Raw genomic sequence first — 57,671 nt, 5'->3', positions numbered from 1 at the left:
CTCCGGCGCAGCCGACCGCATGGAGGTGGACTGACCCGGCCGGGCCGGCGGTGCCGAGGGCAGGCCGCCCTGTCCGTACGGCCCCGCCGGACCGTCCCCGAGGGCAGCGGCACCGCCCTCGGCACCGCCAACTCTGCCCCGGAGTCCGGTGATCTGCCGCCAGGCGGCCCACTAGCGTCTTGACGTGAGCCTCTGGACCTCCCTCGAACCCGCCTCCGCGACCGTGGACCCGGGCGCTTCGACCCGTGTACGCCTGCGGCTTCGCAACACCGGTGACGTCGTCGACGAGTACCGCTTCGAACCGGTGGGCCCCGTCGCGCCCTGGACGACCGTCGAACCGGCCACGCTCCGGCTCTACCCGGGGACCACGGGCACGGTGGAGCTGACCTTCGCCCCGCCCCGCACCCCGGACGCGACGGCGGGACCGAACCCGTACGCGGTCCGGATCACGCCCACCGAGCACCCCGAGGCCGTCACCGTCCCCGAGGGCAACCTCACCATCACCCCCTTCACCGAGCTGCGCGCGGAGCTGGTCCCGCCCACCGTCAAGGGCCGGTTCCGGGGGCGCCCGAAGCTGGCGATCGACAACCTCGGCAACACCAAGCTCACCGCGTCGGTCAGCGGCAGCGACAACGGCGACCAGCTCGTCTACGACCTGCACCCCAGCAACGTGCAGATCGAGCCGGGCCGCGCCGCCTTCGTGAACGCCACGCTGAAGCCCCGGCGGATCATCTGGTTCGGGCCCAAGGAGCAGCGGCCCTACCGGCTCACCGTGCAGCGGTCGGGAGTGCAGCCGGAGCCCGTCGACGGGACGTACATCCAGCGCGGCTTCCTGCCCCGCTGGCTGGCCACCCTCTTCGGCACCCTCATGGCCCTCGCCCTCGCCTTTGCCCTGATCTGGTTCAACTACAAACCCCACGTGCAGAGCCTCGCCCAGGAACAGCCCGTGGAAGCCGGGGTGAGCAGCATCGCCCCCAGCCCCTCGACGACCCCGACCCCGCCGCCTGCGCCCACCGAGACGCCCTCGTCGGCGCCCGCGGCGAACACCGGGAACGGCAACGGCAACGGGGGTGGCGGCGGGGGCGGCGCGACGGCCACCGTGACAGCCAAGCCCAAGCAGGACACCGCGGCGACCGCGGTCAACCGCCTCGCCGCCGACGACCCGGCCGGGCGGCACATCTGCTACCGCTCCTACGTTCAGGGCACCGGCTGGCAGAAGCCCGTCTGCGACGGCACCATGTCCGGCACCGTCGGCAAGAACCTGCCGATCAAGGCCATCAACCTCGCGGTGTACGGCGTCCAGGGCTCCGCCGCCAACTGGTTCCACTACGACCCCCGGTCCACCAGCGGCCAGGGCACGTGGAACCCGGACTGGACGGCGATCATCGCCGACGGCAAGGACAACTACATCGGCGGCACCAAGGCGGCCGACCCCTACATCGAGGGCTTCGCCTTCAATGTCGGCAGCGGCCAGGGCTGCAACTACGCGAAGGTCCGCGACCACGACTGGGGCGACCAGTGGTGTCAGGGGGCCCGCAGCGACAACAACGCACTCGATTTCGTCGGCACGCTCGACAACACGCTCTGGCTCGAAGCATTCAAGCTGACGGTGACTCCATGACGCTGTGGACCTCACTCACTCGAACCCCTCTCCGCGACCGTCGACCCGGGCGCCTCGACCCGGGTACGGCTGCGGCTGCGCAACACCGGTGACGTCGTCGACGAGTACCGCTTCGAACCGGTGGGCCCCGTCGCGCCCTGGACGACCGTCGAACCGGCCACGCTCCGGCTCTACCCCCACACCACGGGCACGGTGGAGCTCGAGGTGCGGTACGCGAAGGGCGGCCCCGGCTCGGCCGCGCTCTTCCAGATCCGCAACGCCAAGGACCAGCTGTGCATGGACCTGCCCGACTACGGTTCGGCCAAGCTGTCCTCGCCGATCACCGAGTACAAGTGCGACGGCACCAAGGCCGACAACCAGCTGTGGTGGATCGACAAGCAGCCCAGCGGGGCCTACTGGATCCGCAACTTCGCCAGCGACAACCTCTGCCTGGACGTGGCCGGCTACAGCACCGGCGGCAACGACACCAACCTCACCCTGTACTACTGCTCGAACACGGACGACCAGGAGTGGCAGATCGTCCACCCGTCCGGCGACTGACTATCCCGTGGGGGAGGAACTGCGCGACCAGCCACGACGGCGCGGCAGACAACCGACGACGCACACCCCCCTGTCGGCGCTACCGCGGAGCGGCAACGCTCACCCCCACGTACCCGGCACCAACCGCCCCGCCTTGCGGTACTCGCGCCGCGCCCCTTCCAGCAGGTCCGCCGCGCCGACGGCTTCGCCCCGACCCGCCGCGAGGTACGCCGCGGTCACCACCGCGCTCCGGATGGAACCACCGGCGAGCTCGAACTCGGCTGCCAGCGGACGCAGTGCGACGTCCTCGTCGCTCGGCACGTGCGCCAACCCGTGCCGCCACAGCGCCAGGCGCTGCTCCTCGTCCGGGAACGGGAAGTCGATCACCAGGTCCAGGCGGCGGGTGAAGGCCTCGTCGATGTTGGCGCGCAGGTTCGTGGTGAGCAGCGCGATGCCGTCGAAGGCCTCCAGGCGCTGCAGGAGGTACGCCGACTCCAGGTTGGCGTACCGGTCGTGGGCGTCCTTGACCTCGGAGCGTTTGCCGAAGACGGCGTCGGCCTCGTCGAAGAGCAGCACGGCGTCGGTGCGGTCGGCCTCGGTGAAGATGCGTTCGAGGTTCTTCTCCGTCTCGCCGACGTACTTGTCCACGACGGAGGAGAGCTGGACGACGTAGAGGTCGAGGCCGAGCTCGGCGGCCACCACCTCCGCCGACAGGGTCTTGCCGGTGCCCGACTCGCCCGCGAAGAGGCCGAGCACGCCGCGTCCCCGGCCGCCGCCCGCGCTGAGCCGCCAGTCGCCGAGGACCCGGTCGCGGTGGCGGGCGCGCAGGGCGAGTTCCCGCAGTTCGGTGAGCGGCCGGTCGGGCAGCACCAGGTCGTGCCAGTCGACGGCGGGCCGGATCCGGCGGGCGTGCTGCTCCAGGCCGGAGGCGGACTGCTGGCGGGCGCCGAGCCGCAGGTGGGCGGCGGTCAGCGGGGTGCCGTCGAAGGCGGCGAGGTCCTGCGCGGCACGGGCCGCGCGGGTGAGCCGCTCGCCGCCGAGGTGGTACGGGGCGACGGTGGCGGCGAGGTCGAAGCCGGGGTCGCCGGGCAGTACGGCCGCCCAGGCGTCCAGGGCGGCGGCGCGCCGGGAGGGCACGTCGAGGACGAGGGGGTCGCGGTGGTCGCACCACTGGGGGTCGTAGGGGCGGGCGGACGTGACCAGCACGGTGACGTCCGCGGCGGTGTCGACACCCAACGCCCGCACGAGGGGGCCGGGTTGGTCGCTGTCGACCAGAATCGCCCGGCCGCTCAGGCGGGCCTCCCGCAGCAGCTCCGGAATCCGCTCCTCGGGCCCGGTGTAGTGCAGCGACGCCCGGCCGGCGAGCCGCAGCGCGGCCGTCGCACAGCCCAGACCCTCGCCCTCCCGCCGTTCCCGCAGGAAGGCGAAGAGCGGTCCGGCGGAGATCCGCGCGGCCACCCGGCGGACGAACTCCGCGTCGGCGGGCTCGTCGCCGTGCGACGGCTCCCGCAGGTGCCCGGTGAGTGCCGCGTCCGGGGTCTCGTCGCCCAGGAGGTGGGCCAGGACCCGGTCGGGGACGCGCAACGAGCGGCTGAGGAAGGGGCGTTCGGGCTCCTCGACGGTGAGCAGGCCGAGCGCGGTGAGCGGGGCGGTGGGGTGGAAGCGGGCCCGGGCCGCCGCGAGGTGCGCGGGGGCGCCGCACAGGTCGAGGGTGAGGCCGACGGTGGCGCGGCGGCGGCCGACGTCGTCGTTGAGGTAGCCGTAGAGCTGCTCGAAGGTGCGGTCGAGGTCGGGGGCGAGCGCGACGAGGAGGAGGGTGGTGTCGAGGGGGGTGAGGCGCAGGCGGGTCGCGAGGGCGGCGAGCGGGTCGGTGAACCCGTCGGCCAGGGAGGGCAGTTCGGCCGGTTCCGGCTGGGGGTGCAGGAGGTGCCGCACCGCTTCCTCGGAGAGGTAGAGGCCGCGCAGCGGGTCGCCGGCCGTCGGGTCGTCGGCCGAGCGGTGGGCGACCAGGGCGGCGACCCGGTCGCGCAGCGCGGACAGCCGGGTCAGGAGCGCGGCGGCCGGCTCCAGGGAGACGTCCAGGGTCACGCCCGGCCCCTCCGGGCGGCCGCGGCCTCGGCGACCTGGCCGGGACGGTGGGCCCGCTCCTCCAGCACCGGCGCGCTGTCGTCCATCCCGTCGCGCACCCGCACGGCGGCGCCCTCGGTGACCGGCGGACCGGCGTCGTACTCGGGGTAGGCCGGGAAGGGCGCGGTGATCACGACGTCCAGGGACGGCTTGAGCTCGCCGCCGAGCGCCGACCAGATCTCGGCGAGGGAGCGTGCCTCGGACTGGATGCCGGCGCACGACAGCGGGATCGTCAGGCCCAGCGCGCCCAGCGAGCCCGGCAGTTCCGACGGGTGGATCAGCTCCCGCGGGATCAGCGTCGCGAGCACCGCGCTGATCAGCCGGTGCTCGTCCTCGGGCCGCTTGGTCCACGCCGTCACCAGGTACGACAGCCGGAACCAGCGGGGCGGCTGGCGGCGCTTGACCACGACGTCGCGGTCGTCACGGACGTCGATGTGCCCGCGCTGGCGACGGTTCACGTCCTCCCGGATGTCGTACAGGTAGCTGTTGATCACCGGGCCGTTGCGGCGGGCCGACCAGTCGCGGGTCGGCGCGTCGAAGGAGACCTCGATGCCGGAACCCTCCAGCGCACCGCTGGTCAGCAGGTTCCGCAGCACCTGGTCCACCTCGTGGATCACGCCGTACTCACCACCCCATGGACCCGCACGGCCCCCTCGGCATACACACCCATCCTGCCCTTCGCCCCGGTCGCCTCCGCAGGCACCGCGGGGCAGACCGGTCTGCCCCGGAACCGGTGCCCGCTGCCCGATCGGTCAGATGTAGCCTTCCCGGAGGGCATGGGCGACGGCGTGGGCCCGGTTGCGCAGGTGCAGTCGGGTGGTCAGTCCGTGCATCACGTTCTTGACGGTGCGCTCGGAGTAGGACAGCTTGCTGGCGATCTCACCGGTGTCGAGCCCCTCGGCGACCAGCCGCAGGACGTCCACCTCACGGGCGGACAGCCCGGCGGCCGGGGCGCCCGGCCGGCCCGCGGCGCTGCGGTGCAGGGTGCCGACCTGGTTGATGAGCCGGCCGAGCAGGTCGGCGGGCAGGTCCCCGTCGCCCCGGGCGGCCGCGAGGACGGCCTGCACGATGCGGAGTTCGGTGGCCTCGTGGCGCCATACGATGGCCCCGACCCCGCACTCGATCACATCGAGCAGCTCGGTCTCACGGAGCGCTCCGACCACGAGTACGGCCCGCGCCCCCTCGCTGCGCACCACCCGGCGCAGCCGGGTCAGTTCGGGTTCGTCGAGGCCGTCGCTGATGAGCAGCGCGACCGTGCCGGGCCCGGTCTCGGACTCCTCACGTATCTCGACCTCCGGGTGGCGCCGCAGCTGGCTGAGCGCGCCCTCGCGGGAGATCGGGTCCGGCGCGTACACCGCCACGGGCGTGCGGCCGACCGACGCTAATGAGCTGTTGCTGACCAACCGCTTCCCCTATGTCCACGTGCCCGTCGTCTCTGAGGGAACAGTGACGGGCGGTAGTACCCCAGCCTGCTGTGGCCAAAGGGGCAACGACAATCGTGGAGCACCACGAGAAGGACCACGAGATGTCCGGGGGGCCGGGTGGGGGTGCCTGGGACCGTGGGCGGCCGCGGGCCGGTGGGAGTTGTTCGCGCAGTTCCCCGCGCCCCCAAGAAGGTGGGTCCACCGGTCCCACCCGAAAAGGGGCGCTGGGGTCCCCCCGGCCGAAGGCTGGGGGAGGAACTGCGCGACCAGCCACAACGCACCCGCGGCCGCCCACGGTCCCAGGCGCCCCCACCCAAATCCACAGCCCCGTATCAAATGTGCAGCCCCTGCAACAAACCCCCCGGCCGCCCCCCGCCCCCCACAACCTCTCCCACTCCCGCCACCTCTAACCCCGCGAACCCACCAGCGCACCGCGAGGAGCCAGGCATGACCCGTCCGTCCCCTGAACTCGCCGCCGCCATGCACCTGTTGGCCGAGGAAGCCGAGCGCACGCTGACCGGCAGCGGCCGCCTCGTGCTTCTCCGGGGCGCCACCGGAACCGGACGCACCACCGTCCTGGAGGCCGCCGCCGAGCAGGCGAGCTCCCTCGGCCTGAAGGTGCTCCGCGCCCGCTGCTCACCCGGCGACACCCCCATCTCCTTCGCGACCGTGCTGCAACTCCTCGGCCCGGTGCCGGAGTTCGCCGACCTCGCGGTGGACGGGGACGAGCGGTCCACCGCCGCCGGTCTCTGGCGGGTGCTGCGCGCCTACGCCGACGACTCGCCGCTCCTGGTCGCCGTGGACGACGTCCACCTCGCCGACGCCCCCTCGCACCGCTGGCTCGTGGAGTCCGCCCGGCACATAGACCGCTTACCGATCCTCCTCGTCGTCAGCGAACGCAGCCAGTACGACCTCGACCCGCCCGCCCCCGGCTTCACCCACACCCTGCCGCCGGCGCTGGTCCGCACCCACACCCTCGCGCCCCTCGCCCCGGCGGCCGCCGCCGCCCGGGTGCGCGCCGGCTTCCCCGGCGCGTCGCCGTCCTGGGTCGACGCCTGTGTCCGGGCCGCGGCCGGCAACCCCCTGCTGCTGGGCGCCCTCCTCGACGACCTCGACGAGAGCCGGCACCGGGACGTGCCCGAGACGACGGCCGCCCTCTACCCGGGCGCGTACCCGGCCGCGGTCCAGTGGTGGCTGGACAGCGCGGGACCGGCCACCACCGAGGTCGCCCGCGCCCTCGCCGTCCTGGAGGAGGACCCCGACACCGGCCTGCCGGAGAACGAGATCACCCCGCTCCTCGCCGAACTCGCCGGCGCCGACCCCACCCGGGTGGCCGGCTGGCTCACCGCCATGACCAGCCTCGGCCTGCTCACCCTCGGCGCCGACGGCCGCCCGCACTTCCCGCACCCCCTGCTGCGCGACGCGGTCCTCGCCGGGGTCCCCGCCGCCCGCCGCCGCTCCGCCCACCGGGCGATCGCCGAGGCGATGCTGCGCCAGGACGCCCCCGCCGAGGCCGTGGCCCGCCAACTGCTCGCGACCGGACCGGTGGAGGCCCTCTGGGCGCCGGCCCTGCTCCAGGACGCGGCCGCCGTCGCCCTCTACGAGGACCGTGCCGAGGATGCCGTCGCCTATCTGCGCCGCGCCCTGGAGGAACCCCTCCCCGACGAGCGCCGGCAGCGGCTGCTGACCGAACTGGGCTCACTGGAGTACGCGGCGCCCCGCTCCTCCGCCGCGATCCCCCGCCTCGCCGAGGCGGTGCGGCTGCCCGCGGCCCCGCAGGACCGGGTGCGCGCGGCCGTCGCCCTGGGGACCGCGCTGACCGGCCGGGGCCGCACCCGCAAGGCCGTCGAACTGCTGCGCTCCGTGCACGGCGAGCTGGACGGCCACCCCGACCTGGTCCGCACCCTGCACACCGCCTCCGTCCTCCTGTCCGACCAGGACCAGGAGGTACGGCAGGAGGTCTACCGGCGGCTGTCCGAGACCGCCCACCGCTCCCCGGAGCTGGTCGGCACGGCCGGCCAGGCCCTGCTGGTGCGGCACGCGGCCTCCGCGGGCCTCACCTCGGCCCGGGACGCCATGCGGCGGCTGCGCACCCTGCTCGCCGAACCCGCCGACCCGCTCACCGAGCCGTTCCTGGTCGGCACCGCGGCCACCGTCGCCCAGTGGGCCGACGAACTCGACGAGGCCGAACGGCTGGTGGACCGCGGCCTGGCCGGGCAGCGCCCCGACCTGCTGCACCCCATGCACCAGGCGCTGCTCAACAGCCGTACGGACATCGCGGCGGCCCGCGCCGACTACACCCGCCCGGCCGCCGTCCCCGACGCGGTCACGCCGTCCAACGCCGACGCGCAGGCGCTGATCTCGCTCGTGGAGACCGGCCGCGGCGCACAGGCCGCGGGCCTGGTCGCCGGGATCGACCTGCGCGAGGCACCGGACTCCTGGGAGCTGAACCGGTTCCTGTTCGCGCGGGGCGTGGTACGGGCCGCGGCCGGTGACCCGGCCGCCGCGCTGCACGACTTCCTGGAGTGCGGGCGCCGCCAGACGGCCCGTGACGTGGTCAGCCCGGTGGTCACCCCCTGGCGCACCGCCGCCGCCGAGTGCCGGCTGGCCCTGGACCGCCCGCTGGAGGCCATCGCCCTGGCCGAGGAGGAGCTGCGGCTGGCCCGGGTCTGGGGCACCCCGCGCACGGTCGGCCGGGCGCTGCGCGTCCTCGGTACGGCGACCGGCGGCCGCCGGGGCCTGGAGCTCACCGAGGAGGCGGTGCGGCTGCTGCGGGACGGTGGCCCGGCCGGTACCGAGCCGGCGCTCGCCCTGATCGCGCTGGGCCGCCAGCTGACCGCCGCCGGTGAGGGGGCCCGTGCCCGCGACTGCCTGCGGGAGGCCGCCGAGCACGCCGAACGGCAGGGCGCGGTACGGCTGTCGGAGCTGACCGAGGAGATCCTGCGCAAGGGCGGCGCCCGCTCCCCCAGACGCCGTACCGGCGCCGCCTCCCTGACCGGCAGCGAGCGGCGGATCGCCGAACTCGCCGCCGAGGGCCGCACGAACGTGGAGATCGCGGCCCTTCTCCATCTGGCCCGGCGCACCGTGGAGACCCATCTCACGCACACCTACCGCAAGCTGGGCATCCGCCGCCGCGCGGACCTGCGCCCGGCCCTGGACCAGACCGCCCCCAGGCCCTAGCGGACGAGGCAGGCCGGCTGTCGGCGGGGCGTCAGGGGGCGAGCCAGTGGGCCGCCGCCGCGAGGAGTGCCCGGACGCCCGTCTCGATCGTCGGGTCGGGGACGGGGGCGAAGTGCGGGGAGTGGTTGGAGGGGATCTGCGGCGGGATGCCGTCGCGGACCAGGGCCTCCAGGTCGACGCCCTCGTAGAGCTTGTGGTCGGCACCGCCGACGAACCAGAAGACCGAGGGCACCCCCAGGGTCGTACCGAAGGCCCCGAAGTCCTCGCTGTTGGGGACCGGTGAGGTCAGCTCGAAGGTGAGGCCGGGGAACTCGCCGGCCAGCGCGGCCTGGACGGCCGCGGTCGCGGCGGGGTCGTTGTGGGTGACCGGGAAGGAGTCGATGGGGACGATCTCCGGCTCCCTGGACACGTCGGAGGCGGCGGCCTCGGCCCGTATGATCCGCTCGACCGCGGCCAGCACCCGCCCCCGGACGGCCGCCGTGGCGGTCCGTACGTTGATCTTCAGCTCGACGCTGTCCGGGATGATGTTCTCCTTGGTCCCGCCGTGGATGGAGCCGACCGTGACGACGGCCTGCTGGCCCGCGGCCACCTCCCGGGAGACGACCGTCTGAAGCCGCATCACCACCGCGGCGGCCAGCACCACCGGGTCGACGGTGGCCTCCGGCGTGGACCCGTGCCCGCCCCGCCCGAACAGCGTGACCCGCATGCTGTCCGCGCCCGCCATCAGCGCCCCCGCCCGGGTCCCGACCAGCCCGGCCGGCGCCGCCGCGACATGCTGGGCCAGGCACACGTCCGGCCGCGGGAACCGCTCGGCGAACCCGTCGGCGAGCATCTTCGGCGCCCCGCCCACCTCCTCGGCCGGCTGGAACACCGCGACCACCGTCCCCCGCCAGCCCTCCCGCCCGGCGGCCAGCTGCCCGGTGGCCCCCAGCAGGCAGGCGACGTGCAGGTCGTGCCCGCACGCGTGCATCACCCCGTCGGTCTTCGAGGCGTACGGCAGCCCGGTCTCCTCCTGCACCGGCAGCGCGTCCATGTCGGCCCGGACCAGCACGACCGGCCCGTCCCCGTTGGCCAGCACCCCGACCACCCCGGTGCCGCCGACCCCCTCGGTGACCTCCCAGCCCTGCTCCCGCAGCCGCTCCGCGACGAGCGCCGCGGTCCGCTCCTCCGCGAAGGACAGCTCCGGGTGCGCGTGCAGGTCCTCGTACAGGGCCCGCAGTTCGGGGAGCCTGTCGCTCAGGCCGGTCAGGAGGGGGCTGGTGCTCATGGCGTCGTCTCCAGGAGTGGATGGGGTGTCGACCCGTCGGTTCCAGGATCACGATCCAAGCGGTGACCGTCGAGTCCGCAGCAGCCTGGCCAGCCATTCGGTGCGGGTCCGGCGCGCCGTGGCGGAGATCCGTGCCTGCGGGTACAGGGCGTCGAAGCCGTGGAACCCGCCCGCCCAGACATGGAGCTCGGCCTGGCCGCCGGCCGCCCAGATGCGGACGGCGTACTCGGTGTCCTCGTCGCGGAAGACCTCGGCGGAGCCGGTGTCGACATAGGTGGCCGGCAGGCCCGAGAGGTCGTCGGCCAGCGCGGGTGAGACATGCGCGGGCACCTCGTCGTCGGGGAGGCCGGCGAGGACACAACGCCATCCGAAGGCGTTCATCTCACCGGTCCAGACGCCGGGCTCCCCGGAGTACTGGCGGCTGGACGTGGTGCTGTTGCGGTGGTCGAGCATGGGGCAGATCAGCACCTGCCCGGCGACGGCCGGGGTACCGAGGTCACGGGCCAGCAGGGTGACGCCGGCCGCGAGTCCACCGCCGGCGCTGGCACCGGCGACCACGATCCGGGCGGGGTCGACGCCCAGTTCGGCGGCGTGTTCGGCGAGCCAGAGCAGGCCCCGGTAGCAGTCGTCGACCAGGGTGGTGCCGGTGGCCTCGGGCGCCAGCCGGTAGTCCACGGACACCACCACCGCGCCGAACTCGTCCAGCCACTCCAGCGGGATGTCGAGCTGTGAGAAGCGGTCGCCCATCACCATCCCGCCGCCGTGCACCCAGTAGACGCACGGTGCGGCGGTGGGCCCGTCAGGCCGGGAGTTCTCGGGGTGCACGGGGCTGAGGACCGTCAGGGGGATCGGGGTGCCGTCCTCGGCGGGCACGGTGATCTCACGCCGGTCGACGTGCCGGTCGGCCAGCAGGGGCTCCAGGGGGGTGGAGGAGTACGGGCGCACCTGCTTGAGGAGGTCCTCGGTGAGCTCGGACATGAGGGGCATGCCGGCCAGCAGCTCACGCAGCTCGGGGTCCAGTCCGGGTCGGGCGGTGGTCATGGTCGTCGCCTTTCGGGGGGTGTTTCGGGAGGGGTGGGGGAAATCAGAAGGCGGCCTTGCCGCGGACCGGGACGTAGTCGGTGTACTCGGGCTCCCTGGCCAGCAGGGCGCCGATCCGCGCCACCATGGCCTGGGCCGCCTCCCCGGCGAAGATCCGGTGGTGCTCCTCCTCGCTGGTCCACCCCTCGGTGACGTGCACGACGTCGGGGTCGGAGGCGGAACGGGAGACGAGGTAGACGACGCAGTGTTCGCTCGCGCCGGGGCTGCCCTCGTCCAGGCCGGTGAGCAGCACCTCGACGAGCTGGTCGGCCAGCCGGGGCGCGGCGGTCAGCACGGCGTTGAAGCCATAGGTCACGATCATGACTCTCTCCTTCTCACTGGTGGAGTATGGTGGCTCCATTCAACTGCTCTGACCTGCGGAAACGTTAGAGCGATGCTCTCCCGAACATGCACGATCCTCCCGGCTTCGGGAACGACGTCCGCAACGGATGCTGCAATGGAGGCATGCATCTGGATGAGCTCCGCACCTTGCTGGACCGGCACGCTCGCCCCGACTGGACGACCGCCGTCGACGGCGTCCTGATCTCGAAGGTCGACCGGGCGGACCCGCCGGCGCCGGCCATGTCGGGCACGGTGCTCGCCGTGATCGCCCAGGGCGCGAAACGCCTCGCCCTCGGCGAGCGGGTCTACGAGTACGGCGCCGGGCAGTACCTGGTCGCATCCGTCGACCTGCCGGTCACCGGACAGTTCCTCCGGGTCGAACCCGAGCGGCCGGCCCTCGGCTTCGGCCTGACCCTGGACCCCTCCGCCGTCGCCGAACTGCTGCTGCAGGCCGGTCCCGGCGACATCCCCCGCGCGCCCGCCGGGGCCCCGTCCGCCATCGCCGTCAGCGACGCCCCGGCAGCGCTCCTCGACGCGGTGGTCCGGCTGCTGCGGCTGCTCGACGAACCCCGCGACCGCGCCGTGCTGGCACCCCTGCTCAAGCGCGAGATCCTGTGGCGCCTGATCACCGGCGAACAGCGGGCGACGGTGCGTCAGCTCGGGCTGGCCGACAGCGGTCTGAGCCACGTCTCACGAGCGGTGCGCTGGATCCGCGAGCACTACGCGCAGCCGTTCCGGGTGGAGGACGTGGCACGCCTGTCCGGCATGAGCGTCTCGGCCTTCTACCGCAACTTCCAGGCGGTCACGGCGATGAGCCCCATCCAGTTCCAGAAGCAGATCCGGCTCCAGGAGGCCCGGCTGCTGCTCGCCACCCACCCCGGCGACGTCACGGGGGTCGGCCGCCGCGTCGGCTACGACAACCCGTCACAGTTCAGCCGGGAGTACCGCCGCCAGTTCGGCGCACCCCCGAGCCGGGACGCGGCCCGCCTGCGCACCGCCGCGCCCACCCCCGCGTCCCCACCCGCGGGCGCCCTGGCCTGAGCCGGGGGGGAGGCGAACGCTGTAGAGAATCATGCAAGCAACAGAGAGGATAGTTCTACTGTTTCAGCAGGTCACAGCGATTCAATGAGATGACCGACTCTCCTCAGGGGCAGGAAAATGCCTTCCGGTCCCGGTCGGCGGACCACTCGACATCGCGAAGGACCACACCATGCAGACCGTCCTCATCACCGGCACCTCCTCCGGATACGGCCGGGAGACCGCCCGCCACTTCCACGCGAAGGGCTGGAACGTCGTCGCCACGATGCGCACCCCGCGCCCGGACGTCCTGCCCGAGTCGGACCGCCTGCGCGTCCTCGCACTCGACGTCACCGATCCCGACAGCATCGCCGCCGCCGTCGAGGCGGCGGGTCCCGTCGACGCCCTGGTCAACAACGCCGGCGTGCCCTCCATCGGCGTGTTCGAGGGCACCTCCATGGCCCGGGTGCGCGAGGTCTTCGAGACCAACACGTTCGGCGTGCTGGCGGTGACCGGCGCGGTACTTCCCCAGTTCCGCGAACGCGGCTCGGGCGTGGTGGTCAACGTGACCTCCAGCGTGGTGCTCGGCCACATGCCGCTCACGGCCGTCTACAAGGCGAGCAAGACGGCCGTCGAGGGATTCACCTCGTCCCTCGCCCTGGAACTCGCGCCCTTCGGCGTGCGGGCGAGGACGGTGCAGCCGGGCGCGTGCCTGACGACGGGCTTCGCCGCCAGGGCGACCAACGGCGCCGCGCCGCAGGACCTGGTGCCGGCGCCGTACGCGGCGTTCGCGCGGCAGGCCATGGGCGGGTTCGCCGGCCAGGATCTGTTCACCAGGGAGAGCGATGTCGCCGAGGCGGTGTGGCAGGCCGTGCACGACACGACCGGCCGGCTGCGGTTCCCGGCCGGTCCCGACGCGGTGTGGCTCGCCGAGGCGAAGTAGCCCCGGAGACCGGCCGAGTCACGCAGGAGGCGCGGCCGTCAGTCGTCGGCGGTCGGGCGGGTCCGGCCCGGTTCCGGCAGCTCGCCCAGCTTGAGGCGGGCGTGCAGGACGTCGCCGATGAACAGGTCGTAGATCAGCACCCCGACCACGCCGCCGATCAGCGGGCCGACGATCGGGATCCAGAAGTAGTTGCTGAACCACGCCCCGTTCCCCGGGAACGCGTAGCTCTTCCACCCGGCGAACCAGGTGAGCAGCCGCGGTCCGAAGTCGCGGGCGGGGTTGATGGCGTAGCCCGCGTTCGCGCCGTAGGACATGCCGATCGCGGCGACGGCGAGGCCGATGACGAACGGCCCCAGGTTGGCCCCCACGGCCGTGTTGCGCAGGTCGATGACCGCGACGACGAACATGACGAGGAAGGCCGTACCGACGATCTGGTCGATCAGCGGCCCCCAGTTCCCGCCGTGGAAGTACGGCGCCGGGAAGGTGGCGAAGATCGAGAAGGTGGCCTCGGTGTGGCCGCCCACCTTCGGCGGTTTCGAAGCGGCGTCGAACGCGTTGATCGCGTCGCGGTAGACGAGATAGACCAGCGCCGCTCCGGCGAGGGCGCCCAGCACCTGCGACATCCAGTAGGGCAGCACCTTCACCCACGGGAACCTGCGGCGCACGGCGAACGCCAGCGTCACCGCCGGGTTCAGATGGGCGCCGCTGACGCCGCCGGCCACGTAGATGCCGAAGGTCACGGCGAGGCCCCAGCCCCAGGCGATCAGGAGCCAGTCACCGGCGGCGAGGAAGATGGTCGTGGGCGTCTCCGCGCGCCCGGACCCGGGAAGCGCCGCGACGGCCATCGCCACGACACCGCACCCGAAGGAAATGAGGACGAACGTCCCCAGGAACTCTGCCAGGCACTCACCGAGCAGGCCTCCACGTCTTCTGAGCTTGGAGGGCTTGAGGAGAGGAGTTATTTCCACAGCCATCGCTGGCCCCCTTAGCCATCCCTGGCTCCCTGCGAGGAGCAATCAGGCGAACACCATTTTGTCCCACAGATGATGTTCGCGCAGATCGAACCTTTCGCCCGGATCGGCACCGAGCCGGTGCGGCCGTGCCCCTCAGCTCTCCAGGTCGTCGGCGTAGTGCCGGAACCCGTGCCGGTCGCGGTGCATCCCCCACAGCGTGTCGGCGAGCACGGCGGGGTCCTTACGGGGGTGCCCGGCGACGATGGCCCCCGGAATGACCAGCTGCGCCACGTGGATTCCCTCCCCCGCGAGCCGGTCGTGCAACAGATGCCCGTACGCGCTCTCGGCGGCGAAGGCGATGGAGGTCCCGGCCCGGTCGGGGTGCGGGATGACGGCCGTACCGCCGTTGACGAGCAGGATCGTCCCTCGCCCCAGCTCCCGCATCCCCGGCAGCACCTGCTGCACGGCGGCGACCGGCCCGTACACCGAGAACTCGACGGGCCCGCGCAGGTCCGCGTGGGTGGTCTCCAGGACCGGCTGCATGAAGTCCCGCTGCGGTACGGGGCTGTACTGCAGGATCTCCACGGTCCCGAGCTCCTCGGCGGCCCGCGCCAGCGCCCCCGCGAGGGCGAGCGGGTCCCTCACGTCCGCCGGGTAACCACGAGCCCGCACCCCTTCTCCGGCGAGCTCCCCGGCCAGCGCCGCGAGCCGCTCCCCGTCCCGCGCCACGAGCGCGACCCCGTACCCCTCCCGCCCGAACCGCCGGGCGACGGCGGCCCCCAGCCCGGGCCCGGCCCCCACGATGGCAACACTGCTCACGACGACTCCCGACGGCTGACACGACACGGCATGACACGGCACGCTTGCCCCTACGTCCGTACCGCGCGTCCCGCGACTTCACACGTGCGCGTCGGCCCCGTCCTGGCACCATGGCGGCATGGAACGTGTGCTTGGAATCGGCGGGTACTTCCTGCGGTCCGCCGACCCGGCGGCCCTGAGCGCCTGGTACCGCGACTGCCTGGGCCTGGACACCGACGACCACGGCCTGTGGCAGCAGCCGGCCGGGCCGACGGTGTTCGCGGCCTTCGAGTCCGGGACCGGCTACTTCGGCTCCCCCGCCCAGCAGACCATGCTCAACTTCCGGGTCCGCGACCTGGACGCGATGCTCACCCAGCTGCGCGCCAAGGGCGCGGACGTCGCCGAGGAGACCCAGGACATGGACGGCGTGGGCCGCTTCGGCTGGGTCACCGACCCCGAGGGCAACCGCGTCGAACTGTGGCAGCCGGCCTGACAGCACACCGTGGGCATGCGCACAGCGGTCGGGGTGCCGGCGATGGAGCAGCGGCAGCAGGCGGCCGGCTGACCTCGCCGGGCGTCAGTCCTCCGGGGGCCGGCCCTCGATCAGGCGCTCCGCGATGTCGTCGGCCCAGGCCTGGGCCCACTGGCGGAGGGCGGTGATCTCCGCACCGTCGGGACCGTGCCTCGCGAACTCCCGGTCGTCGATCCAGTCCGTGCCGGTCAGCCGGAACTGGAGGTCGGCGAGGTCGAAGGTGTCGCGGGCGTGCCGGCGGCCGAGGTCCTCCAGTTCGGGGAGGGTCCAGCGGTCCGCGGCGGCGTGCACGATCAGCAGGTCGCGGAGCAGGCCACGGTCGGCCAGGGCCCAGACCCGCATGCCGACCACGTCCTCGAGGGCGAGGGCCGGGCCGAACTCCGTCCGGACGGGAGGATGCCAGAGGGCCTCCTTGAGGAGGTTGACCTCGCCCTCCTCCTCCGCGACCGCGTCGCCGACGACGAGCTGCGCGGAGAGGGGGTCCGTCTCCCGGGCGTCGACCCGCCAGCCGCGCTCGCGCAGGCCGCTCACGACCGTCCCGGCGATCGCCCGCATGGGCGCCGGGCTCTGCGTGGCCGCGTCCACGGTCCGGCCGGGACGGTCGAACAGGCCGTGGACCTGGGCCGCGTAATCGCCGGCCAGCGCCAGGGGGTACCCGGCACCGACCGACAGCAGGTCGGGCAGCAGACGGCCGTGCAACCGGGTGACGTTCACGCGGCGGCGGACGAGGAGGGTGCCATGGGGCGATTATCGCTGGTCGGCGGCGGTCGACGCGAGGACCCGGCGCCCGGCACCGGTCAATTCGGTTGACGCACCGGACCGGGTATGAAGAGATGTGCGCGTCGTGACCTCGGGGGGAGATCCATGTCGTACCTGGCCGTCGACCTCGCCGGCGCCGATACGCCCGGCGAGCATCTGCGACTGGCGGCCTTCACGGCGGTGGTCGCCGCCGTCGCGCTGTGGATGGGGCGACGACAGCGTCGTACCGGACGCACCCTGACCGCCGACGCCTTCGGGCGGACGAGGCTCACGCAGCGACTCGGCGGAGGTGCTCCGGGCGGCTCCGGGCGCGAGCCGGCACCGCCCACCCGCACGCGGCGGGTCCTCGGCTGTGCCTGGATGCTCTTCGGCGGGATCTTCCTCCTCCCGGCCGTGTTCAACACGGCCGCCGCGGTCCGCGAACTCCTCGGCTGACCTCCGACGGCCCCGCGGCCCGGCGCCACAGGCGGCTGCGCCACACTCCGGTCATGGAGTCCACCCAGCCGCCGCCGTCCGCCTGCTGCGCGCCCGCCCGGCCCGCGCGGCCGTCGGTGCGGCCCCTGCCCGTCCCCGGCGGCAGTGCCGCCGGGGGCTCCGGGACGGTCGCGCTGCCCGGCGGTGAGTTCCTGATGGGCGCCGAGGACGCCGACGGCTTCCCGGCGGACGGGGAGGGGCCGGTGCGGGCCGTGCGGGTGGCGCCGTTCCTCGTCGACGCGTGTGCCGTGAGCAACGACGAGTACGCCGCGTTCGTCGCCGACACCGGCTACGTCACCGACGCCGAACGGCTGGGCTGGTCGTACGTCTTCGCCGGGTTCCTGCCCGCCGCGCTGCGCCGGGGTGCGCCCCGGCCGCCGGAGACGCCCTGGTGGTGTGCGGTCGCGGGGGCCGCCTGGCACGAGCCGGCCGGGACGGGCAGCGGGCTGGAGGGGCTCGGCCGGCATCCCGTCGTGCACGTCTCCTGGTACGACGCCGCCGCCTACGCCTCCTGGGCCGGCAAGCGGCTGCCCACCGAGGCGGAGTGGGAGTACGCGGCCAGGGGCGGTCTGGAGCAGGCCCGTTACCCGTGGGGCGACGAGCTGGACCCGGACGGGGAGTACCGGTGCAACATCTGGCGCGGGACCTTCCCGACCCGGAACACCGCCGCCGACGGGTACCGCGGGACCGCGCCCGTCGACGCCTTCGCGCCCAACGGGTACGGCCTCCACAACACCTCGGGCAACGTGTGGGAGTGGTGCGCCGACCGGTGGACGACTGAACACGGCGGCACGGACGGCGGCGCGGACGGCGGCCCGGGGCACAGCACCCGCGTCATGCGCGGCGGCTCCCACCTCTGCCACGCCTCCTACTGCAACCGCTACCGGGTCGCCGCCCGCACCGCCAACACCCCCGACAGCTCCACCGGCCACACCGGCTTCCGCTGCGCCCGCGACGCGGGGTGAGGCAAGGGGCCCGCGGTCACTCGCCGACGGGGCCGACGTACGTGCCCGGGTGGGTGGCGCCGTCCTGGAGCACCACGGCACCGCCGTGCCAGGGCAGGTCGTACGACGTGCGCTGGTTCGGCGCGGTGATGACGACGGTGGTCGGCGTGAACGCGGTGGAGTCGTTCTGGTCCGAGACCAGGAAGGTGATCGTGAAGTCGGCGGAGGCGCCGTTCGCCAGGGTGACCCGCTTCGCGGTGGCGTTCGTGCGCCGGAGCGACCACTGCTGACCGCTGTTGACCAGGTCGACGCCCGGGAAGCCGTACATCGTGCAGGCGTGGCCGCTCTTGTTGGTGAGCGCCACGACCGCGTGCTTCTGCTGGCCGGTGCCGCTGCCGGGGTCGGCCCAGGAGTAGCCGAGCTGGGAGGCCTGGCAGGCGGGCACCGAGCCGGTGGTGGCGGAACCGCCGGAGGAGGAGCCGCCGGTGGAGCCGCCCCCGGTCGCGGACGAACCGCCGGACGCCGACGCGCCCGAGGTGCTCCCGCCGCCGCTGCTCCCGGTGCCGGCGGAACCGCTGCCGGCGGAACCGCTGCCCGAGCCGCCCGTGGAGCCGTCGGCCGTCGTGGAGTCGCCCGCGGCCGGGGCCGCCGAACCGCCGTCGGCGCTGACGGAGCCGCTCGCGGTGCCGTTGCACGCGGTCAGCAGGGCCAGCAGCGCGGCCGCACCGGTCACGGCGACAGCGGCCTTGCGGACGTTCGTACGGCGGTTGCGAAGCTTCGACATGGGATCCCCCAGCGACGGTGTCCTCCCGGCTCTCTGCCGGACACCCCTTTCGATGCGGCCCCGTTGGGGGAAGTTCGGGGATCGCCGTCACGGGCCCGTCGTGGTCGTGTCACACCGGCTGTGACAAACGGCGAAGCCTCACGCCATCCAGAAGAACACCGCCGTCATCCGCTTCTCCTCCAGCGTCTTTCCCGCGTAACCGGTCGCGCTGTGCACCAGGTTGGCGTTGTAGAGGAGCAGCCGGTTGTACCTGTGCGGGACACGGACGTCCTCCTCGAAGTGGTCGCCGGGGACGAACCGGGTGCCGAGCGCCTCGACGAGGTTGTTGTGCGGGGCCTGCACGATGTTGCCGCCGAGCCGGCCGCCGGGCAGCGACTGGCGGTAGAACGCGGTGCCGCAGTCCTTGGCCACCCCGGGGTTGAGGTACAGCACCGCCGCGTACCGGCACAGCGCCCGCGAGTCGGTGTGCGGGCGCGGCTCGCTCTCGCCCTCGCCGACCACCTGGACGCAGTTGTGGTTGAGGGTGCCGCCGCCGGGCGCCTGCTGCACCCACAGCTTCCCGGCGCCGGTGGCCTTGCGCACCAGCCCCTCCACGACCGCGAGTTCGGCGGGTTCCAGGCCGGGCATGGTGCGCAGTCCGGGCCAGGTCTCCGAGGTGTGCGGGTATCCCTGGACCCAGTCGTCCTTGGCCAGGCACCGCTCCCGTACCGCGTCCACGTCCGGGAGGACGTCGTCGAACACCCAGTAGTCGCGGCCCCTGGTGGGCTTGCGGTAGGGCAGGACGGGCAGGGCGGGTCGCGCGGCGGGGCCCCGGCCGGCCGAAGCGCCGGGCAGGCGGGGGCTGCGGGGGATGCGGGGGGATGACTGTGGGGGCATGCGGCGAAGCCTGCCCGCGACTTTGTCATGACCACTCTCACCTGGAAGAACCATCACCTTCTCGTGGCCAGGACATGGGGCGACGGCGCCCCCGGCAGAGACGACCCTCACAAGTTCTTTACCAAACCAAAAGGTTTCCGGTGGCCTCCCCATCCGTATTCACCGGAGTCCGACCCCCGCCCCTGCGCGGGATCCCCGACCGGCAGGAGGCACCGGTGCGCTTTTCGCGGAACGCGACGGGAACGCTTTTCGTGGGCGGAGCCCTCAGCTTCACCCTCGCGGCACTCGCCTACCCGAGCATGCTGGGCCTGAACACCGTGTCCAGCGACACCAACCGGATCATCGCGAACACCCAGTGGGGCCCGCTCACCGAGGGCGACCGGGACTTCGTGGTGAAGGTGCGGGCGGCCGGGCTGTGGGAGTACCCCGTGGGCCAGCTCGGCCTGAAGAAGGGCCAGTCCCAGGCGGTCATCACCGCGAGCAAGCACCTCATCGACGGGCACGCCGCGCTGGACGCCAGCTGCCGCAAGATCGCGCCGATGCTGAACATCACCATCCCCAACCTGCCCTCTCCGCAGCAGCAGGGGTTCGTCAACACCCTGACCGCGGACACCGGGAAGAAGTTCGACACGGACTTCGCCAACATCCTGCGCGTGACGCACGGCTCGATCTTCAACACGATCGCGAAGATCCGCTCGACCACCCGGAACACCCTGGTGCGGATCCTGGCCGACCAGGCCAACGCCACGGTGCTGGACCACATCACGGTGATGGAGCAGACCGGCCTGGTCGACTTCCCATCGGTGCTCTTCCAGGAGACCACCCCGCCGAAGCTGCCGGCCACCGACCTGACCCCGCCGCCCCCGGCCGCGGGCCAGCCGGAGGTCGTCCTGACCCCGCCGGTCAACAGCACGACCAGCCCGCCGGCCCTCCCGGGCGAGAACGGCTTCACGGGCAGCGGTGCCGGTGTCGGCACCGGCAACGCCGACGGCAACGCGGTGAACGCGACCCCGGGCGCCACGCCCACCGCCGGCTGAGTCACCTCAGGCGCCCAGCCACACCGTGGTGTCGGGCGGCAGCGTGCCGTCATGCGGCAACGGCACGCTCGCCAGCAGCACTTCGCCCGGCGGCAGCGGCACCGGCGCGTCCGACACGTTCGCGACGCACCGCCAGCCCTCCGTCCGGGCGAAGTGCAGCACGCCCGCGGGCGCCTCGGCCCAGGTCAGCGTCTCGCCGTCCAGCAGCTTGCGGCGCAGCCGCAGGGCGGTGCGGTAGAGCTCCAGGGTGGAGCCTTCCGTACCGGCCTGCGCTTCGACGGCGTAGGGCCCGAACCACTCCGGCTGCGGCAGCCAGGCACCGCCGGCCCCGAAGCCGTACGACGGTCCGTCCGCCGTCCACGGCAGCGGCACCCGGCAGCCGTCGCGGCCCTTGCGGGTGTGGCCCGTCTGTTCCCAGATCGGGTCCTGGAGGACGGTGCCGGGCAGGTCGGCGACCTCGGGCAGGCCGAGTTCCTCGCCCTGGTAGACGTACGACGAGCCGGGCAGCGCGAGCATGAGGAGGGTGGCGGCGCGGGCGCGCCTCAGGCCATGGGGGACGTCGACGCGCGGCGTGCGGCCGCCGGACAGCAGCCAGGCGTTCTCGTCCGTGCCCGGCGGCAGCGCCAGCCGGGAGGCGTGCCGTACGACGTCGTGGTTGGAGAGCACCCAGGTGGCCGAGGCGCCGGCCGCGCGGGCGGTGGCGAGCGAGCCGGTGATGACCTCGCGGAGCGCCCCGGCGTCCCAGGGGGTCTGGAGGTACTCGAAGTTGAAGGCCTGGCCGAGTTCGTCCGGGCGGGCGTACAGCGCCCGTCGCGCGTCCGGCACCCAGGCCTCGGCGACGGCCGTGCGGGGCGGGCTGTAGGTGTCGAAGATCCCGCGCCAGTCGCGGTAGATCTCGTGCACCCCGTCGCGGTCCCAGTAGGGGTGGGTGCCGGGCGGGACCCGCTCCAACGCCTCCTCGCCGGTCGGGCCGAACTCGGCCACGTCCCTGAACGGTTCGGCGAGGTCCTTCACCAGGGCGTGCGCCACGTCGACGCGGAAGCCGTCCACGCCCCGGTCGGACCAGAAGCGCAGGGTGGTGCGGAAGTCGGCGCGGACCTCCTCGTGCCCCCAGTTCAGGTCGGGCTGCTCGGGGGCGAACAGGTGCAGGTACCACTCGCCGTCCGGGACCCGGCGCCAGGCGCTGCCGCCGAATACCGACTGCCAGTCGGAGGGCGGGAGTTCACCATGCGCGCCGCGGCCGGGGCGGAAGACGTAGCGCTCCCGGGCCGCGGAGCCGGGGCCGGCCAGCAGGGCCTCGCGGAACCAGGGGTGCAGGTGCGAGGTGTGGTTCGGGACGATGTCGACGATCACCTTCAGGCCCAGCCGGTGCGCCTCGGCGACCATCGCGTCGAAGTCGTCCAGGGTGCCCAGGCGCGGGTCGACGTCGCGGTGGTCGGCCACGTCGTAGCCGCCGTCGGCGAGTTCGGACGGGTAGAACGGGCTGAGCCACAGGGCGTCCACGCCGAGCGCGCCCAGATGGGAGAGCCGCCCGGTGATGCCCCTGAGGTCACCGAGCCCGTCGCCGTCCGCGTCGGCGAAGCTGCGCGGATACACCTGGTAGATGACGGCCTGACGCCACCAGTCGGGATTCCTGGAGGAGAGGTCGACCACGCGCGTTCCTTTCCGGCGGGGGAGCAGGCAACCAGAAGCCTGTCCATATTGCCGAGAAAGGGAACCTTCACACTGCACGGATGGGATCATTCCCCTTGCGAGGGAGTTGTGATGGACCCCCAACCACCCGCGAAACAACGCAGGTTGACAGGGTTCCGCGCGCCGAACCACCATGGGCGGACGCTGTGGCGCATGCGATGAATGGGCCCGGTGTTTCTTCGCACTCCGCGAGCATTCACGATGGGATATCCATGTCCATAGCCAGACATGTCACCGCGCGCCGCCTGCTGGGGACGGGCGTCGCGTCGTTCGCCCTGTGTGCCGTCTCCGTCGCCGGCGCGTCCGGCGCCTGGGCCCACGGCGGCGCTCCCGGCGGCGACGGCTGGAAGTCCGGCGGCCACTACAGCCCCGGCACCGGTGCCGGCACGGAGACCGGCACCGACAAGTGCCAGTTCTCGATCGACGGTTCCGGCTTCTTCGACTCGGTGAAGGTCGACGACCAGAACCTGAAGGTCACCGACGACGGCAAGGTCCACCTCAAGGTCCGCGCCGCCGCCGACGCGGCCTCCTGCACCGCCTCGCTCGCCTCCTACCTCGCCCACGGCCCCTCCTTCGCCACCTCGGGGCAGCAGATCTTCGTCGACTTCGACTCGGTGACGGTCAAGCAGGGCCAGACCGACTCCCTGGACATCGCGGTCCCGGACGCCGGCTGCTTCGCGCAGATCGACCTCTACCGGGGCGCGACGAAGTTCGACGGGAAGACGGACGCCCACGACGGCTTCGAGCACGGCGACCTGCCGGCCGGCCCGGACCACGCGGTCATCAAGGACAAGCTGATCGCGTCCTGGAACGGCGGGACGAAGGACTGCTCGACGACCCAGTCGTCCTCGCCGTCCCCGTCCGCCCCGGCGTCCTCGTCGCCCCCCGCCTCGGCCCCGGAGTCCACCCCGCCGGCCGCGCAGACCACCGAGCCGGCGCCCTCGGAGAGCTCGGCGACCGGCACGGCCGCCGCGTCCCCCTCCCCGTCCGGTTCGACGACCACCCCGGCACCGGCCCCGAGCACGAACTCCGGCGGTGGCGGCGACCTGGCCCACACCGGCGCCGACTCCAGCACCGGTTACATCGCCGGCGGCGCGGCCCTGCTGCTGGCCGGCGGCGGCGCGATCGTCGTCGCGACCCGGCGCCGCAAGGCGACCCGCGCCTGATCCCTCCGGGTACGCCCGTACGCCCCGGCCGTCAGCGACGGCCGGGGCGTACGCGTCCGCGGCCGAGCCGGCGCTCGGCCCACTCGCCGAGGTACCCCTCGCCTACGGTGGGATCAGCCCGCCACGGTCTCCAGGTGCAGCTTCACGTACCGCTCGACGTCGACGTCCAGCGCCACGTCCACCAGGGTCTGTTCGCGGGCCTCGCCGTGGATCTCGGCCTCGCCGGGGCGGGGGCGGCGGTCGACGACGGTCTGGCCCCGGGTCGGCCCGGGGGCGAGGGAGACCTCGACCGGGAGGAGCCGGGTGGTCAGACCGGCCGGGTCGGCCACGGCGCAGACCGCGCCCGCGTCCCCGAGGCCGCCGGCCGGGTCGTCGCCGTCGGGCGCGTCGCCGTCCGGATCCGGGGCGGCCGGCCGGTGCGCGAGCAGTTCCCCGGCGAGCCGGGCCCCCGGTTCCGCGCTCGCGCGCAGCCGTCGTACCTCCGCGCCCGGCACCACGACCCGCCGGAAGACGTCCAGGCCGTACATGGTGATCGGCACACCGGCGGTGAGCAGGACGGCGGCCGCCTCGGGGTCGTGCCAGACGTTGAACTCGGCGACCGGGGTGGCGTTCCCGGTGGCGACCGCGCCGCCCATGAACACGATCCGCTCGATGTTGCGGGTCACCTCCGGGTGGGTGCGCAGCAGCAGGGCGATGTTGGTGAGCGGCGCGGTGGGAATCAGGGTGACCGGACGGGGCGAGCCGAGGATCTCGCGGCGCAGCAGGGTGACGGCGTCGACGTCGGCGGGGCGGCGGGTGGGCGCGGGGAGTCCGAGGTCGCCCATCCCGTCCGTCCCGTGCACATGCCGCGCCGACCGCGCCGCCTCGATCAGCGGCCGCTCGGCCCCCCGCGCGACGGGAACGTCCGCGGCCCCGGCCCGCTCCAGCACGGTCAGGGTGTTCCGGACCACCCCGTCCACGTCCGTGTTCCCGGCGACACAGCTCACCGCCCGCAGCTCCAGCCCCGGGTGGCGCACGGCGAACAGCAGGGCGAGGGCGTCGTCGACACCGGTGTCACAGTCGATGATCACGGGGATGGGCTGGCCGGTCATGGGGCGCTCCTTCCGTCTGCCCAGACTCTAGGCGGACGACGGAACGACGCGGCAGCCTGCCTCGCCCTGCCGCACCCGCCCACCGGCAGCCACCCCTGATCACTCGCCCTTGAAGTAATGCCCCTCCTCGAGGTCGGCGAGTATCCCCGCCTCGACCGGCACCCACCCCAGCGACTCCCGTGTCCGCGTGCTGTCGACCGGCACGTCCAGTGACACGAACGCCCCGAAGAACCCGAAGTGCTCGGCGCGCCGGTCCTCCGGGACGCTCTCCACCGGGACCCCCAGCCGCCGCCCGATCACCTCGGCGATGTCCCGCACCGCGACGCCCTCCTCGGCCGCCGCGTGCAGCTCCGCGCCCGCCGGCGCCTTCTCCAGCGCCAGCCGGTAGAGCCGGGCGAGGTCCAGCGTGTGCACGGCGGACCACTGGTTGGAACCGTCCCCGGCATAGCCGGAGACGCCCGTGGTCCGCGCGATCCGGATCAGCGTCGGCAGGAAACCGCTCCGGTCCCGCGCACTGTGCACGACCGGCGGAATCCCGACGAGCACGGCACGCACCCCCTGTTCGGCGAGTTCGCCGAACAGCCGCCCCGTGGCGATCCGCGGATTGGCGCTGTACGCCGCGCCCAGGTGCTCGTTGCCGTCACCGTGGCCCATGCCGACCCCCAGGAGCGCCTTGCCGGTCCCGGCGAGCGCCTCGCCGAAGGCCTGCGCCACGGTCCGGTCGGTGGCCGCCGCCCCGGCCATGTCCCCGGCGGCCATCGCCGCGTGGTCGAAGGCGAGGTGGACGACCGCGTCGGCCTCGGCCGCGGCCGCCCGCAAGCCGTCCAGGTCCTCCAGGTCACCGCGGCGGACCTCGGCGCCCAGGGCCTTCACGGCCGCCGCGGAGTTCTCGGACCGGGCGAGGCCGACGACCTCGTGCCCGGCGTTCAGCAGTTCCGGAATGACGGCGGAGGCGATGTGACCGCCGGCGCCGGTGACGAAGACACGCATGACAGCTCTCCCGGTGGACGAGAAGAAGGTGATGTGACTCGGTTCCGTCACCATACCCCTGTGACGGTACCGAGTCACATCACCTAGGCTGTCCCCATGGCCCGATGGGAACCGAACGCACGACTGCGCCTCGTGCAAGCCGCGATCGACCTGTTCGGCGAGCAGGGGTACGACCGCACCACCGTCGCCCAGATCGCCGAGCGGGCCGGGCTGACCAAGACGACGTTCTTCCGGCACTTCCCGGACAAGCGCGAGGTGCTGTTCGCGGGCCAGGAGGAGCACGGCCGGCTGCTGGCCGAGGGAGCCGCGGCGGCACCGGCCACGGCGACCCCGCTGGAGGTGGTGGCCGCCGCCCTGGACGCCCTGGCCGGCTCCTTCACCCCGGAGCAGCGCGCGTTCGGCCCACGGCTGATGCAGGTCGTCGGCAGCCACGGCGAGCTGCGCGAACGCGCCGCGTTCAAGAACCTCACCCTCGCCACGACCCTGGCCACGGCCCTCCACGACCGCGGCGTACCCGACCCCACCGCCTCCCTCGCCGCCCACCTGGGCGCCCAGGCCTTCTCCGCCGCCTTCGCCCGCTGGATCACCCCGGCGAACGACCGCCCCCTCCCCGCCCTGGCCCGCGCCTCCCTGACCGAACTCCGCGAGGCGACCGCGGCCCTGAGGTAGCGGGCCGGGTCACTCCCACAGCGCGAGGGCGGGGAGCGGGGCGGAGCGGACGGGTCTCCCGGCGGCCCGTGCCCGCCCGGCAGCAGGGCACCGCACGGGGACTCACCCGGACGGACCGCTGCGGTGGCGGACGGGGGCCGGCGGTGGTGGCGTGGGAGCACGCGTTGCGCTGAGTCCGCGCTGCGCTGCTCCCGAGTCCTGGTCCTGGAGAGGCCCCGCATGAAAGCCATCGCCTCCGGTCTCGCCGTCGTCGGCCTCCTCGCCGGCACCGCCTGCACCGCCGCCGAGCCGCCGGCGGCCTCCGCCCCGGCCGCCAGCGCGACCACCGCCGAACGGGCCGCCCCGGCCGCCTCACCCGGCGCGTCCGGCGCGTCCGGCACCCCGGCGCTCACCATCGAGCAGGCGCAGGCCGCGCTGATCGACGAGGGCGACCTCGGCGTGCCGTGGACGGCGACCGACGGCACCGCCACCTGGCACGACGGCCTGCTCAAGGCGGCCACCGGACAGGCCGACTGCCAGCGCCTCCTGGAGGCCCTGTACACCGACGAACTACTCGGCGCCCCGGCCGGCCCGCAGGCCCGCACCGCACTCGACGACGGCGACGACGCGGCCCAGCTCCGCTACCAGGTCGACGCGAGCCGCTCCGCCGACGTCGAGCGGACCCTGGCCTGGCTGCGGACCCTGCCCCGCACCTGCGGGCAGTTCACCGCGCAGACGACCGCGGCCGGGACCGAGGCCGTCCAGGTCACCGACGCCGCACTGCCGCACGACCTCGGCGACGCGCGCCAGGGGCTCCGGATGACCCTCACCGCGCAGCCCACCGCCACTGACGCCCCGACCACCCTCACCCTCGACGTCGCCGTCGTCCGCGTCGGCGACGACGCGATCGTCCTCACCGCCGGCGCCCTCGGCACCCTCCCCGACGGCACCACCGAGCAGGCCCTCGACATCGGCGTCCAGCGCCTCGCCCAGGTACGGGAGAAGGGGCGGGCGCAGGCCTAGGGCCTGTCTGACAATTCGCGTCGTCGCCCGAAGGACGGCCGCGCGGCGTCAGGTGCGTGCTCTCGGCGTGCCGGCCCCAGACCCTCGTACTGGACGTACTTGGGTCTGGGGCCGGTGCGGCGAGAGTGCGTGCATGGCGTCGCGCTGCAGACGGGAATTGTCAGACAGGCCCTAGGGCCCGGCCAGGGCGCCTTCGGCGGGCCCGGCGCGGTCCTACAGGGGCGGCTGTGCCGGTGCCGGTCCCAGGGTCGTCGTGCCCGGGGCCGTCCGGTGGCCGAGGCCGGTGCGGTAGGCGTCCAGCGCCGCCTCCACCCGGCCGGTGCGGCGCAGCAGGTCGCCGAGCAGCCGGCACAGGTCCGCCAGGTCGCCGGCCGCGCCCGCCCGCTCCAGCAGGCTCAGCGCCCGTACGTAGTGCTCCTCCGCCGCCTCCGTGTCCCTGGCGTCCTCGGCGATGATGCCCAGCAGCCGGTGCGCGGCGGCCGAGTGGACCGCGCCGCGCTCGGAGGAGAAGTCGCCGAGCACGTCGTGGAGGAGTTCGGCGGCCTCGTCCGACTTGCCCCGGCGGTGCAGGACGTCGGCCAGTTCGACCGCCGCCTGACTGCGGTACAGGGCGGCGCGGGTCTCGGACAGCATGGCGAGGGCCTCCCGCAGCTCCTCCTCCGCACGCTCCAGTTCGCCGTTCTGGGCGCAGACGTAGCCGCGCATCCAGTGGCAGTTGGCCAGTTCGGTGCGGAGCTGGAGCTGGCGGTACAGCTCGGCGGCCTTGGCCAGGGAGGCGTCGGCCTCGGCGACCCGGCCCTCGGCGAGCAGGGTACGGGCGACGGACCGGTGCATCCGGGCGATCAGCGCCGGGTCGCCGGCCTGCGGGGCGAGGGCGAGGGCGAGTTCGGCGGCCTGGGCGGCACGGGCGTGGGCGCCCATGTCCATGTACGGGCCGATCGCGGAGGCGTACAGGAGCAGGAGGGCGTCCGGGTCGTGCAGGCCGCCGCGGTTGAGTTCGTCGAGCGTGGACTCAAGCAGGTAGACGGCGTAACGAAGCTCACCGGCGAGGTAGTGGCTGACCGCGCGGCCGCGGATCGCCGGTACCCGTACCGGGAGCGGCTCGTCGGCCGTCCACAGCTCGGCCCGCTCGAAGTACTCCCTGGCCTGCCCCAGATCGCCGGTGTCCAGGGCGCATTCGCCCATCCCGAGCAGCGCGGTGGCCTGCTCGACCGCGAGCCCGTGCGCCTCGGCCTCCGCGAAGAGGCCCGCGTACTGGGCGGCGGCGGCCTCGGCCGCACCGGTGGCCAGGGTGCGCTGTGCCTCGGTGAGCCGTAGCCTCAGGTCGGTGGCGAGGTGGGCGGGGCGCCCGCTGGCCAGCTCCTCGAAGCCGACGCCGAGCCGGCCCGCGATGTGCCGCAGCGCCTCGTCGGAGGCCCGTACCCGCCCGGCCTCCAGCGTGGAGATGTAGGCCGGCGTGTAGGCCGGTTCGGCCAGTTGCCGCTGGGTGAGCCCCCGTTCGGTGCGCAGTTGCTGCACCCGCCGCCCTATGGTCTCCGGATCGTCCCGCTCCTGCATCCTGCCATTCCCCCCAACTCCCCCTGGACCTCTTGCCGTTGAGCTCTGCCTGCCCCTAGGTTAAACCGCGGATTAAACGTGCTTAACCCGCCCCTGTTGTTGCGAGGTCGCCGTGCTCGGACGCACATCCGCACGCCCCACCGCACGCCCCCGGTTCCGAGTGCGCTCGATCGGGGGGACCCCCACCGCGAGGAGTGTCGCGGCCGCGGTGATCGCCGTGGCCGCGCTCATCACCGCCGCGAACGCCGGCCCGGCCAGAGCGACGGACAACGCGCCCGGTTCCCCCGCTCCCGCCGCGGCGCACCAAGCCGTCGGCCGCTAGCAGGACGATCACAGGATGACAGCCGGCTCACTCGCCGGCGGGCAGTTTCGCGGTGATGGACCGGGCCACCCGGCCCGTCTGGTCGCCGGCCGCCGGCAGGGAGCCGTCGGCGGCGAAGGACAGCGCGTCGACCTCCTCGCCCTGGACGAGGTCGGGTGCGTAGGTCGGGCCCGACGGCAGGCGGGTCGCCCTGCCGTCGCCGACCAGCAGACCGCCGTCGGGGCGGACGCCGAGGTCGCTCACGGCCACCCCGGTCACGACCGAGGCGCGACGTCCGCGGGCCACGTCCCACACCTCGTCGGCCACCACGCCGGCGGACGTGTCGCGGGCCGCGTACAGGGTCCGGTCGGCCGGACCGAGAGCGATCTCAAGCACCGCGTCGCCGGGCAGGTCCACCGAGGACACGGGCCGTCCGTGCGGCACGTCCCAGACCGTGACCGGCTGGGCCACCGCCTCCCGGCCGGGCGCCGAGACGCCGTACGCGAACCGGGTGCCGTCGGCGCTGAACGCGAGCAGGGGTTTCGCGTCCTGGGGGACGACGGGCAGGTGGGGGTCGGCCGAGACGGGGACCGGCACGGGCGGCAGGGTGCGCAGGACGCGGCCGGTGGCGGTGTCCCAGACCTGCGGGGTGCCTCCCGAAGGGCAGGCGGCCACGAGCCGGCCGTCCGGGTCCAGTGCGGTGAGCGGCGTGTCCGAGGCCCCGGCCGTGAACAGCACCCGGCCGTCCCGCCGTGGGCTCCGGGCGCCCCGCCGGGGCCCCCGTCCCCCGTCTGAGCTCCAACCTGTGAACGCCCCGGCCTCAGTTCGACGAAAAGCCGTCCCCCGTTTTACGGAAAGCCCTTTCCCCCGCACGCCCCGACCCGCCAGTCTCTCCCCGACCGGATGTCATGTCCGGAACCAATCGCGTGGACCGTCGACTGGAGCCCCCGATGTCCCGAAGGACCCGTCACCTCGGCCGAGCCGCCGCCGTCATGGGCAGCGCCGCCGCGCTGACCGTCGCCCTGCCGTTCAGCGCCTCCGCCGGCGTGCTGCAGAACCTGCCGGAGAACGCCACCACGTTCCAGAAGTTCTTCGAGCCGCTGTACGACTACGACACCGACAGCTGCTACCCGGCCGCCGCCATCGACCCCGACGGCAACCTCAACGGCGGTCTGAAGCCGACCGGCTCGGTCACCGGCCAGTGCCGCTCCGGCCACCTCGACCACGCCAACACCTACTCGCGGGCCAAGTGCAACAACGGCTGGTGCGGGATCATCTACGCCAGCTACTTCGAGAAGGACGAGGCCTCCCCGGGCATCGGCCACCGCCACGACTGGGAGTGCATCGTCGTCTGGGTCAAGCAGGGCGCCGACTACCCGTCGTACCTGTCCGCCTCCCAGCACGGCGACTTCGAGACCGAGGCCGTCGCCGACGTGCCGATGAGCAGCCAGCGCGTCCAGGTCGTCTACCACAAGGACGGCCTGAGCACCCATGACTTCCGGTTCGCCAAGTGGGGCGAGGCCCCGGAGAACGACGACGCCGCCTGGCACCAGGAGAACCTGCTCACCTGGGACAACATGGCCTCCAACCTGCGCGACATCCTGAACGCCTCGGACTGGGGCGACGCGAACCTCCCGCTCCAGGACGCCAAGTTCGACGACCACCTCAACAAGGCCAAGCCGAGCGCGATCACGTTCGACCCCTACGCCTGAGCCAGTGGCATGACCTAGTCTTCATGACATCCGCCACACGCGGCCCACAGCACGCACACATAGGGGCCGCGTTCCGTGGCGCCCACTTCATTCGATCCGGGGGGTTCGAATCAGCGTGCGTATGCGCACCGTCACGGCCGCCACCACCCTGGCGGTCCTCTTCAGCTCCGCGGCCCTGGCCGCCACTCCGGCCTTCGCCGACACCAGCGCCCCGCTGCCGATCAAGTCGACCGGTGACATCGTCGTCGACGGCGCCCACCAGCAGGTCTTCATCAGCGACCCGGCCAACGGCAAGATCGTCGTCACCGACTACGCCGGAAACGTTGTCAAGCAGCTCACCACCAACCTCTCCGGGGTCAGCGGCCTGGAACTGTCGGCCGACTCCGGCACGCTCTACGCGGCCGTCCAGGACCTGGACGCCATCGCCGTCATCGACACCGCGACCGACACCGAGACCACCCGGTACCCGGTCGGCGACAAGCCGCTGAGCGTCGCCCTCGCGGGCGGCAAGCTGTGGTTCGGCTACGGCGGCGACGCGGCCGGCAACATCGGCTCCGTCGACCTGACCGGCGACCAGCACGAGGTCACGCTGAACCAGGACAACAGCTGGTACTCCGCGCCGGTCCTGGACGCGGCGCCGGGCACCGACACCCTGGTCGCCGGCCAGCTGGGCCTGAGCCCGGCCACGGTCGCCTCCTACGACGTCTCCTCGGGTACCGCCGCCAAGCTGGCCAGCACCCGCGAGGCGGGCAGCAACCTCGGCGACCTCCAGGTCACCCCCGACGGCAAGGACGTCGTGGTGGCGAGCGGAGCGCCGTACTACCACCAGGTGTTCAAGACGTCCGACCTGAACGAGGACGGCAAGTACACCACCACCGCCTACCCGAACTCCGTCGCGATCGCGCCCGACGGCACGGTCGCGGGCGGCAGCTTCGCCTGGTACGACCCGGACGTCTACATCTTCCACCCGGGCAGCAGCGAGGCCGTCCGCTCCTACGACTTCCCGAACACCGGCCACTCCAGCGGTGCGGACACCCTCGCCCCCGGCGGGCTGGCCTGGGCGCCGGACGAGTCCCGCCTGTTCGCGGTGACGTCCAACGACGCGGGCGTGTACTCCCTGCGCGAGTACGACACCCCGGGCCGCGCGGCCACCACCGTCACGGTGAACGCCCCGGCGACGGCCACGCGCGCCAAGCAGCTCACGGTCACCGGCGCGGTCTCCTCGACGGTCGCGCTGCCCGCCGGCACCCAGGTCTCGGTCACCCGTACCGACCTGGACTCCCCGGCCGGCAAGGCGCTGCCCGCCGTCACGGTCAAGGCCGACGGCACCTACTCCTTCACCGACGCCCCGCCGGCCGGCGGCAAGGTGACGTACAAGGTCTCCTACGCGGGCGACGCCGAACACGCGGCCGCCTCCGGCAAGGACACCGTGGACGTCTCGCGCGCCAAGCCGACGCTGACGCTGAACAACAACGGCAAGGTGTACGCGTACGGGAAGGACGTGAAGTTCACGGCCCATCTCGGGACGACGTACAAGAACCGCACGGTGGAGCTCTGGGCCGACCCGTTCGGCTCGGACAAGCCCAACAAGCTGGTGAAGTCCGGGAAGGTCGACTCGCACGGCAACCTGTCCGCGGTCCTCGACCTCAAGCGGGACACCAAGGTCACCGCGAAGTTCGCGGGCGACGCCCGCTGGCAGCCGCGGTCCGTGTCCAGCTCCGTGGGCGCGAAGGTCAGCATCTCCATGTCGGTCAGCCGCCAGTACAAGAGCAAGAAGGCCTGGGGCCAGACCTACTACTACTTCCACAAGACCAAGAACCCGCTGTTCACGACCAAGATGCCGTACTACGGCGGCCGTGCCCAGCGGTTCGACCTCCAGGTCTACTACCAGGGCACCTGGTACGCGGACAACTCCAAGTACTTCGCGCTGGCCACCAGCGGGGTCTCGAAGGTCGAGTTCACCGGCAGCCACAAGGAGGACGTCGGCTGGCGGTTCCGCGTCCGCTCCGACTACATCAACGGCACGTCCGGCGACACCGTCAACTCCACGACGTACGGCGCCTGGAAGTACTTCACGTTCACGAGCTAGCGGGTCAGCTGGTCTGAAGCTGCCGGAGGTGCTGCTGGACATGGTCCAGGGCACCTTCCCGGCGGCCCGGCACCCTGAGTCTCAACTCCGCGAGCGCGGGCCCGAGTTCACGGGCCCGCGCCGTGTCCTTGATGGCGCCCCACTGGTGGTGGGCCCGGTCCACGGCCGCCTCGACGGCCGGTGCGTCGGCCGGCTGCCCCGCGGCCAGCCGGGCGTGCGCCACGGTCAGCCAGGTACGGCAGCTGCGCGCCGCGTCCCCCGCGAACATCGCGAGGTCGGCCCGGACCTCGGACCAGTGCAGGGCGTCCTCGGAGGCCGGCCCGTGCGCCCGCGCGGCCGCCTGCTCCCAGCGGGCGGCGAGTTCGTCCGCCTCCGCGTACCGCCCGTCCCGTACGGCCGCGCTGATCGCGTCGTGCGGGTCCCCGCCGGCCGGGGTGTGCGTGCTGAGCAGGATGTCGGAGGCGACCTCCGCCCCGAGCCGCGCGACCACCTGCCGGTGCAGCTCCGCCATCGCCGGCCGGTGCCCGCTCCTCAGCACGGTCGCCACGGCCTTCATGTACGACGGTGAGCCGATCTCCCGCCGGGCGGGCGGCGGCGCGATCCGCCCGTGCACGGCGTTGTTCCGCCCGAAGTCGAGCGGAACGGTACGCAACCGCTCCCACACCTCGGGGTCCGCGTACAGGTCGAGCACCAGCGTCGTCGCCCCGGCCGGCCGCAGTCGCAGCTCCTCGCGGACCCAGTGCCAGGGCAGGCCGGTGTAACGGACGGTGGCGGGCGTGGTCCGGGCCAGCGCGAGATGGGGCAGCCGCTGCTTGCGGTCCAGGTGCAACTGGCCCGTGACGAACACGGTGAGCGGACCGGGGGCGGCCGCGGCGGCCCGCAGCCGGGTCAGGACGGCCTGCGGCTCCAGGGGATCGGCGAGTTCGACGACGTTCGCGGTCTCGGTGCCGGAGAGTATCGCCGGGGGCACGGCCGCGAGCACGGAGAGCACGGAGGCCGCGTCCACCATGCGCGCTTTGCCTGTCGGCGAGACCGCGATCAGCAGCACGGTTCCGGGCATCGGGCCCTCCCCCTTTGTTCCCCGGTTTCACTTACGCCAGCACGGTAACCGCTGCGCTTGCAAAGCGGGGCGTACCGGGGAGGTTTGGGCCGGGTAAGGACCGGTACGCCCACCCCAGAGGCTCCCCGAGACCACCCTCCCTGCCCCTGCTCCCCTTGACACCTGCTCCGGCCGCCCCCGTCCCCCCCTGCCGGTGCCCCAGTCTTCCCCGTTCTTCTCCGCCGCCCCCTTTCCCGCCGCAACGGTGCTCAGCCACGACAGCGCGACCCGGCGGCGCCGAACCACCGCCACCCACCGCCGACCCACCGGCCGGTCGCGGAGTGCCGCACCGTCGTAGCCGGTCGCGCCGTTCCTCCCCCGGCCTTCGGCCGGGGGTACCTCCAGCGCCCCTTACGGGGCGTCAAGGGGTACCGGTGCGGCGTACCGCGAAGATGGTGGTGTCGTCGGTGAGGCGGCCGCGGCTGTGGCGGAGGACGCCGTCGCGGATGTGGGCGACGAGGCGGGCGGGGTCGGGGGAGGGGGCCCGGGTGGCTGCCTCGGGGAGCGGGTAGAAGGCGCCGTCCCTGTTCCTCGCCTCCGTCACGCCGTCCGTGGTGATGAGGAGGGTCTCGTCGGGGGCGAGGGCGACGGTGAGGGTCGGTGGCGGGCCCGCCGACACGGTCAGGTCGGCCATGCCGAGGGGGAGCCCGCCGCCCGGGGGGAGGGAGCGCACCCCCGTCGGCCCCACCGCCAGCGGCGGCTCGTGGCCGAAGTTGATCAGTTCCACGACGTCCGGGGCGTCCGGCGGAAAACCCAGCAGGACCGCCGTGGCGAAGCGGTCGCCGTCGTTGCGGCCCAGCGCCACCGTGTGGCTCCGGTGCCGGATCATCCGGGTCTCCAGCCGGTCGGCCACCGTCGCCAGGTCCCGTTCGTGGTAGCCCGCCTCGCGGAACGTCCCCAGCAGCGCCGCCGCCGTCTCCACCGCCCCCAGACCCTTGCCCTGCACGTCCCCGACCAGCACCCGCGTGCCGTACCGCCCCGGCTGGATGTCGTAGAAGTCGCCGCCCACCCGGGCCTGGGTGTCGGCGGCCAGGTACACCGCCGCGTGCTCCAGCCCGGCCCACCCCTGCGGCAGCGGCCGCAGCACGGTACGCCGGGTCGTCTCGGCGATGTCCCGCATGTGCAGCATCCGCCGTTCCCCGTTCTTGCGGATCAGGCAGGCGAGGACGGCGAGCAGCCCCGCGAAGGCGACCAGGATGTAGTCGGGCAGCCCGGCCCGGTACTCGTGGGGCCAGGCGTGGTCCACGGCGACGTAGTCGAGGACCGACAGCACCGCGAAGACCGCCGTCGTCCAGACCCCGCAGAGCGCCGCCGCGATGCCGGGGACCAGCACGATCCAGGAGACGATCCGGAACCGCTCCGTGGTGTTGAGGTCGACCGCGGTGATCCCGGCGAGCAGCAGGAGCGGCGCCACCCAGCCGATGCTCCGGCCCCTGGCCCACAGCAGCTCCTTGCGCCGCCGCAGGGCCTGGTGGTCGGTCACGAGAGTCAGGGAAACACGGGCGGGGGCGCCTCGCACGTCGGGGGAAGCGCCGTACGGAACGTCGTACCGGGAGTACTGACCGACTTGCCAGGGGGTACCCGCAGGTGTGCTCTGGATGGTGGGGGCGAGGAGAGAGGAGCACGCTCATGGCTCAAGCGGCACCCACGTCCGGCGGTATGTCCCGGAGCGGCCGGACGCCCGACCTGTTCAGCACGCAGATGCACGCCAGGGCCCGGGTGGCCATACCGGTCGTGACCGGGCTGATCTACGGCTACTGGGCCGCGGCCAACCGGCGCATGGGCGGGCCCATCACCGGCGGGAACCTGCTGTTCGGCTTCCTGACCGCGCTCGCCTTCGCGGTGGTGCTGTTCGGCGTGCTGACCGTGGCCCCAAGGCTGCGGCGGGAGCTGCACGCGGTGGTGTGGACGGCGTTCATGGGCGTCGCGTTCGGCTTCCTGTACAGCCAGAGCGGCGACTCGATCCTCCGGTGCATCGCCATGGCGCTCGCGGTCGCGGCGGTGACGTTCATCGTGATGTTCTACCGGTTCTACACGCACGAGGACGCGGTCGGACACCGCATCCGGTAGCCGCGTACCCGGTGACAGCGCGTCACCGTCACCAGGTGGGTGCATGAGCCCCGGCCCCCACGGCCGGGGCCCACGCGTTTCCCCTTGTTCCCCTCACCAGTCGCCGAGGCGCCGCGGGCGCTCGGCGACGCTCCCCCACCAGGAAACACCCGTTCGGGTCAACCCTCCACCGGAGCGCGGCGCCCCAAGGGTTTCCGGGCACCGGCACTCCCGTATCGCCCGTTCGGCCCGCCCCGCGCCCCTCGATGCCCCGAATGCACTCGCCCCGCTCGCCTGACCTGCCCTCAGGGGCTTGCCTGGAAGCGTGCCCTCAGTGTCCCCGGGGTCCCCCAGGCCCGCGCCGCCCTCAGGTCTCCGGCGTGCCCTGTCGGCCCTGCTCATCGTGCTGGGCTGCCTGCTGCTGCCGTTCGGCGCGCTCGCGGCCTGGGCGGCGTACGGGCTGGCGGACACCGGACAGTACGTCAGCACGATGGCGCCGCTGGCCGACGACCCCGATGTCCGGGACGCCGTGGCGGACACCGTCGGCGACGGCATCATGCGCGAGGTGGACGTCGGCCGGCCGATGCGGGGCACGGTCGCGCCGTTCGTGCGCGACGCGGTCCGTTCCTTCACCCAGACCCGGGCGTTCCGGCTGGCCTGGGACGCCGGCAACCGGGCCACCCACGACGCGGTGCTGCACGCGCTCCAGGACGAGGGCGAGGAGCCCGTGACCGTCGACCTCGCGCCGGTCACCGCGCAGGTCAAGGACCAGCTCACCCAGGACCATGTGCCGCTCGCGGCCCGCATCCCGGTCCAGCACACGGCCGTCGCGGTGCTCCCGGCCGCCGAACTGGACCGGCTCCGGAAGGGGTTCCACGTGCTCGAGGTCGCCGGCTTCTGGCTGCCCGTCGCCGCCGTCGTCTTCGCGGTCGGCGGCATCGCCCTCGCCGTCCGCCGCCGCCGTGCCGTCACCGCGGCGGCGCTGGGCACGGCCCTGGGCGGCGCCCTGCTCGGCCTCGCCCTCGTCATCGGTCGCCGCCTCACCCTGGCCGACCTGCCGCCGGACGTCTCGCACCCGGCCGCGGCCGCCGTCTACGACGCCCTGACCGCCACCCTGCGCACGGTCTCCTGGCTGCTCCTGGCCTTCGGCCTGACCGTGGCCGCGCTGGCCCGGGTCGCCGGACACCTGCGCCGGTCCAGGCCGCGACAGAAGCAGCAGCCGGCCGCCGGCACCACCGATTCCGCCTCCCTCAGGGCCGATTCGCAGTCTCCTGACCAGAACATGCCAGTGATGTAACCGGCTGCTCCTCCACGGGTCACCCGGCAGGCGCACCGGCCGACCACCGGCACGGAACACCGGCGGCCGACGCCGACGTGACCAGAAGAGCCCCCACCCGACGAACCGTCCCACCGAGTCCGTCGCGGGCTTCAAGACCACGCAGCGCAAGGCGATCGAGGCGAACGGCTACGCCATCATCGCCGGCGTCGGCAACAACACGACCGACCTGACCGGCGGTTACGCCGGCACCACCTACAAGCTGCCGGACTACGACGGCCTGCTGGACTGACCGTCCGCCGGGGGGCGCCGCGGGCCGCGCGCCGCGAGGACGGCCAGCGTCCGCAGCGCCCCCGCCAGCTCCGGCTCCGCGGCCGACGCGAGCCCGAGCCGTACCGCGTCCGGCGTCCGCTTCGGGTCGACGCGGAAGGCGGTACCGGGCGTGACCGCGATCCCGCGGGCGGCCGCGGCCGCCGTGAAACCGTCCGCCCGCCACGGCTCGGGCAACTCCCACCAGGCGAAGTACCCGTGTGGATCGGCCCGCACGGAGAAACCTTCCAGCGCCTCGCGGACCAGCCGCTGCCGCCGCGCGGCCTGCTCCCGCTTGGCCGCCACCAGCCGCGCCACGGTCCCGTCCCCGATCCACCGCACCGCCGCCTCCAGCGCGAACGCCCCCGCGCTCCATCCGCCGGACCGCACGGCCGCCGCCACCGCGTCCACCCGGTCCTCCGGTACGACGGCGAACCCGGCGGTCAGACCGGGCGCGACCCGCTTGGAGAGTCCGTCGACGAGATGGACGAGCCGCGGCGCGAGGGCGGCGAGCGGCAACGGCTCGGGGTCGCGGTGCAGGAACGACCAGATCCGGTCCTCCACGACCGGGAGCCCCAGGTCCTCCACCGCCCGCGCCAGTCGCAGCCGGCGCTCGGCCGGGACGGTCACCGACGTCGGGTTGTGCAGGGTCGGCTGGAGATAGAGCGCGGAGAGCGGCGCGGACCGGTGCACGGCGCGAAGGGACTCGACGACGGGCCCGTCCTCGTCGGCCCGCAGCGGGACGAGCGTGACGCCGAGCCGCCCGGCGATCTCCTTGACCAGCGGGTACGTCAACGGTTCCACCCCGACCCGGCGCCCGGCCGTACCAGGGACCCCAGGGTGGCGGCGAGCGCCTGCCGGGCGTTGCCGGTGAAGAGGATGCGGCCGGGGCCGGGCCGCCAGTCGCCGGTGGCGAGCAGTTCGGCGGCGGCCTCCCGGGCGTGCGGGGTGCCGTCGGCGGCGGCCGGCCGCAGGGCGTCGGCGAGCGCGTCGGGCCGCAGCAGCGGAGCGAGGGCCGGGGCCAGCAGCTCCGACTGGCCGGGGACGGAGGGGTAGTTGAGCTCCAGGTTGACGCGGGCGGCACCGTCCTCGACCAGCGCCCGCCCCTGCGGCCCGGCCTGCGCGGCCCGCACGAACGTGCCCCGCCCGACCTCGCCCACCACCAGACCGCGTCGCACCAGTTCGGCGTACACCCGCCCGGCGGTCGACGCGGCGATCCCGTGCCGCCGCGCGAACGCCCGCTGCGGAGGCAGCCGTTGCCCGGCCCTCAGCCGCCCCCGCGCGATGTCCAGCGCGATCCGGTCGGCGATCCCCCGGAAGTCGTCCACGGTCCCCCTCTCCCATTGCACCGAGAGCAAAGATTCTATTGCACCGAGAGATTGACGATCCCTAGGGTCGTTCACATGCCCCCCTTCCTCGCATACGACGACAGCGGCCCGCAGAATCCGCAAAACTCGCACACCCCTCTCCTGCTCATCCACGGCCACCCCTTCGACCGCACGATGTGGCACCCCCAGGTGACCGCCTTCGCCCCGGTCCGCCGGGTCGTCGCCCCCGACCTGCGCGGCTACGGCGCCTCCCCGGTCACCCCCGGCAGCACCCCGCTCTCCCGCTTCGCGGCGGACATCGAGGAACTCCTCGACGCGCTGGACGTGCGGACCTGCGTGCTCGCCGGCCTGTCCATGGGCGGCCAGATCGCGATGGAGTGCTACGACCGCCTCGGCCCCGCACGCGTCCGGGGCCTGGTCCTGGCCGACACCTTCCCCGACCCGGAGACCCCGGAGGGCAGACGGGCCCGGAACGCCATGGCCGACCGGCTCCTGAGCGAGGGCATGCGCGGCTACGCCGACGAGGTCCTGGACAAGATGGTCTCCCCGGACGCCCACCCCGACGTGAAGGCCCACGTCCACCGCATGATGGCGGCCACGCACCCCGAGGGCGCCGCGGCCGCCCTGCGCGGCCGCGCCGAACGCCCCGACTACCGCCCCCTGCTGGCCAGAGCGACGGTCCCCGCGCTGATCGTGGTCGGCGCGGACGACAAGTACACCCCCGTCCCCGACGCCGAGGCCATGCACACCCTCCTCCCCGACGCCGCACTCCACGTCATCGACAAGGCGTCCCACATGCCCAACCTGGAACGACCGGAGGAGTTCAACCGGGCGCTGGGGGAGTTCCTGTCCCGGGTGGACGAACAATCGTGACCCCGCACCACATCCCAGCCCGCCCGGCATCCGACGACGAGAGCCGACCGACACCACATCCCGGCCCGCCCGGCATCCGACGACGAGAGCCGACCGACACCACATCCCAGCCCGCCCGGCATCCGACGACGAGGCCGTTCAGGCCGAAGCGGGGGTCCGGGGGCGGCAGCCCCCGAAACGGGCGGTCGAAGGGGGCCCACCCCCTGGAGGATGGGACGGGTAAGGGCGGCGGGGGCGAGGAAACACGGCCCGCCCCCGGACCGTGCCCATCCGGCGCACCCCCACCGACCGCCCGCTTCCCGCCCCGGCCCACACCGGCCCCCGGACCCTCTCCGAGGGCATCACCCTCCCCCTGCACAAGCCCCGATAATGGGCGCATGTCCCGCGAGTTCCCCATCGGCCTCACCCCTCCCGACTGGCTGGTAAGGAACCTCCGCCCCCAGCAGGCCGCCCCCCTCAACTGGGCCGCCCTCGCCCGCGCCGCGCTCGCCATGAGCCTCCCGCTCGCCGTCGGGCTCGCGGCCGGACAGCCCGCGTACGGGGCGCTCGCCTCGATGGGTGCCCTGTCCGGGGTCATCGGCGACACCGCCGACGCCTACCGGATGCGGATCCTCAACATCGCGGTCCCGCAGCTCTTCGGCGCCGTCGGCGTCACCGTCGGCTCACTGGTCTACGGCCAGGGCTGGTTCACGGTCGCCGCCGTCACCGGCATCGCGCTGATCTCCGGGATGATCTCGACCATCGGCGCGGTGTCCTCCGTCTCCGGCCTCCTGCTCCTGCTCAACTCCGTGATCGGCGCGGGCCTGCCGCTGCCCGGCGCCTGGTGGCTCACCCCGGTGCTGATGACCGGCGGCGGCCTGCTCGTCCTCCTCCTCGCCCTGCTGGCCTGGCCGCTGCGCTCGGGCGTACCGGAACGCGCGGCGGTCGCCGCCGCCTACCGCACGGTCGCCGACCTGCTGGCCGTCAGCGACGGGGACGACGGAGAGGCCTACGACCGCGCCCGGCACACCGTCACCCAGTCGCTGAACCAGGCGTACGACCTGATCCTGGCCCGGCGCGCCAGCTACCGCGGCCGCAGCCGCGACCTCACCCGCATGCTGGCCCAGTTGAACGCGATCACCCCGGTGGTCGAGGCCGCCCCCGCCGTCCGGCTGGCCCGCCTCGCCGGGAAGCCGCTGCCGCCCGAGGTCCCGGCCGCGGTCCTGCACATCGCCGACGCCGTCGAGACCGGATACACCGGCCCGATAGGGCTGGACCTGCCCGAGCCGGGCAACGAGACCGGCCGCGCCGTCGACCACGCCCTGCGGCACGTCGCCGAGGTCGCCACCACCCCCGCGTCGCCCCTCCCCCACTCTCGGCTTCGCTCGAGCGGGAGGGACCCCCAGGCCATCGACGACCGCCTGGGCCGCCCCGCCGCCCTCGGCATCCGCACCGCACGGGCCGCCCGCAACGTCGTCCTCTCCGCCAACTCCTGGCGCTACGGCATCCGCCTCGCCCTCTGCATCGGCATCGCCCAGGCCCTGGTCTCCCTGGTCCCGGTCCCGCGCTCCTACTGGGTCGCCCTCACCATCACCTTCGTCCTCAAGCCCGACTTCGGCTCGGTCTTCTCCCGGGCACTGCTGCGCGCGCTCGGCACGGTGGCGGGCCTGGTGGTGGCGGCGACGGTCCTCACCGTCGTACCGCGCGGCTGGTGGGACGTGCCGGTGATGACGGTCCTGGCCCCCTTGGTCCCCGCCCTGACCCCCCGGGGCTACGGCTTCCAGACCGCCGCCATCACCCCGGTGATCCTGCTCCTCTCCGACGTGCTGAACCACCAGGGCACGGCCCTGCTCCTCCCCCGTCTCATCGACTCCTTGATGGGCTGCGCGATCGCGCTGGTCGCCGGGTACCTGCTGTGGCCGGAGAGCTGGCGCACCCGGGTCGGTGACCGGCTGGCCGACGCGGTGGCGGACACGGCGGCCTATGTCGAGATGGCCTTCAGGGCGGACGCGGAACCCGCCGCCCGCGCCCGGCTGCGGCGCCGTCTCTACCGCGACCTGTCCGTCGTCCGCACCGAGTTCCAGCGCGCCCTGACCGAGCCGCCGCCGACCGGGCGCCGGGCGGCGGCCTGGTGGCCCCTCGTCGTCGCGGTGGAACGCATCGTCGACGCGACGACGGCCGCCCGGGTCCGGGTGCGGCACGGAGCCCCGCCGCCGGACCGGGCCGAGGTGGACCAGGTGACCCTGCAGCTGCGCGAGCTGGCGGAGGGCGTCCGCCGCTCGGAGACCCTGATCGCGGTCCGCACGGACCTCACGGGCCCGCCGGACAGTGTGCTGGAACCGCTGCGCCAGGAGGTGGCGGCGGCCAGAGCGATCGCCTCCCCGCACTGACGTCGCTGCGGGCGCGGCTGTGCACGCGAACGGCCGCGGACTGAACCGGAAATGAACTGAACAGAGCCGAGGGGGACTTGAGAACAGACTGGGACTCGACCGCCGTACGCCCGACAGGAGTCATCGACCCTCCCCAAGATCGCTACCTGGGGCCGCTAACCTTACGTGTCCGTCCTGGCCAGCGATTGACGGGTATCAACTCACGCGAAGGGTTGCGCACATGGGCATTCTCACTCTCCTGCGGAACGCATTCGGCAGGTCGCGAAAGCCGCGCCCTGCCGAGGCAGAGGGTGCGGACCAGCTCCCTTCGCAGTCGAAGCAGCAGGCACCGGAGGCACCGGCAGCGGTCCCGGAGCCCCGCGAGGCGACGACCGACGAACACGAACTGGTATCGGCCGCCTTCGACAACGTGACCGTGCCGAAGCAGGCGACCCGAACGATCGAGCCCGACCTCGACCTCCACCCGGAGCCGCCGACGGAGCCCGAACCGGCGGAGCCGACGGCCGAGCCCGAGGTTGCAGAGCCGGAGCCGGCAGCCGAGGTGACTGAAGAGGCAGCCCCGGAGCCGGCGGCAGAGCCGGTGGCCCAGGCTGAGGTGACGGAGCCGGCGGCAGAGCCTGCCGCTGAAGCCCCCGCAGAACCGGAGACCGAGCCGGTCACCGAGGTCGCGGCCGAAGCCGAACCGACGCCGGACCCGGAACCCGAGCCCGAGACCGAGCCGGTCGCCGAGGCCAAGGTGGAGCCGGAGCCGGAGCCGCAGCCCGAGCCGGAGGCCGAAGCGGCCGCCACGCCCGAGCCGGTGGCCGAAACCGCCCCGGAACCCACCCCCGAACCGGCCGAGGCGGCAGCCGAGACCGCCACCCCGGAACCCGCTGCGGCCGCCGACGGCGAGTCCGCCCCCCAGGGGCCACCCGCACCCGACGACGAGACCGTCACGGGTGGTGCGGGCGGGAACACGAAGGCCGAAGGCGAAGCCGAGGCCACGGCCCCGGAACCCGCCGCGGCCGCCGACGGCGAATCGGCCCCCCACGCCACCCCCGCCGAAGGCGAAGCCGCGGCCGCCCTCGCCAAGGCGGGTGTGACCGGCACCACCGCCGCCACCTACCTCGTCCTCGACCGCTCCGCGAGCATGCGCGCGTACTACAAGGACGGCTCCGCCGCGGCCCTCGCCGACCAGACCCTCGCCCTCGCCACCCGCCTCACCCCGGACGGCGAGACCCCCTCCGTCCACGTCGTCTTCTTCTCCACCGAGGTCGACGGCACCACCGACCTCACCCCGACCTCCCCCGAGAACGCGATCGACGAGGCGCACGCCGGCCTCGGCCGCATGGGCCGTACCAGCTACCACGCGGCCGTGGAAGCCGTACTCGCCCACTACGATGCGAACGCCACCCCCGGCACCCCCGCCCTCGTCGTCTTCCAGACCGACGGCGCCCCGGACGCGAAGACCCCCGCCACCCAGTCCCTCACGGACGCCGCGAAGTCCCACCCCTCCGTCTTCTTCTCCTTCGTCGCGTTCGGCGAGCACGAGAACAGGGCCTTCGACTACCTCCGCAAGCTGAAGACCGACAACACGGCCTTCTTCCACGCGGGCCCGACCCCCCTGGAGCTCACCGACGCGGAGCTCTACGACGGCCTCCTGATCGACTGGCGCCCGTAAGCCCCACCCCCACCCCACCACCGACACACCCTATGCCGCCCGCTTCTCACCCAACAAAACGGGAAGCGGGCGGCATACACATGTCGGCTACGATTTCAAGGTTCGCAGTATCAGCAGCAAACCGACCTGGGAGCAGCCCCCGATGGCTCGACACCTCATCACCAGCGCCCTTCCGTACATCAACGGGATCAAGCACCTGGGCAACATGGTGGGGTCCATGCTCCCGGCGGACGTGTACTCCCGGTACCTCCGCCAGCGCGGCCACGACGTCCTGTACATCTGCGCGACGGACGAGCACGGCACCCCCGCCGAGCTCGCGGCGAAGGAGCAGGGCCTCCCGGTCGACGAGTTCTGCGCCCAGGCGCACGACGCGCAGAAGGCGGTCTACGACGGCTTCGCACTCGCGTTCGACTACTTCGGCCGGAGCTCCTCCCCCGAGAACCGCGAGATCACCCAGCACTTCGCCCGCCGCCTCCACGAGAACGGCTTCATCGAGGAGCGCTCGATCCGCCAGGTGTACAGCCCGGTCGACGGCCGTTTCCTCCCGGACCGCTACGTCGAGGGCACCTGCCCGCACTGCGGCTACGACAAGGCCCGCGGCGACCAGTGCGAGAACTGCACCCGCGTCCTGGACCCGACCGACCTGATCAACCCGCGCTCGGCGATCTCCGGCTCCACCGACCTGGAGATCCGCGAGACCAAGCACCTCTTCCTGCTCCAGTCCAAGCTGGAGAACGAAGTCCGCGAGTGGGTCTCGAAGCACGACAAGGACTGGCCCCAGCTGGCCTCCTCGATCGCCCACAAGTGGCTGACCGAGGGCCTGCACGACCGCGCGATCACCCGCGACCTGGACTGGGGCGTACCCGTCCCGGCCGACACCTGGCCGGAACTGGCGGCCGAGGGCAAGGTCTTCTACGTCTGGTTCGACGCCCCGATCGAGTACATCGGCGCGACGAAGGAGTGGGCCGACCAGGACCCGGAGAACCGCGACTGGAAGTCCTGGTGGTACGACGTCGACACCGACGTCCGCTACACGGAGTTCATGGCGAAGGACAACGTCCCCTTCCACACGGTGATGTTCCCGGCCACCGAGCTCGGCGTCCGCGAACCGTGGAAGAAGGTCGACTACGTCAAGGCCTTCAACTGGCTGACGTACTACGGCGGCAAGTTCTCCACCTCGCAGAAGCGCGGCGTCTTCACCGACCAGGCCCTCGACATCCTCCCCGCCGACTACTGGCGCTACTTCCTCATCGCCAACGCCCCGGAGTCGGACGACTCGTCCTTCACCTGGGAGCATTTCACGGCGACGGTGAACAAGGACCTGGCCGACACCCTCGGCAACTTCGTCAACCGCGTCCTGTCCTTCTCCAGGAAGCGCTTCGGCGACGACGTCCCGGCCGGCGGCACCCCCGGCGAGGCGGAGGCGAAGCTCGGCACGGAGATCGCCGGGCTCCTCGCCGAGTACGAGTCCCACATGGAGTCCCTCCAGTTCCGCAAGGCCGCCGCGGCCCTGCGCGCCCTGTGGTCGGCCGGCAACTCCTACCTGGAGGAGAAGGCCCCCTGGCTGGAGATCAAGACGGACCAGGACGGCGCGGCCCTGACCCTGCGCACGGCGATGAACCTGATCCACCTCTACGCGGTGGTCTCGGAGCCGTTCATCCCGGCGACGGCGAAGACGATGCGCGAGGCGTTCGCCCTCACCGACGACACCGCGGCCTGGGTCACCGCCGACGAGGCGGGGGCACTGACCGCCGTCCCGGCCGGCACCCCCTTCACCGTGCCCCCGGTCCTGTTCGCGAAGCTCACGGACGAGGACCTGGAGACGTACAAGACCCGCTTCGGCGGCGAGACCGCCGCGTAGCCCGTACCCACCACCCGCGCAGCACCAGGCGCCCCAGGCACCACCACGCACCGCCCACGCCAAACCCAGAAGGGCCGGCCGGAGGCCCCCCTCCCGCCGGCCCTTCGGTGTGCGTGAGGTAAATCCCAGGCAAGAGACCGATCAGTCTCTTACTTGTTCTTCACTCTGCATTTACCTCCGGGATAGTGTGCCGTTCGTGAAACGAATCCTGATCCGCTCCGGGAAGAGCCCGTTCCGTGTCGCCACTCCGGCGGAGTTCATCCACCAGGACCTGATCGGGACCAACACCGGGAACCTGATCTTCAGCGACTCGGCGCACAAGATGCTGACCACCCCGGACGCCGAGGTGACGTCCAACGGCATCCGCACCGACCCCTCCGCCCGCCGCGCCGCGGAGATCAACGAGCAGTACGACGTGTTCGTCGTCCCGCTCGCCAACGCCTTCCGCCCCACCTTCCAGGCCTCCCTGGACCGGCTGACGAAGCTGATCGAACAGCTCACCATCCCGGTCGTGGTGTTCGGTGTCGGCGCCCAGGCCCCCGCGGACTACGACACCGCGTGGCTGAACCCGATGGCGGACTCGGTCCGCCGCTTCGCCCGCGCGGTCCTGGACCGCTCCGCCTCCATCGGCGTACGCGGCGAGCTGACCTCGGACTATCTCAAGGGCCTCGGCTTCCACGACGTCGACATCATCGGCTGCCCGTCGATGTTCCTCCACGGCGACACCTTCCCGGAGATCCGGGCCACGGAGCTGACCGCCGCCTCGCGCATCGCCCTGAACCTCTCCCCGGACGCGATACCCGTCGGCGACATAGCGGGCATCGCCCGCCACGCGTGGGAGCGCTACCCCCACCTCACCTACTACGCGCAGAACACCGTCGACGCGGAACTGCTGCTGTGGGGCGACACCTCGCCGGAGTCCGGGTACACCGACCCCTTCCCGCTCCAGCTCAGCCACGCCCTGCTCCAGGAGAACAAGGTCCGCATGCCGCTGGACCCGGCCACCTGGATCGACGAACTGCGCGGCTACGACTTCGCGTACGGCACCCGTATCCACGGCAACGTCGCCGCCCTGCTGGCCGGGACCCCGAGCGTCGTCCTCACCCACGACTCGCGCACCCTCGAACTGTGCCGCTACTTCGACATCCCGCACCGCTCGCTCACCGAACTGAGCGCCGACACCGACCCGCGTGACCTCTACGAGGACGCCGACTTCTCCGCGATGATCAAGGGGCACGGTGAGCGCTTCGAGCGCATCATCGCCTTCCTCGACCGCAACGACCTCCAGAACACCTACACCCACGGCGACGGCGGCGCGGCCTTCGACGCCCGGCTGGCCGCCCTCGACCTGCCCGCGTCGATGCCGGTCTGGGACGGCGGCGACGACGGCCAGATGCGCTACCGGTTCAGCCGGCTGCGCGAGCGGATCACCGCGGCGGACGCCAGGGCCGACCGGCACGCCAAGGAGAACAGGGAGCTGCGCACCCGGCTGACCACCGCCGAGAAGCGCGCCACCGAGACCAGCCGCCAGCTCGACGCCCTCCGCAAGGAGCTGAAGGCCGCCACCAAGCAGCTGTCCGCGGTGGAGCGCCGCGTCACCGGCATCGACAAGCGCCTCCTGGTCCGCCTGGGCCCGGCCCTGCGCCGCCGCGTCCGCGGCTCGAAGCCCAAGTCCCCCCAGAACTGAGCGACCCGCGCCGACGGCCTCGGCCGACCGGCGCGGGGGGACTTCTCAGCCGGCGGTCAGCACCCCCGCCCCTGCCGTCTTCGCCAGCTCGGCCGGCAGGTTCTTCGCGCTGCTCTCCAGGCCCGCCGTCAGGGTCGGCGTCCAGTTCACCGTCGTCTTGATCTTCTTGGAGTTCGCGGCGTTGTAGGCGGCGACGAGGTCGGTCGTCGTGCCGTTGACGAGGTTGCCGCTGCCGGCGATCGAGCCGGTGCCGTCGCCGCTGAGCAGCTTGGAGACCTTGACGGAGCTGGGCACGGTCCAGAAGTTGTTCTGGGCCACCACCTGGGCCTTGGCGCGCGAGTTGATGCTGTACTGCAGCGCGTAGCCGTTGAGGGGCGTGACGTCGTAGACGTTGTTGTAGAGGTGCACCTGGCCGACGCGGGTGAGGGGGGCGCGCTGGACGACGCCCTTCCACACGTTGTGGTGCAGGGTGACGCGCAGCTTGCCGCTGGGCTCGCTGTCGCTGCTGCCGATCAGCATCGTCTTGTCGTGGCTGGTGAACCGGTTGTGCTCGACGGTCACCAGGTCCGAGCTCTTGGTGATGTCGAGTTCACCGTCGTGGACCTGGTACTCACGGCCGTAGTACTTCGGGTTGAGGCTGTCGAAGTGGCCCGCGTCGGTGAACGTGTCGTGGTCCGCCCACACGTGCGTGGCCCCGCGCAGCGTCACCGCGTCGTACTGGGAGTTCCAGTTGCCGCTGTCGCCGTCGGTCGGGTCCCACTGCGGGAAGCAGTCCTCGGTGTCGGAGAACGTCAGGTTGCGGACGATGACGTTGTCGACCTTCTGGATCTGGAGCATGCCGCCGGTGATGCCGGCCTTGGTGCCGGGGACGCCGACGATCGTGGTGTTGGCGGGCACCTTGAAGACGATGTTCGCGGCCTGCTTCTTCTGCGCGGCGGCGCGGGCCTTCTCCTGGGTGCCGGAGGGCAGCTTGGAGCGGCCGTACGTCGACGGGTCGAACGCCTTCAGGTAGGCGCTCAGCGAGTACCCCGTGCCCGCCGCGTAGTCGGCGCAGGTCAGCTTCTTGCCGGAGTCGTCGGTGTTGGCGTCGATGGTGCCCTTGACCTTGATGATGCGGGGCGTGGTGTCGCTCACCGAACCGAGCGCCTTCACCAGCTGGGCGCGGGTGGAGACGGTGAAGGTGTGCGCGGCGCCGGCCTTCGCGCCACCGGTCGTACCGGAACCGGACGACGCCCAGCCGTCCTTGGCGGCGAGCGTCTGGTGGTACAGGTCCACGGCCGACGTGGCGTTCGCGCTCAGCACGAGCGCACCGGCACCGACCCCGGCGGCCACGACGGCTGCCGAGACGACGAGCGCACGGCGCTTACGGAGAGACCGGCGGTGGGAGGCAGAGGCCACGGGGGAGTCCTTACGTACATCCGAAGTGCTGGGTACGGCCCGCGGGGCGGGCTTCACTCCTTGGTGGTTGTGGAGATCGAAAAGGTTGCCGTGAATTTTTCTGCGGTCCGGTGCCCATCCCGGAAGAGAGGGGTGAAAGTTGACCCGGGCAGCCGTTCCCCGACGCCCCGACAACCGCATGTCCACAACACATCCGTATGGTTTCGCCATGGCACCTGAGCTCATCCCGATCGCCTACGAGCCCCACGGCCGTACCGAGGCCATCGGTCACTACACCGGCGGCCAGTTCCTGGCGTCGGTCACCTACGCGTTCCCCGAGGGGTTCCGGCTCGACGAGGGCTGGGAGGAGCAGAAGCGGCTCTACGCGGTGCTGCATCTGTTCGACGCCGAGGGGCACTACCGCGACTCGCAGATCTGGTGCGCGGGCAGCTGGGCCGAGCAGCAGCGCGATCCGGACGGCGCCGACTCGGTGCTGGCGCGGGCCCGCGCCCACCTGGCGGGCATGCTGCGCAGCCTGCCGCGGCGGACCTACAAGGACATCGCGATACGCCCGTTCCAGCTCAGGGTGGACGGCGTGTTCTTCGGGCTCGTGGCGAAGGACGACGAGGACGGCGGGTGGGCCGAGCTCTACCCGGACCACCTGGGCTTCGGCGACCCCTGGGACGGCCGGTACGACACCTGACCGGCATGGACACGCCCAACTGCTGGTAAAGTCCGTCCACTTGCGTCAGGGCGGGGGAGCGAGCGGGGTGGGATTCGCGTACGCCCCTTGCCAATGGGGCAGTCGGTGAATCCACAGGGGGGTCACTCATGCGCAGATGGAGTGCGGTCGCGTTCGTGGCCGCCGCCCTGGCCGGCGGCGTCCTGCTGCCGGCCGTCCCGGCCGCCGCCGTACACGGCGCCGTGCCCGGTGACTTCAACGGCGACGGCTACCGCGACGCCATCCTGCCCGCGCCGGGCGCGAACGTGTCCGGCAAGGAGGGCGCGGGCGCGGTCGTCGTGCTGTACGGCTCCGCCTCCGGGCTGTCGACGAGCCGCCGGAAGACCATCACCCAGAACACCGCCGGTGTGCCGGGTGTCAGCGAGGCCGGCGACGGCTTCGGGTCCGCCACCGCCACCGCCGACCTGAACCGGGACGGCTACGCCGACCTGGTGGTCGGAACGCCGTACGAGGACACCTCGAAGGGCACCGAATCCGGTGCGGTCACCGTGCTCTGGGGCAGCAGGAGCGGCCTGACGAGCGGCACGGACCTGCCGTCGCCGTACTCCTCCCCGTCGCACTACGGCGAGGACGTCGCCGCGCTCGGCCTCGGCGCCGGGTCGAAGACGCGGGTGGCGGTCGCCGGCCGGGACGGGACCGTGACCTTCGGCGGACCGTTCAGCCGGACGGGCACGTTCGGATCCGCCGTCCACAACGACGACACGGCGTCCCCTCTGTCGCGCTCGGCGATTTCAACGGCGACGGCGTGCCCGACCCGGCCTCGTCCACCGACCGGCTCAGCGGCCTGAGCGGCGGCGAGATCTACACGACCGCCGCCTACGGCGACGCGCTCAAGGGCAACGGTCTGATCACGGCCTCCGGCGACATCAACGGCGACGGATACGCCGACCTCGTGGCCGGCGACCCGGACGAGCCGGAAAAGGCGGGCGTGGACGGAGCGACGGGCGGCCGCGTCCTCGTCTGGTACGGCTCTGCCACGGGTATCTCGCCGGCCGCAACGCCCGCGCAGATCACGCAGAACACGGCCGGCGTCCCCGGCGCGAGCGAGAAGGACGACAACTTCGGCGCGTCGCTGGCGGTGGCCGACCTCAACCGCGACGGCCTCGCGGACATCGTGATCGGATCGCCGTTCGAGAGCCTGGCCAAGAGCCGGGCGGGTCAGGTGACCGTGGTCCCCGGCCGCCGCAGCGGCGCCCTCGGCACCGGCTCCTACTCCTTCTCCCAGGACACCGCGGGCGTCCCCGGTGCCTCCGAGACCGACGATTTCTTCGGTACCACGGTCTCGGTCGGGGACGTCGACAAGGACGGCAGGCCGGAGCTGTTCGTCGGCGCGGCGGGCGAGAACAACTCCACCGGTGCCGTCTGGGTCTTCCCCGGCGGCTCCACCCGGCCGACGGCCTCCGGCAGCCGCGTCATCACCGCACACGCGGTCGGCCTCACGCAGACATCGTTCCCCACCCTTCTGGGCGGCAACGGACTGCTCTCGGTGATCTGAACACTCCGCACACGCGGATCGCGGAAGGCGCCCGGGGCCTTTCTTCCTCACCCCCGGGCGCCGGCCTCAGGGACTGTCGACGTCAGCCGTTGTTCGTCTCGTCCGGTTCGACGCCCAGGGTCAGGTGGCCGCGGACACCGCGGACGATGTGGTGGCGGTCGTACCTGAGGTGGAGCAGGCCGCCCGCGTGCCCGTTGTCCGGGTAGATGGTGTCCTCGTCGAGGGTGGTGCGGGCGGTGGTGTTGCTCGCGTACGGCTCCACCTCGGCCGACAGCAGCACCGACTTCTCGTCGAAGAACAGCTGGCCCGTGTGGCAGGTGTGGCCGCCCTCGTAGCCCGCGTCCGTCCACTCGCCGTCCACGTGCACCTTGACGTGGATGTGGACGCACCGGCCCCGATACCAGCCGGGGGAGACGGTCTTGAAGGTGACCTGCCCGTGCCGGTCCGTGTGCCAGGTGCCGCGCAGGTAGCGGGTGTCGTCGGTCGGCTCCTGGTGGCCGCCGCCACCGCCGGGCGGGGGCCCGGTCGGGGTGCCGGTCGGCGCGTCGGTCGGCGGGGTGCCGCCACCGCCGCCGCTGCCCATCCCCTCGTACCCGGAGTAGATGCCCGACGCGTTGCAGTGCCAGATGTCCACGGCCGCGTTCCTGAGCGGCCGGCAGGTCTCCGCGTCGATCACCTTGAGGGTGAGGTGCAGGGGATGCCCTCCTGGTCCTCGGTGACGTCCTGGCGGAGCTTGTCGGCGTCGATGTAGTACGGGCCTTCGACGAGCTCGGAGGTCAGCGTGTAGCAGGCCCCTTCCGAGGCCGAGGCCGAGGCCAAGGCCCCGGTTCCGGGGCCGGTCGCCGCGGCGGCGGTGCCGTCGGTCGCCGCGAAGGCGCTGCCGACGCCCACCGCGGTGACGGCCGCACTACCCGCCGCCAGCACCGTACGGCGGGCCAACTTCCCTCTAGCGTCCGGGGATTGGGGGTCCGTGGGGGTGTGGGTGTCTGTCATGGTCAGGGACCGTAGGCAAGACCGGACCGGTGCGAACATCGGAGAGAGCTGTGAATGCGCGGTGCGCAGCCGAAAGGCTCGAAACCGACGCCGGTTTCGAGCCTTTCGTTCAGCTGTGCCGGTTCTGCGTGCCTGATGGCCTTACTTCGGCTGCGGCTTGCGGATGGAGAGGTGCAGCTCGCGCAGGCGGGTCTCCTCCAGCTCGGTCGGGGCGCCCATCATCAGGTCCTGGGCGTTGCCGTTGAGCGGGAAGGCGATGGTCTCGCGGATGTTCGGCTCGTCGGCGAGGAGCATCACGATGCGGTCCACGCCCGGGGCGATGCCGCCGTGCGGCGGGGCGCCGAAGCGGAACGCGCGGAGCATGCCGGCGAACTCGCGCTCGACGGTCTCCTCGTCGTAGCCCGCGATGCCGAAGGCCTTGAGCATGATGTCGGGCTCGTGGTTCCGGATGGCGCCGGAGGACAGCTCGACGCCGTTGCAGACGATGTCGTACTGCCAGGCGAGGATGTCCAGCGGGTCCTGGTTCTCCAGGGCCTCCATGCCGCCCTGGGGCATCGAGAACGGGTTGTGCGAGAAGTCGATCTTCCCGGTCTCCTCGTCCTTCTCGAACATCGGGAAGTCGACGATCCAGCAGAACCGGAAGACGTTCTCCTCGAAGTGCCCGGAGCGACGCGCGGCCTCGACCCGCACCGCGCCCATGATCTTGGAGACCTCGTCGAACTCGCCCGCGCCGAAGAAGACGGCGTGCCCGGCGGCCAGCTGGAGCCGCTTGGTGAGCTCGGCGACGTTGTCCTCGGTGAGGAACTTGGCGATCGGGCCGGTCAGCGAGCCGTCCTCGCCGACGCGCACCCAGGCCAGGCCCTTGGCGCCCTGCGAGACGGCGTAGTCGCCGAGCTGGTCGAAGAACTTGCGGGGCTGGTCCTGGACCGCCGGGACCGGCAGCGCGCGCACGTGCTTGCCGGCGAAGGCCTTGAACTCCGAGCCCTCGAAGATGTCGGTGATGTCGACGAGCTCCAGCTGGGCGCGGAGGTCCGGCTTGTCGGAGCCGTACTTCAGCATCGCCTCGCGAAACGGGATCCGCGGGAAGGGGGAGGTGACGTGCCGGCCGTTGCCGAACTCCTCGAAGAGCTCGGTCATCAGCTGCTCGATCGGGCGGAAGACGTCCTCCTGCTCGACGAAGCTCATCTCGACGTCGAGCTGGTAGAACTCGCCCGGCGAACGGTCGGCGCGGGCGTCCTCGTCACGGAAGCAGGGCGCGATCTGGAAGTAGCGGTCGAAGCCGGAGATCATCAGCAGCTGCTTGAACTGCTGCGGGGCCTGCGGCAGGGCGTAGAACTTGCCCGGGTGCAGGCGGGAGGGGACCACGAAGTCACGCGCACCCTCGGGGGAGGTCGCGGTGAGGATCGGGGTGGCCATCTCGTTGAACCCGAGGGCGACCATCTTGTGGCGCATGGCGGAGATCACGGCCGTGCGCAGCATGATGTTGCGGTGCATGCGCTCGCGGCGCAGGTCCAGGAAGCGGTACTCCAGGCGCCGCTCCTCGTTGACCCCGTCCTCGGTGTTGATCGTGAACGGCAGCGGGGCGGCCGCACCGAGCAGCTCGACCTCGCCGACCTCGACCTCGACCTCGCCGGTGGGCAGGTCCGCGTTGATGTTCTCGGTTCCACGTGAAACAACGCGGCCGTCGACGCGGACCGTGGACTCCTTGGAGAGCTTGTCCAGGGCCTCGTACGCAGCGGTGCCGGGGCGGGCGACGAGCTGCGTGATGCCGTAGTGGTCGCGCAGATCGATGAAGAGGATGCCGCCCAGGTCGCGCCGATTGTGCAGCCAGCCGCTCAGCCGGACGTCGGTGCCGACGTCAGAGGCGCGGAGCTGGCCGCAGGTGTGGGACCTGTACCGATGCATCGTCGGATGTTCCTCTTCTTCGTGGTCTGCCGAGGTGCTCTCCTCGACCGGCACCGGGCCATGGTGCCCGGACCCATCAAGGGTACCGGCCGCCCAAAGATCGCCTCCCACCATTAATCCGGTGCAGAAACAGTGGCACTCTGCGATCTCATCTTCCTAAAGTGGGGCAATGCGAACTGGCGAGCCCCTGCCCGCCGTGGAGGACGTCCTAGCCGCCCTCGCGACCGGGCTGTGGCACTGGGACACCGCCACCGGGCTGGTCACCGCGGATGCGGAGGCGGCCCGGCTGATCGGGCTGCCGGCCGAACCGTCCGTCCTGTCGGAGGCCGTGGTCCGGTCCCGTTTCCACCCCGTGGACTGGAACGAGAACACGAGCATCACCCGGCTGGCCGCGGTCGAGGGCACCCTCGGGGAGGTCCGGCTGCGGGTCATGGACGAGCGAGGCCGGCTGATTCGGACCGTACGCAGCCGTTTTCGACCGGTGTACGACTCCGAGGAGCGCGTGTACCGGGTGACCGGCACCATCCAGGAGGTCTCCGAACCGTCCCCCGGCACCGCGGTCCAGCATCCGGTGACCGGCGACTGGCGGCGCTCCCGGGAGGCGTTCCTGCTGGACGCGGGCCGGGCGCTGGCCGAGGCGCGGTCCACGGAGGAGGTGCTGCGGGTCGCCGCGGGCCTGTCGATGCCCGGGTTCTCCCCGGACGGGCTGGTCGTCTTCGGGGTCAAGGGCGACCGGCTGATGATGATCGGCCACCACGGCCAGGACATCGACGAGGACAGCCCCTTCAGCAGCATGCCGCTGGACACGGACTACCCGGCAGCCGAGGTGGTACGGACCGGCCGGGCCGTCTACCTCTCCTCCGCCGAGCAGTACAGGTCCCGCTACCCGGTGACCTGGCCACTGGCCGAGCGCTTCGGACGGCAGTCCTGGGCCTTCCTGCCACTGACGGTGGCCGGGCGGACCATGGGTGCCTGGATGGCGGGCTTCACCTATCCGGTGTCGTTCACCCCCGACGAACGGTCCGTGCTCACCACGGTGGCCCGGATGCTGGCGCAGGCCCTGTCCCGGGCCGGGATCGCCGACTCGGAGCGGGAGCTGACCGACGGCCTGCAGCGCTCCATGCTGCCGACGCTGGGCCCCGAGATACCCGGCATGGACGCGGCCGCCCGCTACATACCGACCGGCGGCGGGCTCCAGGTGGGCGGCGACTGGTACGACATCATCCCGCTGCCGTCCGGCCGGCACGCCCTGGTCATCGGCGACGTCCAGGGCCATGACGTACGGGCCGCGGGCCTGATGGGCCAGCTGCGGATCGCGCTGCGCGCCTACGCCTCCGAGGGTCACCGCCCGGACGCGGTGCTCTCCCGCGCCTCCCGTTTCCTGCACGGGATCACCTACGCCGAGGACGACGCCGACCTGCGCTTCGCGACCTGCCTTTACGTCGAGGCGGATCCGGCGACCGGGGTGCTGGAGATCGCCCGTGCGGGCCATCTCGACCCGACGATCCGGATGGCCGACGGCACGGTGCTGCGGCGGCCGACGGCGGGCGGGCTGCCGCTCGGTATCGACCCGGACGCCGACTATCCGACCACGCGGTTCGCCCTCGAACCCGGCGAGACCATGATGATCTGCACCGACGGTCTGATCGAGACCGGCGGCCACGACATGGAGAGTGGCTGGCAGCGGATCCGGACGATCATGGAGGAGCACGGCGGCGGCGACCTGGAGAAACTCGCCGACGGCCTGGTCCAGGCCGTGCACGGGCCCTCCTCGCACCACACCACCGGGCCGCTGGCCGACCGCCGCGAGGACGACATAGCGGTCCTGCTGCTGTCCCGGCCGGGCACCGGCCGCGGCGACGAGCCCCTGGCGGTGCGGCCGCGGATCCGCCGCACCCTGATGTCGGTGGCCCAGGACGAGCCCGAGCGGGTCGCCGAGGCCCGCCAGCACGTGCGTGAGCTGCTGCACGACTGGGAGTCGCCGGACCAGGTCGACTCCACGGTCCTCCTGGTCTCCGAGATGCTCACCAACGTCCTCGTCCACACCGACGCGGACGCGCTGCTGCTCGCCGAGGTCTCCGGGCGGCCACCCGAACGGCGGCTGCGGGTCGAGGTCACGGACGCGGGCGACGACCTCCCGCACAAGCGGCGCCCCGGCGAACTGGCCTCCTCCGGCCGCGGCCTGGTCCTGATCGAGATCCTGGCGGACGCCTGGGGCGTCGACCCGCGCGGGGAGGGCAAAAGCATCTGGTTCGAGCTGTACGAGGCCGGCAAGGAGGCCGGCAGGTCCTAGCGGGTGGCGTACCGGGCGTGCAGTTCGTGTACGACCCCGAAGGCGGCCGCGGTGAGCGGTACGGCCAGCAGCATGCCCAGGATCCCGGCGACGGAGGCTCCGGCGGTGATGGCCAGCATCACCACCGCCGGATGCATCTGCACGGTCCGGCTCTGGATCACGGGCTGCAGCACGTGCCCCTCCAGCACCTGCACGGCGAGTACGACGCCCAGCGTCCACAGCGCGATGACGAAGCCGCGGTCGGCGAGGGCGACCAGGACGGCGACGGCGCCGGAGATGAAGGCGCCGAGGTAGGGGATGTAGGCGCCGACGAGGACGAGCGCGCCGAGCCCGACGGCCCCCGGTACGCGGAGGACCAGCAGGCCGACGGTGATGCAGACGGCGTCGATGAACGCGATGACGGTGGTGCCGCGCATGAACCCCTCGATGGCCTCGAAGGCCCTGCGGGCCATGGCCTCGACCAGGTCGGCGCTGGAGCCGGGCGCGACGGCCCGGATGGTGGCGACGACCCGGTCCGAGTCGCGCAGGAAGAAGAAGACGAGCAGCAGCGCGAGGACGGCCATGGCGAGGCCCTCGCCGACCACGCTGACACCGCTGATGACGTTGGAGGCGGCGGTGCCGCCGAACTTGGCGAGCAGGTCCTTGGCGCTGCCGGCCAGGTCGCCGACCGAGGTACCGGCGGCCCCGAAGTGCTCGGCCAGGGACTTCGCGGCCTGTTTCAGGGAGGCGACGATCTCGTCGCCGGTGTCGACGAGGGCCGCGACGACGATGTAGACGGCTCCGCCGGCGACGGCGACGACCGCGACGCAGGTGAGACCGGCGGCGAGGGAGCGGTGTACGCCGACCTGCACGAGCCGGCGGTACAGCGGGCCGAGCAGGGCGGTGCCGAGCAGGGCGAGCAGGACCGGGGTGACCGCGGTGCGGAACTCGGAGCAGAGCCGGATGCCGACGTAGCCGACGCCGGCGGCCAGCAGCAGCACGGCACACCACGCCGCGAAACGGCGCACGGGCTCGGGCAACAGCTGCACGACTCCCAGCGGACCACGCGGGCCCGGCAGATACCCCGCCGTACACCCCCGGCCGGGTGAACGCACCCCCCACCAGGGGGCTCCGCCCCCTGGACCCCCAAAACCTCTGCCCACCCACCACCCGACTCGGTCGATGAAGAGGCGAGGCCGAGGAGAGGGGGGCGCCTCAGCCGACGAAAAAGCCACGTCGAAGGGAGGAGGACTCGGTCGATGAAAAGGGCAGGTCGAAGAGGGAAGGGCGACTCGGTCGATGAAGAGGCGGGGCCGAAGGAAGGGGGGCGACTCGGTCGGCGAAAAGGCCGGAGCCGAAGGAAGGGGGGCGCCTCGGTCGGCGAAAAGGCCGGAGCCGAAGGAAGGGGGGCGCCTCGGTCGGCGAAAAGG

47 protein-coding genes and 3 pseudogenes (1 of these 50 running past the window's edge) are annotated in these 57,671 nt (G+C 72.7%); 27 read left to right on the top strand and 23 right to left on the bottom strand.

Annotation, left to right across the window (positions count from 1 at the left end; all coding sequences use genetic code 11):
* From JF597_RS32230 to JF597_RS32220, 3 genes are all read left to right on the top strand, one after another.
* Nucleotides 1–34, top strand: the end of a protein-coding gene (locus JF597_RS32230; protein WP_294003380.1) for a DUF4157 domain-containing protein. The gene continues 2,180 nt to the left of window position 1, outside the view; the window shows 34 of its 2,214 coding nt (coding positions 2,181–2,214); its start codon lies off the left edge, out of view; its stop codon occupies nt 32–34.
* Between the two features lie 150 nt (nt 35–184).
* Nucleotides 185–1,621, top strand: a complete 1,437-nt coding sequence (locus JF597_RS32225; protein ID WP_294003378.1) for a hydrolase — start codon at nt 185–187, stop codon at nt 1,619–1,621.
* A 120-nt stretch (nt 1,622–1,741) separates the two neighbouring features.
* Nucleotides 1,742–2,161, top strand: coding sequence for an RICIN domain-containing protein (locus tag JF597_RS32220; RefSeq protein ID WP_366916471.1), 420 nt, complete (start codon nt 1,742–1,744; stop codon nt 2,159–2,161).
* A gap of 99 nt (nt 2,162–2,260) precedes the next feature.
* Here the strand turns inward: JF597_RS32220 and JF597_RS32215 are convergent, their stop codons facing one another.
* The 3 genes from JF597_RS32215 to JF597_RS32205 all read right to left on the bottom strand — a co-directional run bounded on the left by JF597_RS32215 (nt 2,261) and on the right by JF597_RS32205 (nt 5,670).
* A complete protein-coding gene (locus JF597_RS32215) occupies nt 2,261–4,228 on the bottom strand; it encodes an ATP-binding protein (RefSeq protein ID WP_294003376.1) in 1,968 nt (655 codons plus the stop codon).
* Nucleotides 4,225–4,884 carry a DUF4255 domain-containing protein gene (locus tag JF597_RS32210; protein WP_294003374.1) on the bottom strand — a complete coding sequence of 220 codons (660 nt, stop codon included), beginning with the start codon at nt 4,882–4,884 and terminating at the stop codon, nt 4,225–4,227. The genes JF597_RS32215 and JF597_RS32210 overlap by 4 nt, the downstream gene beginning before the upstream one ends.
* Before the next feature lie 135 nt (nt 4,885–5,019).
* Nucleotides 5,020–5,670, bottom strand: coding sequence for a response regulator transcription factor (locus tag JF597_RS32205; protein WP_093500624.1), 651 nt, complete (start codon nt 5,668–5,670; stop codon nt 5,020–5,022).
* Nucleotides 5,671–6,138: 468 nt separating this feature from the next.
* Here JF597_RS32205 and JF597_RS32200 point away from each other — a divergent pair, with 468 nt between their 5' ends.
* The gene (locus JF597_RS32200) at nt 6,139–8,871 is read left to right on the top strand and encodes a LuxR C-terminal-related transcriptional regulator (RefSeq protein WP_294003369.1); all 2,733 of its coding nucleotides are present in this window, start codon (nt 6,139–6,141) and stop codon (nt 8,869–8,871) included.
* A gap of 31 nt (nt 8,872–8,902) precedes the next feature.
* Here JF597_RS32200 and JF597_RS32195 read toward each other — a convergent pair whose 3' ends face one another.
* From JF597_RS32195 to JF597_RS32185, 3 genes are read right to left on the bottom strand one after another with little or no spacing between them, the layout of a single operon-like run.
* The gene (locus JF597_RS32195) at nt 8,903–10,138 is read right to left on the bottom strand and encodes an amidohydrolase (RefSeq protein WP_294003367.1); all 1,236 of its coding nucleotides are present in this window, start codon (nt 10,136–10,138) and stop codon (nt 8,903–8,905) included.
* A gap of 48 nt (nt 10,139–10,186) precedes the next feature.
* Complete coding sequence (locus JF597_RS32190; RefSeq protein ID WP_294003365.1) at nt 10,187–11,179, bottom strand: alpha/beta hydrolase; 993 nt, start codon at nt 11,177–11,179, stop codon at nt 10,187–10,189.
* Between the two features lie 43 nt (nt 11,180–11,222).
* Nucleotides 11,223–11,540 (bottom strand): antibiotic biosynthesis monooxygenase, encoded by a 318-nt coding sequence (locus JF597_RS32185; RefSeq protein WP_294003364.1) that lies wholly within the window; start codon nt 11,538–11,540, stop codon nt 11,223–11,225.
* A 143-nt stretch (nt 11,541–11,683) separates the two neighbouring features.
* Here JF597_RS32185 and JF597_RS32180 point away from each other — a divergent pair, with 143 nt between their 5' ends.
* Entirely contained in the window at nt 11,684–12,601 is a 918-nt protein-coding gene (locus JF597_RS32180) for an AraC family transcriptional regulator (protein WP_294003362.1), read from the top strand.
* 169 nt (nt 12,602–12,770) lie between these two features.
* Entirely contained in the window at nt 12,771–13,520 is a 750-nt protein-coding gene (locus JF597_RS32175) for an SDR family oxidoreductase (RefSeq protein ID WP_294003360.1), read from the top strand.
* Between the two features lie 38 nt (nt 13,521–13,558).
* On the opposite strand, the gene JF597_RS32170 is transcribed toward JF597_RS32175, so the two are convergent.
* Nucleotides 13,559–14,494 (bottom strand): MIP/aquaporin family protein, encoded by a 936-nt coding sequence (locus JF597_RS32170; protein WP_294003358.1) that lies wholly within the window; start codon nt 14,492–14,494, stop codon nt 13,559–13,561.
* A 132-nt stretch (nt 14,495–14,626) separates the two neighbouring features.
* The gene (locus JF597_RS32165; RefSeq protein WP_294003356.1) at nt 14,627–15,292 is read right to left on the bottom strand and encodes an SDR family NAD(P)-dependent oxidoreductase; all 666 of its coding nucleotides are present in this window, start codon (nt 15,290–15,292) and stop codon (nt 14,627–14,629) included.
* A 118-nt stretch (nt 15,293–15,410) separates the two neighbouring features.
* Between JF597_RS32165 and JF597_RS32160 the strand changes: the two genes are divergently transcribed.
* The gene (locus JF597_RS32160) at nt 15,411–15,764 is read left to right on the top strand and encodes a VOC family protein (protein WP_294003354.1); all 354 of its coding nucleotides are present in this window, start codon (nt 15,411–15,413) and stop codon (nt 15,762–15,764) included.
* Between the two features lie 84 nt (nt 15,765–15,848).
* On the opposite strand, the gene JF597_RS32155 is transcribed toward JF597_RS32160, so the two are convergent.
* Nucleotides 15,849–16,517, bottom strand: a complete 669-nt coding sequence (locus JF597_RS32155; protein WP_294003352.1) for a hypothetical protein — start codon at nt 16,515–16,517, stop codon at nt 15,849–15,851.
* Between the two features lie 150 nt (nt 16,518–16,667).
* Here JF597_RS32155 and JF597_RS32150 point away from each other — a divergent pair, with 150 nt between their 5' ends.
* Both JF597_RS32150 and JF597_RS32145 read left to right on the top strand, forming a co-directional pair.
* Nucleotides 16,668–16,997 (top strand): hypothetical protein, encoded by a 330-nt coding sequence (locus JF597_RS32150; RefSeq protein ID WP_294003350.1) that lies wholly within the window; start codon nt 16,668–16,670, stop codon nt 16,995–16,997.
* A gap of 53 nt (nt 16,998–17,050) precedes the next feature.
* Nucleotides 17,051–18,001 carry a formylglycine-generating enzyme family protein gene (locus JF597_RS32145; protein ID WP_294003348.1) on the top strand — a complete coding sequence of 317 codons (951 nt, stop codon included), beginning with the start codon at nt 17,051–17,053 and terminating at the stop codon, nt 17,999–18,001.
* Between the two features lie 16 nt (nt 18,002–18,017).
* Here JF597_RS32145 and JF597_RS32140 read toward each other — a convergent pair whose 3' ends face one another.
* Complete coding sequence (locus JF597_RS32140; protein ID WP_294003346.1) at nt 18,018–18,764, bottom strand: DUF4232 domain-containing protein; 747 nt, start codon at nt 18,762–18,764, stop codon at nt 18,018–18,020.
* A 138-nt stretch (nt 18,765–18,902) separates the two neighbouring features.
* Entirely contained in the window at nt 18,903–19,640 is a 738-nt protein-coding gene (locus JF597_RS32135) for a DUF6445 family protein (RefSeq protein ID WP_294003344.1), read from the bottom strand.
* Nucleotides 19,641–19,891: 251 nt separating this feature from the next.
* Between JF597_RS32135 and JF597_RS32130 the strand changes: the two genes are divergently transcribed.
* Nucleotides 19,892–20,677 carry a DUF4142 domain-containing protein gene (locus tag JF597_RS32130; protein WP_294003342.1) on the top strand — a complete coding sequence of 262 codons (786 nt, stop codon included), beginning with the start codon at nt 19,892–19,894 and terminating at the stop codon, nt 20,675–20,677.
* Nucleotides 20,678–20,683: 6 nt separating this feature from the next.
* Here the strand turns inward: JF597_RS32130 and JF597_RS32125 are convergent, their stop codons facing one another.
* Nucleotides 20,684–22,330 carry an alpha-amylase family glycosyl hydrolase gene (locus JF597_RS32125; RefSeq protein ID WP_294003340.1) on the bottom strand — a complete coding sequence of 549 codons (1,647 nt, stop codon included), beginning with the start codon at nt 22,328–22,330 and terminating at the stop codon, nt 20,684–20,686.
* Between the two features lie 251 nt (nt 22,331–22,581).
* On the opposite strand from JF597_RS32125, the gene JF597_RS32120 reads away from it, so the two are divergent.
* Entirely contained in the window at nt 22,582–23,535 is a 954-nt protein-coding gene (locus tag JF597_RS32120) for an LAETG motif-containing sortase-dependent surface protein (protein ID WP_294003338.1), read from the top strand.
* A gap of 113 nt (nt 23,536–23,648) precedes the next feature.
* On the opposite strand, the gene JF597_RS32115 is transcribed toward JF597_RS32120, so the two are convergent.
* Together JF597_RS32115 and JF597_RS32110 are read right to left on the bottom strand one after the other, a co-directional pair.
* The gene (locus JF597_RS32115; RefSeq protein WP_294003336.1) at nt 23,649–24,626 is read right to left on the bottom strand and encodes a nucleoside hydrolase; all 978 of its coding nucleotides are present in this window, start codon (nt 24,624–24,626) and stop codon (nt 23,649–23,651) included.
* Between the two features lie 99 nt (nt 24,627–24,725).
* Nucleotides 24,726–25,616 (bottom strand): SDR family oxidoreductase, encoded by an 891-nt coding sequence (locus JF597_RS32110; protein WP_294003334.1) that lies wholly within the window; start codon nt 25,614–25,616, stop codon nt 24,726–24,728.
* Between the two features lie 96 nt (nt 25,617–25,712).
* Here JF597_RS32110 and JF597_RS32105 point away from each other — a divergent pair, with 96 nt between their 5' ends.
* Both JF597_RS32105 and JF597_RS32100 read left to right on the top strand, forming a co-directional pair.
* A complete protein-coding gene (locus JF597_RS32105; protein WP_294003332.1) occupies nt 25,713–26,285 on the top strand; it encodes a TetR/AcrR family transcriptional regulator in 573 nt (190 codons plus the stop codon).
* A gap of 219 nt (nt 26,286–26,504) precedes the next feature.
* Nucleotides 26,505–27,287, top strand: a complete 783-nt coding sequence (locus JF597_RS32100; RefSeq protein WP_294003330.1) for a hypothetical protein — start codon at nt 26,505–26,507, stop codon at nt 27,285–27,287.
* A gap of 213 nt (nt 27,288–27,500) precedes the next feature.
* On the opposite strand, the gene JF597_RS32095 is transcribed toward JF597_RS32100, so the two are convergent.
* Together JF597_RS32095 and JF597_RS32090 are read right to left on the bottom strand one after the other, a co-directional pair.
* On the bottom strand, nt 27,501–28,844 hold the full coding sequence (locus tag JF597_RS32095) for a helix-turn-helix transcriptional regulator (protein WP_294003327.1): 1,344 nt from the start codon (nt 28,842–28,844) through the stop codon (nt 27,501–27,503).
* 349 nt (nt 28,845–29,193) lie between these two features.
* Nucleotides 29,194–29,883 (bottom strand): hypothetical protein, encoded by a 690-nt coding sequence (locus JF597_RS32090; RefSeq protein ID WP_294003324.1) that lies wholly within the window; start codon nt 29,881–29,883, stop codon nt 29,194–29,196.
* Between the two features lie 212 nt (nt 29,884–30,095).
* Here JF597_RS32090 and JF597_RS32085 point away from each other — a divergent pair, with 212 nt between their 5' ends.
* Nucleotides 30,096–30,857 (top strand): NPP1 family protein, encoded by a 762-nt coding sequence (locus tag JF597_RS32085; RefSeq protein ID WP_294003322.1) that lies wholly within the window; start codon nt 30,096–30,098, stop codon nt 30,855–30,857.
* Nucleotides 30,858–30,972: 115 nt separating this feature from the next.
* Nucleotides 30,973–32,946 carry an Ig-like domain repeat protein gene (locus tag JF597_RS32080; protein WP_294003320.1) on the top strand — a complete coding sequence of 658 codons (1,974 nt, stop codon included), beginning with the start codon at nt 30,973–30,975 and terminating at the stop codon, nt 32,944–32,946.
* Between the two features lie 4 nt (nt 32,947–32,950).
* Here the strand turns inward: JF597_RS32080 and JF597_RS32075 are convergent, their stop codons facing one another.
* Nucleotides 32,951–34,006 (bottom strand): hypothetical protein, encoded by a 1,056-nt coding sequence (locus JF597_RS32075; protein WP_294003318.1) that lies wholly within the window; start codon nt 34,004–34,006, stop codon nt 32,951–32,953.
* Nucleotides 34,007–34,406: 400 nt separating this feature from the next.
* On the bottom strand, nt 34,407–35,528 hold the full coding sequence (locus JF597_RS32070; protein ID WP_294003316.1) for a PP2C family protein-serine/threonine phosphatase: 1,122 nt from the start codon (nt 35,526–35,528) through the stop codon (nt 34,407–34,409).
* 146 nt (nt 35,529–35,674) lie between these two features.
* Between JF597_RS32070 and JF597_RS32065 the strand changes: the two genes are divergently transcribed.
* The 3 genes and pseudogenes from JF597_RS32065 to JF597_RS32055 all read left to right on the top strand — a co-directional run.
* The gene (locus JF597_RS32065; protein WP_294003314.1) at nt 35,675–36,115 is read left to right on the top strand and encodes a hypothetical protein; all 441 of its coding nucleotides are present in this window, start codon (nt 35,675–35,677) and stop codon (nt 36,113–36,115) included.
* Between the two features lie 304 nt (nt 36,116–36,419).
* The gene (locus tag JF597_RS32060) at nt 36,420–37,391 is read left to right on the top strand and encodes a hypothetical protein (RefSeq protein ID WP_294003312.1); all 972 of its coding nucleotides are present in this window, start codon (nt 36,420–36,422) and stop codon (nt 37,389–37,391) included.
* 115 nt (nt 37,392–37,506) lie between these two features.
* Nucleotides 37,507–37,662 (top strand): annotated as a pseudogene (locus tag JF597_RS32055) (acid phosphatase); the annotation flags it as partial.
* On the opposite strand, the pseudogene JF597_RS32050 reads toward JF597_RS32055, so the two are convergent.
* A pseudogene (locus tag JF597_RS32050) lies at nt 37,641–39,007 on the bottom strand (PLP-dependent aminotransferase family protein). The pseudogenes JF597_RS32055 and JF597_RS32050 sit on opposite strands and share 22 nt — an antisense overlap.
* Before the next feature lie 75 nt (nt 39,008–39,082).
* On the opposite strand from JF597_RS32050, the gene JF597_RS32045 reads away from it, so the two are divergent.
* The 5 genes from JF597_RS32045 to JF597_RS32025 all read left to right on the top strand — a co-directional run bounded on the left by JF597_RS32045 (nt 39,083) and on the right by JF597_RS32025 (nt 47,457).
* Nucleotides 39,083–39,880 (top strand): alpha/beta hydrolase, encoded by a 798-nt coding sequence (locus tag JF597_RS32045; protein ID WP_294003310.1) that lies wholly within the window; start codon nt 39,083–39,085, stop codon nt 39,878–39,880.
* 377 nt (nt 39,881–40,257) lie between these two features.
* Nucleotides 40,258–42,249 (top strand): FUSC family protein, encoded by a 1,992-nt coding sequence (locus JF597_RS32040; protein WP_294003308.1) that lies wholly within the window; start codon nt 40,258–40,260, stop codon nt 42,247–42,249.
* 220 nt (nt 42,250–42,469) lie between these two features.
* On the top strand, nt 42,470–43,909 hold the full coding sequence (locus JF597_RS32035) for a VWA domain-containing protein (protein WP_294003306.1): 1,440 nt from the start codon (nt 42,470–42,472) through the stop codon (nt 43,907–43,909).
* 142 nt (nt 43,910–44,051) lie between these two features.
* Nucleotides 44,052–45,770, top strand: coding sequence for a methionine--tRNA ligase (gene metG / locus JF597_RS32030; protein ID WP_294003304.1), 1,719 nt, complete (start codon nt 44,052–44,054; stop codon nt 45,768–45,770).
* A gap of 196 nt (nt 45,771–45,966) precedes the next feature.
* The gene (locus JF597_RS32025) at nt 45,967–47,457 is read left to right on the top strand and encodes a polysaccharide pyruvyl transferase family protein (RefSeq protein WP_294003302.1); all 1,491 of its coding nucleotides are present in this window, start codon (nt 45,967–45,969) and stop codon (nt 47,455–47,457) included.
* A 45-nt stretch (nt 47,458–47,502) separates the two neighbouring features.
* Here JF597_RS32025 and JF597_RS32020 read toward each other — a convergent pair whose 3' ends face one another.
* On the bottom strand, nt 47,503–48,855 hold the full coding sequence (locus JF597_RS32020) for a polysaccharide lyase family 1 protein (protein ID WP_294003300.1): 1,353 nt from the start codon (nt 48,853–48,855) through the stop codon (nt 47,503–47,505).
* A gap of 208 nt (nt 48,856–49,063) precedes the next feature.
* Here JF597_RS32020 and JF597_RS32015 point away from each other — a divergent pair, with 208 nt between their 5' ends.
* The 3 genes from JF597_RS32015 (at nt 49,064) to JF597_RS32005 (ending at nt 51,071) form a co-directional block, all read left to right on the top strand.
* The gene (locus tag JF597_RS32015; protein WP_294003298.1) at nt 49,064–49,537 is read left to right on the top strand and encodes a hypothetical protein; all 474 of its coding nucleotides are present in this window, start codon (nt 49,064–49,066) and stop codon (nt 49,535–49,537) included.
* Nucleotides 49,538–49,665: 128 nt separating this feature from the next.
* Complete coding sequence (locus JF597_RS32010; RefSeq protein ID WP_294003296.1) at nt 49,666–50,364, top strand: FG-GAP and VCBS repeat-containing protein; 699 nt, start codon at nt 49,666–49,668, stop codon at nt 50,362–50,364.
* Nucleotides 50,322–51,071 (top strand): FG-GAP and VCBS repeat-containing protein, encoded by a 750-nt coding sequence (locus JF597_RS32005; RefSeq protein ID WP_294003294.1) that lies wholly within the window; start codon nt 50,322–50,324, stop codon nt 51,069–51,071. The genes JF597_RS32010 and JF597_RS32005 overlap by 43 nt, the downstream gene beginning before the upstream one ends.
* 82 nt (nt 51,072–51,153) lie before the next feature.
* Here JF597_RS32005 and JF597_RS32000 read toward each other — a convergent pair.
* Nucleotides 51,154–52,064, bottom strand: a pseudogene (locus JF597_RS32000) (intradiol ring-cleavage dioxygenase).
* A gap of 141 nt (nt 52,065–52,205) precedes the next feature.
* On the bottom strand, nt 52,206–53,969 hold the full coding sequence (aspS, locus tag JF597_RS31995; RefSeq protein WP_294003292.1) for an aspartate--tRNA ligase: 1,764 nt from the start codon (nt 53,967–53,969) through the stop codon (nt 52,206–52,208).
* Nucleotides 53,970–54,138: 169 nt separating this feature from the next.
* Here aspS and JF597_RS31990 point away from each other — a divergent pair, with 169 nt between their 5' ends.
* On the top strand, nt 54,139–56,262 hold the full coding sequence (locus JF597_RS31990) for a SpoIIE family protein phosphatase (protein WP_294003290.1): 2,124 nt from the start codon (nt 54,139–54,141) through the stop codon (nt 56,260–56,262).
* Here the strand turns inward: JF597_RS31990 and JF597_RS31985 are convergent.
* Complete coding sequence (locus tag JF597_RS31985; protein WP_294003288.1) at nt 56,259–57,290, bottom strand: AI-2E family transporter; 1,032 nt, start codon at nt 57,288–57,290, stop codon at nt 56,259–56,261. The two genes, JF597_RS31990 and JF597_RS31985, sit on opposite strands and share 4 nt — an antisense overlap.
* Between the last annotated feature and the right edge of the window lie 381 nt (nt 57,291–57,671).

This window comes from Streptomyces sp., from assembly GCF_019510245.1.
GTDB lineage: Bacteria > Actinomycetota > Actinomycetes > Streptomycetales > Streptomycetaceae > Streptomyces.
This window is presented reverse-complemented; position numbering and strand designations above follow the sequence as displayed.

Excerpts from the sequence above, each read along its gene's own strand:
- JF597_RS32150 (WP_294003350.1), top strand. The coding sequence starts at position 16,668 with ATGTCGTACCTGGCCGTCGACCTCGCCGGCGCCGATACGCCCGGCGAG.
- JF597_RS32180 (WP_294003362.1), top strand. The coding sequence starts at position 11,684 with ATGCATCTGGATGAGCTCCGCACCTTGCTGGACCGGCACGCTCGCCCC.
- JF597_RS32075 (WP_294003318.1), bottom strand. The coding sequence starts at position 34,006 with ATGCCCGGAACCGTGCTGCTGATCGCGGTCTCGCCGACAGGCAAAGCG.
- aspS (WP_294003292.1), bottom strand. The coding sequence starts at position 53,969 with ATGCATCGGTACAGGTCCCACACCTGCGGCCAGCTCCGCGCCTCTGAC.
- JF597_RS32035 (WP_294003306.1), top strand. The coding sequence starts at position 42,470 with ATGGGCATTCTCACTCTCCTGCGGAACGCATTCGGCAGGTCGCGAAAG.
- JF597_RS32175 (WP_294003360.1), top strand. The coding sequence starts at position 12,771 with ATGCAGACCGTCCTCATCACCGGCACCTCCTCCGGATACGGCCGGGAG.
- JF597_RS32105 (WP_294003332.1), top strand. The coding sequence starts at position 25,713 with ATGGCCCGATGGGAACCGAACGCACGACTGCGCCTCGTGCAAGCCGCG.
- JF597_RS32100 (WP_294003330.1), top strand. The coding sequence starts at position 26,505 with ATGAAAGCCATCGCCTCCGGTCTCGCCGTCGTCGGCCTCCTCGCCGGC.
- JF597_RS32010 (WP_294003296.1), top strand. The coding sequence starts at position 49,666 with ATGCGCAGATGGAGTGCGGTCGCGTTCGTGGCCGCCGCCCTGGCCGGC.
- JF597_RS32160 (WP_294003354.1), top strand. The coding sequence starts at position 15,411 with ATGGAACGTGTGCTTGGAATCGGCGGGTACTTCCTGCGGTCCGCCGAC.
- JF597_RS32095 (WP_294003327.1), bottom strand. The coding sequence starts at position 28,844 with ATGCAGGAGCGGGACGATCCGGAGACCATAGGGCGGCGGGTGCAGCAA.
- JF597_RS32185 (WP_294003364.1), bottom strand. The coding sequence starts at position 11,540 with ATGATCGTGACCTATGGCTTCAACGCCGTGCTGACCGCCGCGCCCCGG.
- JF597_RS32045 (WP_294003310.1), top strand. The coding sequence starts at position 39,083 with ATGCCCCCCTTCCTCGCATACGACGACAGCGGCCCGCAGAATCCGCAA.
- JF597_RS32170 (WP_294003358.1), bottom strand. The coding sequence starts at position 14,494 with ATGGCTGTGGAAATAACTCCTCTCCTCAAGCCCTCCAAGCTCAGAAGA.
- JF597_RS32085 (WP_294003322.1), top strand. The coding sequence starts at position 30,096 with ATGTCCCGAAGGACCCGTCACCTCGGCCGAGCCGCCGCCGTCATGGGC.
- JF597_RS32145 (WP_294003348.1), top strand. The coding sequence starts at position 17,051 with ATGGAGTCCACCCAGCCGCCGCCGTCCGCCTGCTGCGCGCCCGCCCGG.
- JF597_RS32065 (WP_294003314.1), top strand. The coding sequence starts at position 35,675 with ATGGCTCAAGCGGCACCCACGTCCGGCGGTATGTCCCGGAGCGGCCGG.
- JF597_RS31990 (WP_294003290.1), top strand. The coding sequence starts at position 54,139 with ATGCGAACTGGCGAGCCCCTGCCCGCCGTGGAGGACGTCCTAGCCGCC.
- JF597_RS32110 (WP_294003334.1), bottom strand. The coding sequence starts at position 25,616 with ATGCGTGTCTTCGTCACCGGCGCCGGCGGTCACATCGCCTCCGCCGTC.
- metG (WP_294003304.1), top strand. The coding sequence starts at position 44,052 with ATGGCTCGACACCTCATCACCAGCGCCCTTCCGTACATCAACGGGATC.
- JF597_RS32015 (WP_294003298.1), top strand. The coding sequence starts at position 49,064 with ATGGCACCTGAGCTCATCCCGATCGCCTACGAGCCCCACGGCCGTACC.
- JF597_RS32115 (WP_294003336.1), bottom strand. The coding sequence starts at position 24,626 with ATGACCGGCCAGCCCATCCCCGTGATCATCGACTGTGACACCGGTGTC.
- JF597_RS32195 (WP_294003367.1), bottom strand. The coding sequence starts at position 10,138 with ATGAGCACCAGCCCCCTCCTGACCGGCCTGAGCGACAGGCTCCCCGAA.
- JF597_RS32040 (WP_294003308.1), top strand. The coding sequence starts at position 40,258 with ATGTCCCGCGAGTTCCCCATCGGCCTCACCCCTCCCGACTGGCTGGTA.
- JF597_RS32135 (WP_294003344.1), bottom strand. The coding sequence starts at position 19,640 with ATGCCCCCACAGTCATCCCCCCGCATCCCCCGCAGCCCCCGCCTGCCC.
- JF597_RS32140 (WP_294003346.1), bottom strand. The coding sequence starts at position 18,764 with ATGTCGAAGCTTCGCAACCGCCGTACGAACGTCCGCAAGGCCGCTGTC.
- JF597_RS32200 (WP_294003369.1), top strand. The coding sequence starts at position 6,139 with ATGACCCGTCCGTCCCCTGAACTCGCCGCCGCCATGCACCTGTTGGCC.
- JF597_RS32190 (WP_294003365.1), bottom strand. The coding sequence starts at position 11,179 with ATGACCACCGCCCGACCCGGACTGGACCCCGAGCTGCGTGAGCTGCTG.
- JF597_RS32120 (WP_294003338.1), top strand. The coding sequence starts at position 22,582 with ATGTCCATAGCCAGACATGTCACCGCGCGCCGCCTGCTGGGGACGGGC.